This window comes from Micromonospora sp. NPDC005206 (assembly GCF_040608175.1).
In the GTDB taxonomy this organism is placed as follows: domain Bacteria; phylum Actinomycetota; class Actinomycetes; order Mycobacteriales; family Micromonosporaceae; genus Micromonospora.
Window position 1 is genome coordinate 262,594 of record NZ_JBEXHU010000005.1, and the last position, 55,037, is coordinate 317,630.

The following is a 55,037-nucleotide window of genomic DNA, read 5'->3' on the forward strand; positions in this document are numbered from 1 at the left end:
CCTTGCCGTTCTCGTCCTTGCCCTCGTGGTCCTTGCCCTTGTCGTCCTTGCCGTTCTCGTCCTTGCCGTTCTCGTCCTTGCCCTCGTGGTCCTTGCCCTTGTCGTCCTTGCTGTTCTCGTCCTTGCCCTCGTCGTCCTTGCCGTGCTCGTCCTTGCCGTCGCGGCCGGAGGAGTTGTCCTCCTCGCGCCAATCGCCCTTGTCGTCGTGCACCGGCTTGAGCTTCACCTTGCCGGTGACCTTGGACCACACGAAGGCGTGCTCCTGGCGATCCGGGCAGATCTCGAGGAGCTTGACCTCTTCGCCGGCCTTGACGACGTGCGGCTTGGCGAAAACCTTGCCGTCACGGTCCTTGCCACCGTCGTGGTGCCCATCGGCGGACGCGATCCCCGGCGTGAACACCAGGAGCGCCGCACCGCCGAGCGCGGCGCCCGCAACGACCTTCCCGAGCATCTTCTTAGCCATGACCTGCGTCACTCCATCCCTGTTGTCCTGAGCTCGGCGACAACCGAGCTAAGACCGACGTTAGACCGTTTCATGAACTATGAAGGGAAACATTCGCGTTTTGACCTTTACTGTTAGTAAGTGGCAAAGGGGTGCTACGCGGCTTTCTTCCCGCCGAGCGCCGTGTGCGAGCGCGACACCGGGTTCTGCGTCACCACGGTGTTCCGCACTCGCTGTGCCGGCTCGGTCGGCTCATCCGGTAGCGGCGGCGTGGTTCCGCTCGTGCTGGTCGCGCGGTCTCTCGTCCGAGTCGGGTCACGGGCGCCGCCGCCGGAACGCATCGAGCCATTGCCATGGAAGCGCTCCCATGCAAGAATCGGCGCACGCGGTTCGGGGAGCCACACTGCGCAGGCAGGGAAGTCGAGGGCATCCGGTCCGCCGGACGACATCCCGCCGCCGACCGACCGCTCGCCGGTCGTTCACCACCACCACCACCGCCCGTCCGGGTCGGGCACCCCCCGCAGAACCCCGTTGGCGCCGGCGGCCGTCCGTTCCGGACGCCCACCGGGCCGTCTCGCCGGGCCGTACGCGAGCCCGGTCTCGCCCAAGGAGATCAGTGGCATGAATGTGTGGAGAAGGCTGTCCGGCCCACGCCGGGCCCTCGCGCTCGCCGGCGCGGGCGTCCTGGTCGCCGGCGGGTTGGTGACGATCCCCGTCACCGCGGCGCAGGCCGCGACCCAGTGCGACATCGCCTACTCGGCGAACGAGTGGCCCGGTGGCTTCACCGCGAGCATCACCATCAGGAACGTCGGCGACCCGATCAACGGCTGGACGCTCGGGTGGACCTTCCCGAACTCCAGCCAGCGGGTGCAGCAGGGCTGGTCGGCCGAGTTCACCCAGTCCGGCAGCCAGGTCACCGCGCGCAGCCTGTCCTACAACGGCAGCCTCGCCACCGGCGCGTCGACCAGCATCGGGTTCAACGGCGCGTGGAGCGGCAGCAACCCCAGGCCGACCTCGTTCACCCTCAACGGGGTGACCTGCAACGGTGGCACCACGCCGCCGACCACGCCCCCGCCGACGACCCCGCCCCCGACCACACCCCCGCCGACCACCCCGCCGCCGACCACGCCCCCGCCCGCCGGCAGCAAGGTGGACAACCCGTACGCCGGGGTCCGGGGATACGTGAACTCCGAGTGGAAGGCCAAGGCGGACGCCGAGCCGGGCGGCAGCAGGGTGTCCAACAACCCGACCGCGGTGTGGCTGGACCGGATCGCCGCCATCAACGGCACGCCGGACAGCAGCTCCAACGGCGCCTTCGGCGTGCGTGACCACCTGGAGGAGGCGCTGCGCCAGGGCGCCGGCTACATCCAGTTCGTGATCTACAACCTGCCCGGCCGGGACTGCGCGGCGCTCGCCTCCAACGGTGAGCTGGGCCCGAACGACCTGCCCAGGTACAAGGCCGAGTACATCGACCCGATCGCCGCGATCCAGGCCGACCCGAAGTACCGGAACATCCGGATCATCAACATCATCGAGATCGACTCGCTGCCCAACCTGGTGACCAACACCTCCGGGCAGGCTGGCGGCACGGCGATGTGTGACACGGTCAAGGCCAACGGCGCGTACGTCAACGGCGTCGGCTACGCCCTGGCGAAGCTGGGCACGCTCGGCAACGTCTACAACTACATCGACGCCGCGCACCACGGCTGGATCGGCTGGGACACCAACTTCGGCCCGACCGCCGACCTCCTGAAGGCCGCCGCGGTCGCATCCCGCAGCACGGTGGCCAACGTGCACGGGTTCATCGTCAACACGGCGAACTACTCGGCGCTGCGCGAGCCGTACGTCAAGATCACCGACACCGTGAACGGCACGTCGGTGCGACAGTCGAAGTGGGTCGACTGGAACTTCTACGTCGACGAGCAGTCGTTCGCCCAGGCGTTCCGGCAGAAGCTGGTCCAGGTCGGTTTCGACGCCAACATCGGCATGCTGATCGACACCTCCCGCAACGGCTGGGGCGGCACCGCCCGGCCCACCGGACCGGGCGCGACGACCAGCGTGGACACCTACGTCAACGGTGGCCGGATCGACCGCCGGATCCACGCCGGCAACTGGTGCAACCAGTCCGGCGCTGGCCTCGGCCAGCGGCCCAGGTCGGCTCCCGAGCCGGGCATCGACGCGTACGTCTGGGTGAAGCCTCCGGGCGAGTCGGACGGTTCCAGCGAGCTGATCCCGAACGACGAGGGCAAGGGCTTCGACCGGATGTGCGACCCGACGTACACCGGCAACGCCCGCAACGGCAACAGCGCGACGGGCGCCCTGCCGAACGCGCCGATCTCCGGCGCGTGGTTCTCCGCCCAGTTCCAGGAGCTGATGCGCAACGCGTACCCGGCGCTCTGACCGGATCGCTCCCGCACCCACCCGCCGCCGGCGGTAGGTGAGGCACCGCCGGCGGCAGGTTCCCCGGGTCCCCGGTCCGACCGTGACGGTCGGGCCGGGGACCCCCTCGTGCGCCCTGCTCAGGGCACGGTGCGCTCGATCGCCGCCCGACCCTGCTCGGCCAGGTCTCGGCGGGCCTTGTCCAGGTTCTCCGGGGTGAGGTCCTGCCCGCGGGCCATCACCAGATCCTCCGGCTCCCAGGGCTGTTCCGCGCCGGTACGGATGTTGTCCCCGCCGGCGCCGGTGCCCGTTCCGGTCGCCCCGGTGCCGGCGGCGTACGGGTCGCCGAGCAGGTCGTCGGTGCCCGGCGCGAGGTCGTCCGGCCGGTTGCGGGGCTCGCCGAAGGATGGGGTGTCCCGGTCCGGGCCGCCCCCGGTCCGCAGCTGCGGGACGGTGCTGTCATCGTCCGCCGCGGCGGCCATCTCCGGGCTCTCCTCCAGCGGCGGTCGGCGGTCGCGATCGGTCATGGTGCTGCCTCCTGTGTCCGACACGTTGCCTGATCCCCCTCGCGTACCCTCTCGGGCCGTGCCCATGCCCCCCGGTGGGCCGATGCGCGCCGACCGCCCGGCGCGCGGAGCGGCGCTGCTCCGCCTGCGTCTCGTCGATCAGCGGATCTTGTGCCGGCTGGCCATGGTTGTCCATCTGCTGTCGGGTCCCGCCCTGTTCCGGCCCGCTCGGGCGATCCGGCAGGCGGACCGTCCGGGCGTACCGGGGCACCCGGCCGGCTGGCCGGGGTGCCCGTGGTGTGTCGCTCAGCGACCCAGCACGCGGTCCAGGAAGTCCCGGTAGCGGCGTACCGCCATCCGCAGTTGCTCGGTGTCCGCCGAACCGGCGTCCTGCCATCCGCCCAGCGCGTTCTTCTGCGCGGCCAGCGCCGACGCGAGCGCCTGGATGGCCTCCTCCACCAGCGCCTGCGCCTCGCCCGCCGCCGCCTGCGGATCGTCCACGAAGCGCAGCTGCACGTCCCGCCAGCGGTCCCGGAAACGCTGTGCCGCGTCCGCGTCGAGGAGCGTGGCCGGCTCGGCCGCCACGGTCGACCCGACGGGTCGCGACGTACCGGCCGACTCCAACGAGGCGCCGCCGCCACTGGCGGCGAGCACCGGGTCGGCATCCGGCGAGACCGCGTCCGGGTCGACCATCTCCGGAGTGGCGCTGCCGTAGGCGGCCGCGTCCGCGTCACCGCCGGGATCGGTCAGATCACTGCGCCGCTCGGGCCCACCGTCGGTGCTTCCCGGCGGGGCGACGGTCCGCGCGGAGGTGTCCGCGTCGGCCCGGGCGTCGTCGGTCTCCGGATCGGTGCCCCGGCGGTGCAGTTCGGCGGTGGGGTCGGCCCGCAGACCCTCACGCTCGCCGTCCTCGGCGCCGTCGCCGGGCTGGGCGGTCCGCTCGGCCCGGGGGTCCGGCTGATCCTCCGGGCGCGGGCTGGCCAGCGCGGACGCCGCCACCGCATCGGCCACCGTGGTGGCGCCGAAGGTGGTCGGCAGCGGCCCGGGCTCATTGAACCCGCCCTCGTCGGTGCGGTCGTCGGCGGCTGACGGGTCGTCGAAGGTGCCCCGGTCGTCCAGGGCGTCCTCGGGCACGTCCGCGCGACCCGCCCGGTCGCCCGCAGGCGGCACCGGCACCGGCGCGGACCGGACGGCCTCCGAATGGTCGTTGCTCACCTGCTGCTCTTCCTGGCGCATCGGTGGCCTCCTCAGCGGCTCGTGGCGTCGTGCGGGGTGTCCGGATGGCGCTGCTCGGGCGGGCGGTGGCCGACCGGCTCCTCACCGAGCAGGTCGGCGAAGAGTGCCCGGTAGTGCACGACCGCCTGACGCAGCTCCTCGGTGCTGGCCTCGCCCCGGGAATTACGCAGGTGGATCTCGTGCGCGTCCCGGTAGTTGGTCAGCGTGCGAGCGTGGTCGACGGAGAGATGGGCGATCTGGTCCGAGAAGTCCCCGGTCGGGTATCCCTGCTCCTCGATGAGCCGGGTGACCAGCTCATCCGCGTCGCCCACGGTCTCTTGCGGCGAGTCGACGAAACGGACCTGAAGCTCCTCCCAGGCGGCGGCGTAGCGGGCCCGGGACTGCGGGGTGAGCGGCGTGAGCGTGAGCTCGGCGTGCCGGCGTTCCCGGTCGCGCAGCTCGCGCTCCGCGGCGGACCGGCTGTCCTGCTCCGCCACCACCCGGTCGTACTCCGGCCCGAAACGGCCGCGCAGCGCGCGACGTCGGCCGAGTGTCCGGACGGCCACGACCAGTGCCGCGATGGCCAGCACGACGAGCACGATGACGATTATCTGCGTGGGCGACATGGCTCCTCCTTCGTCACCTCGTATTCCCTCGGCGCACTGATCGCCAATCCCGATCCGGGGCACTTTCCTCATCGGTTCGTGTCCGGTGTCGCGGGACCTGCCTCCGATCGTGCGATGACGAGGGCCACAGCACGGGATCCGGCCAAAACTTGACTCGTTCCAGAAAGCGCGATTGTGTTGGATGGTTCGCCCCGGCCGGCAGCACGAAACACCCATCTGGAGGAGAGCGATGAGCGACCCACAGGCCAGCAAGCCGATCCTCACCACCCGGCAGGGCCACCCCGTGCACAACAACCAGCAGCAGCGGACGGTCGGTTCGCGCGGCCCCGCCACGCTGGAGAACTACCACTTCCTGGAGAAGATCAGCCACTTCGACCGGGAGCGCATCCCGGAGCGGGTCGTGCACGCGCGCGGCTTCGTCGCGCACGGCGAGTTCGAGACGTACGGGACGATCGGTGACGAACCGGCGGCCACCTACAGTCGTGCCAAGCTGTTCCAGACCAAGGGCAGGAAGACTCCGGTCACCATCCGGTTCTCCACCGTCATCGGCGGCCGGGACTCCTCCGAGGCCGCCCGCGACCCGCGCGGCTTCGCGGTCAAGTTCCGCACCGAGGACGGCAACTGGGACATGGTGGGCAACAACCTCCAGGTCTTCTTCATCCGCGACGCGATCAAGTTCCCCGACGTGATCCACGCGCTGAAGCCGGACCCGGTGACCTTCCGCCAGGAACCGAACCGGATCTTCGACTTCATGTCGAACACGCCGGAGTCGATGCACATGCTGACCTGGCTCTTCTCCCCGTACGGCATCCCGAAGAACTACCGCACCATGCGGGGCTCCGGGGTCAACACCTACCGTCTCGTCAACGCCCAGGGCGAGGCCGTGCTGGTCAAGTTCCACTGGATGACCCAGCAGGGCGAGCACAACCTCACCCAGGCCGAGGCGGACGCGATCCAGGCCACCGAGCTGGGCCACGCCTCCAAGGACCTCTACGAGGCGATCGAGCGCGGCGAGTACCCGCAGTGGGAGCTCAACGTGCAGATCATGAGCGACGACGAGCACCCGGAGCTGGACTTCGACCCGCTCGACGACACCAAGATCTGGCCGGAGGAGCAGTTCCCCTACCTGCCGGTGGGCATGATGACCCTCAACCGCAACATCACCGACCACCACGACGAGAACGAGCAGATCGCCTTCGGCACCGGTGTGCTGGTCGACGGCATCGACTTCTCCGACGACAAGATGCTGGTCGGTCGCACCTTCTCCTACTCGGACACCCAGCGCTACCGGGTCGGCCCGAACTACCTCCAACTGCCGGTCAACCGGCCGCGCGAGGACGTGCAGGTCAGCACCAACCAGGGCGGCGGCCAGATGTCGTACGGGGTGGACCACCGGGGCGGCAACCCGCACATTAACTTCGAGCCGTCCTCGGTCGCCGGTCTCCAGGAGGCCGACGAGTCCTACCGGGAGTACCGCCCGTTCGTCTCCGGGCAGATCATGAAGGCCCCGATCGAGCGGCAGAACAACTACTCCCAGGCCGGCCGGCGCTTCCGTGAGATGGCGGACTGGGAGCGCGACGACCTGATCCTCAACCTGACCACCCTGCTGGCCCAGTGCGACAAGCACATCCAGGAGAAGATGGTCTGGCACTTCAGCCAGTGCGACGAGAACTACGGCCGGCGGGTCGCCGAGGGGCTCGGCATCGCCGCCGACGCCTGATCCGCACCGCGCCACGACGAGCGCCCCGCCGGTCCGCCGGCGGGGCGCTCGCCGTAACGGACGGATTGCATGTCGGAGCGTCCATGTTGGCGCGACAGGCGGTAGTGCAACGCGGTGTGATTACGTATCCTGCCCAAGGCGCCCGCGCCCGTGCCCGGCCCCATGGCCGGGCGCAACCGGCCGGCGCGTTGCCCGGCGGTGCCGGCGCACCTCCTGCCACCCCTGCACGGGCGAGGTCTGATGAGAACCCGCGACTGGCCGATCCGCTCGAAGCTGACCGCATTGGTCGTCGCGCCGGTGACCGCGCTGCTGGCGTTGTGGATCTTCGCCACCACGCTGACCTTCGGTCCCGCCCTGAACCTGCTCTCCGCCCGCACCCTGCTGTACGACCTGGGCCGCCCCGGCGAGGTTGTGGTCACCGAGCTGCAACGGGAACGCCGCCTCTCGGTGGTGCAGCTCGCCGGCACCACCGAGCTGCCAGCCCTGGTCGAGCAGCGGCAGCGCACCGACCGGGCGGTCGCCGAGCTGCGCCGCCGGGTCGACGGGGAGGAGCTGCGCGACGCCGCCGACGACCTGCTCGACACCCGGGTCGACCAGCTGGTCACCGCCCTCGCGGCGCTGCCGGCCGGCCGGGACTTCATCGACGACCGCAAGGTGGACCGGACCGGCGCCATCGGCCTCTACAGCGGCATGATCTCCTCGGCCTTCCAGGCGTTCGCCGGCATGGCGAACCTGACCGAGCCCGACCTCAACCGGCAGGCGCTGGCGCTCACCGCGCTGGGCCGTTCGCGGGAGCTGCTCGGCCAGGCCGACGCCCTGCTGGCCGGCGCGCTGGCGGCAGGCCGGTTCGCCGAGGGGGAGCACACCCAGCTCGTGCAGGCCATCGGCAACCAGCGGTGGCTCACCGAGAGCGCGGTGGCCGACCTGCCCGAGGCGGGTCGGGCCGCGTACCAGCGGCTGACCGATGGTGCGGCGTTCACCCGGCTACGCACCATGCAGGACGCGCTGGTCGTGGCCAACCGGTCCGGCCGGCCACCGGTGGACGCGGCGACCTGGCAGGCCAGCCACGACGCGGTGCAGCAGCAGCTGCGCGACTTCGAGCTGGCCGAGGCCGAAGGGCTCGCCGACCGCTCGGTGCCGATGGCGGTCCGGATCCTGGTCCGGCTGGCCGCCGCCGGGGTGCTCGGGCTCGTCGCCGTGGTGATCTCGGTGCTGGTGGCGCTGCGGGTCGGCCGGACGCTGGTCCGACGGCTCGGCGGGGTCCGCACCGCCGCGCTAGAGCTGGCCGAGCACCGGCTGCCGGACGTGGTGACCCGGCTGCGCCGTGGTGAGCAGGTCGACGTGGCCCGGGAGGCGCCCCCACTGGAATACGGCCACGACGAGATCGGCGAGGTTGGGCGAGCCTTCACCGAGGTGCAGCGCACCGCGGTCCAGGCCGCGGTGGACGAGGTCACCCTGCGCCGAGGGCTCAACGAGGTCTTCCTCAACATCGCCCGGCGCAGCCAGAGCCTGGTGCACCGGCAGTTGCACCTGCTGGACCGCATGGAACGTCGCGCCGAGGACCCGGACGAGCTGGCCGAACTGTTCCAGGTGGACCACCTGGCCACCCGGCTCCGCCGACACGCCGAGGACCTGGTCATTCTCGCCGGCTCCGCGCCGGGCCGGGGCTGGCGCAACCCGGTCGCGATGGTCGACCTGATCCGGGGCGCGAGCTCCGAGGTCGAGTCGTACGACCGGGTGGACATCACCGCCGTGCAGCCGGCCGGCGTGCTGGGCCGGGCCGTCGGCGACGTCATCCACCTGCTCGCCGAGCTGATCGAGAACGCCACGGCCTTCTCACCGCCGGACACCCGGGTCACCGTCACCGGGGAGCAGGTGGCCAGCGGGTACGCGCTGGAGATCACCGACCAGGGGCTGGGGATGTCCGCCGCGGCGCTGGAGAGCGCCAACGTCCGGCTCGCCAGCTCGCCCGAGTTCGACCCGGCGCAGAGCGCCCGACTCGGTCTCTTCGTGGTGGCCCGCCTCGCCGCACGGCACGGGGTGCGGGTGCGGCTGCGCCCGTCCGGGGAGGGCGGGGTGACCGCCGTGGTGCTGGTCCCGGCCGACCTGATCACCACCGAGCCGCCGGCCGGTCCCGATCCGGCCGGGCTGGGCGCCGCGCCGGCCGGCCCGGACCGGCGGCTGGCCCGGACCGGCCGGCGCGCTGCCGTGCCCCGGCCCCGGGCCGGCCGCAACCGGTCACTCACCGCCCCGCTCACCGCCAGCGCCCCGGCCGCCCGACCCACCGGCACACCGGTGCCGGACCCGGCGCCCGCGAACGGGCCGGGCGCCAACGGGTCGGGCGATGGCGAGTTGTCGCCGACCGGACCGGCCACGGTCCGCGGGCCAGGTGACGGTGCGGCCGACGGGGTGCCGTCCGGCGGCGAGGCGGTGGACGAGCTGGACGGGTTGCCCCGCCGGGTGCGGCGACGTACCCCGGCATCCCGGCCCCGGTCGACGGTCACCGACACCCCGACGCCCCGATCGCCCGAGGAGGTGCGTCGGGTGATGTCGGCTCTCCAGGCCGGCACCGCCCGGGGCCGCGCCACCGTCGTCCCCCCGGCCGCCGGCCCGATACCTGTCCGAGCCGCCGACCCGGGGCCCACCCCGGCCGCCGACCCCGCGCCCGCGGCGGCCTCCGAACCCCTGACCGCGACTGAGAGGGACGCCTAGTGCCGCATTCGACGAAGCAGAGCGCAGGCCTCGACTGGCTGCTCGACGAGTTGGTGGAACGGGTACCGGCGGCTCGGGAGGCGGTGGTGCTCTCCGCCGACGGGCTGCTGCTCGGCTCCTCGGCCGAGCTGGAGCGCTCCGACGCCGAGCACCTCTGCGCCCTCGCCGCCGGCTTCTCCAGCCTGGCCCGAGGCGCGAGCCGGCACGTGGACGGCGGTCCGGTCCGGCAGACCGTGGTGGAGATGGAGTCGGCGTACCTCTTCGTCACCGCCGCCGGGCAGGGCACCTGCCTGGCCGTGGTGAGCGACACCGACGCGGACATCGGCCTGGTCGCGTACGAGATGGCGATGCTGGTGATCCGGGTGGGGGAGTACCTCACCGCGCCAGCCCGATCGTCGGCGGGCGCCGGTGATGCGAACTGAGCCGCCCGGGCCGCAGCACGAGTGGCTGGACGGCGACGCCGGCCCGGTAGTGCGCCCGTACACCCTCACCGGCGGCCGGGTACGCTCCGCCGTCGATGGGTTCGACCTCGTCGCGTTCGTACTGGCCGGGTCGGATCTCGACCCGGCGGCCGACCCGCGGCTGCTCCCGGAGCACCGGCGGCTGGTCGCGCTGGCCCGCCGGCCGGTGTCGGTGGCCGAGCTGGCGGCCGAACTGGACCTCGCGGTCGGGGTGGTCCGGGTGCTGCTCGGAGACCTCCTCGCCCGGGGCCTGGTCGCGGTGCACGAGCCGCCGGCCGCCGGCCACCTTCCTGACAACGACATCCTCAAGGCGGTGGTCAGTGGACTTCGTGCGCTATGACCATGCGGGCTCCGGCACCACCATCCCGCTGGCACTGAAGATCCTGATCGCCGGGGGCTTCGGGGCCGGCAAGACGACGCTGGTGAGCGCGCTGAGCGAGGTTCGGCCGTTGCAGACCGAGGAGGTGCTGACGGGCGCCGGGATCGGCACCGACGACATCTCCGGGGTGGAGGGGAAGTCGACCACCACCGTGGCGATGGACTTCGGCCGGATCACCATCAACGACGATCTCCAGGTCTACCTGTTCGGCACACCGGGCCAGGACCGGTTCTGGTTCCTCTGGGACGAGCTGGCCTTCGGCGCACTCGGCGCGGTGGTGCTCGCCGACACCCGGCGGCTGGCCGGCTGCTTCCCCTCCATCGACTACTTCGAGCAGCGCGGCATCCCGTTCGTGGTGGGTGTGAACTGCTTCGACGACTCCCGCCGATTCAACCTGGAGACCGTACGCCGGGCGCTGGACCTCGACCCGGACGTGCCGATGGTGCTCTGCGACGCGCGGGACCGGCAGTCCGGCAAGCTGGTGTTGATCTCCCTGGTCGAGCACGTGGCCCGGCAGCGCGGCGAGCCGGTGCCGGCCGCCTGAGTCGCCGCCGCGGCGCCGATCCCCGGCCGGAAAGCCGGTTAACGGGCCGGCATCGCGGGCAGCCTCTGGTTGGATCGACGCAGGAAGCCGGCGGAGGGGTTGGACGTGAGTGGTCAGGTCGAGGTCGTCCACATCGGGGTTTACACCGCGCAGAGCGGCGGGCGGGGCAGTGGCATCGTCGCGGCCCGCCGTGACCCGGCCACCGGGGAGCTGACACCGCTCGGCACGGTGGCGGTCACCCCGTCGCCCTCCTTCCTGGCCCGGCACCCCACCCGCCCGGTGCTCTACGCGGTGAACGAGCTGACAGACGGGGAGGTCAGCGCCTGGCAGGTCGGCCCCGACGGGGCGCTGGATCCGCTGGGCAGCTGGTCGACCGGCGGCGCGGACCCCTGCCACCTGGCCGTGCTGCCCGACGGAGGGCATCTGGTGGCGGCCAACTACGGCGGCGGCAGCGTCGCGGTCTTCCCGCTCGACGGGCGGGGCGTGCCCGGTGAGCGCACCGACCTGGTGGTGCACGAGGGGCACGGCGCCGACCCGGAGCGTCAGGAGCGGGCGCACAGCCACATGGTCTCCCCGGGCCGCGGTCAAGGGCCGCTGCTCGCGGTCGACCTCGGCACCGACTCGGTCTACCGGTACGACCTGGACGGCGCGAGCGGTCGGCTGGTGCCCCGCCGGCCCCGGATCCGCACGGCGCCCGGAACGGGCCCCCGGCACCTGGCCCGCCACCCCGACGGGCGGCGCTGCTACCTGGTCGGCGAGCTGGACGCCTCGGTCACCGCGTACGAGCTGACCGACGACGGCGCGCTGCACCAACGCGGCCGGGTCGAGGCGAGCGAGCGAGCCGGCCATGTCCAACCGTCGGAGGTCGCGGTCGCCCCGGACGGCCGGTTCCTCTACGTCGCCAACCGGGGTGTGGGCACCATCGCCGTCTTCGACCTGGCCGGCGAGCTGCCCGAGCTGGTGGCCGAAGTGGACACCGGTGGCGAGTGGCCCCGGCACTTCGCGTTGATCGGGGAGCACCTGTACGTCGCCGACGAGCGGGCCGACATGGTGCGGGTTTTCCGGCGGGACGCCGGCACCGGCGTCCCGTCGCCGATCGGCGAGCCCGTGCCGGTGCCGAGCCCGACCTGCGTGCTGCCGTGAGCTGTGGAGCCGAGGGGGCGAGACGTGAGGCTGGCACCGATTTGGCAACACCATGGGGCCGCTTCATCACTCTGTGTTGCTAAACAGCGATCAACTGTTTCTCCTCCGTAACTTTAGTCCGAACGGATGTGGCAGAGGGGGCACCTTGTACGCAAGATGGTCACCGTGTCAGCAGGCCGCCATCGCATGCGTTCGAAACTTCATCTAGCAGCCGCCGCCGCTACGGCGACGGTGCTCGTCGTCACGACCGGCGTCTGGTTCGGCTATCGGGAGCTGATCCAGCCGAGCTGTTCGGGGGAGATTCGGCTCGCCGTGGCAGTCGCCTCCGAGCTCGCGCCGGCGGTGGACGCCGCCGCGTCGCAATGGGTCAAGGACGGCGCCGCGGTAGGCGGCACCTGCATCCGCGTGGACGTCTCCGCCTCCGACCCCGTCGACGTGGCCGCCGTGGTGGCGGCCAAGCACGGTGCCGTCCTGGCCGGCGTCGGGCAGGCCAGCGGCACCGCCATCACCCCGGACGTCTGGGTGCCGGACTCCTCGACCTGGCTGCTGCGGTTGAAGAAGGACGCCACGGCGTTCGCTCCGACCAACAGCGCCTCCATCGCGCGCAGTCCCGTCGTCGTGGCGATGCCCGAGCCGGTGGCCGGGCGGTTGGGCTGGCCCAAGAAGAAGTTCACCTGGACGGACCTGCTCAAGCAGGTCAACAACCCGGGCACCCCGCTGCGTACCGGGATCGTCGAGCCGACCCGGGACGCGGCCGGCCTGTCCGGCCTGCTGTCGTTGACCGCGGCGGCCAGCGCCGCCGGCGGCGACGCGCAGCGCAACACCGTCGGTGCGCTGCGGGCGCTGGCCACGGGGCGGTCCTCGCTCCGCAACGACCTGCTGGCCCGGTTCCCGGCCGCCACGGACCCGACGTCCATCGCCAGCGGTCTCGGCGCGGCGGCACTGTCCGAAGAGGACGTGATCGCCTACAACAGCAAGGAGCCGCCGGTAAAGCTCGCCGCGCTCTACATGGAGCCGGCGCCGATGCCGCTGGACTACCCGTACGCGGTGCTGCCCGGCATCGAGCCGACCAAGGCCTCGGCGGCCCGGGTGCTGTACGAGTTGCTCACCACCCGCGCGTTCCGCGACCGGCTGGCGGCGCAGTCGCTGCGCGCGCCAGACGGCAACTGGGGCGCCGGCTTCAAGGCGCCGCAGGGTGCGCCGAGCCCGGCCGGCGGCGCGTCGTCCGCGCCGCCCGCCGGCGGCACCGCCGCGGGTGGCCTGGACCCGGCCGCGATACAGCGGGTCGTCTCCAGCTGGTCGATCGCCACCCAGTCCGGCCGGATGCTTGCCGTCGTCGACGTCTCCGGCTCGATGAAGGCAGAGGTGCCGAGCGCCAACAACCGGAGCCGGGAGGAGGTCACCGTGGACGCGGCCCGCCGCGGCCTCGGCCTCTTCGACGACTCCTGGTCGATCGGCCTGTGGACCTTCTCCACCAAGCTGGTCGGCAGCCGGGACTACAAGCAGCTGATCCCCATCGGCCCACTCTCCGCCCAGCGGGCCCAGCTGGAGGGGGCGCTCGGCTCGATCAAGCCCTCCAGCGGCGACACCGGTCTCTACGACACCACGCTCGCCGCGTACCAGGCGGTGCAGGAGGACTGGCAGCCCGGCCGGGTCAACTCCATCGTGCTGTTCACCGACGGCAAGAACGAGGACACCAACGGCCTCAGCCAGGCCCAGTTGCTCGCCAAGCTGAAGCAGATCGCCGACCCGGAGCGACCGGTCCAGGTCATCATGATCGGTATCGGCGAGGGCGTCAGCAAGGCCGAGCTGGAGTCGATCACGAAGGTGACCGGTGGCGGCAGCTTCGTCACCAAGGACCCGAGCGAGATCGGCAACATCTTCCTCAACGCCATCGCGCTCCGCCCGCCGGCGCCGCGCTGATTCGAGGCACAGCCGCGAAAGGGGCCCGCCGTCCGCTGATTCGGTACGGCGGGCTCCTTCTCGGTAGCCCTCGACTGTTGAAGAAAAGTGACGGCAATACGTCGGAAGTAACCGGCGGCCATAGTTGTCAGGGCAGGATGTCGACAGGTTCCGGCGTTGTCGTTCGGCCCCCCGATCCGACCCGTCGGCCGGGGCCGTCCTGATCAGAGTGGGAGGGCCGGTGACCGCGGCGACACTGTTGACCCCCGCCAACAGGTCGGGACAGCCTGGCAGCCGTCTGGCCGGGCTGGTGACGCGCGCCGACGAACGGTCGTACGTCCGGGTCCTGGTGGTGCTGGACACCACCATCCTCATCATCGCGCTGCTCGTCGGGTACGTCGCCCGGTTCGGTGACGATGAGCCGAGCGGCTCGGACATCCCGTACGTGCTGGTCGCGCCGGGGCTGGTGCTGGCCTGGCTGGTCTCGCTCAAGGCGCTCGGCTGCTACGACGACCGGGTGATCGGTTACGGGGCGGACGAGTACCGGCGGGTCAGCTCGGCCAGCCTGCGGCTCGCCGGTGCGATCGCCATTGCCGGGTACATCGCCGACGTCGGCGTCTCCCGGGGCTTCCTCGGCATCACCTTCGCGGTGGGCACCGTCGGGCTGGAAGTCGCCCGCTTCGCCGCCCGTAAGCGTCTGCACCGGGCCCGCTCAAGTGGCGCCGGCTGGTCCCGGAAGGTGCTGGTGGTCGGCGACACCGCGCACGTGCTGGAGCTTGTGCACACGTTGCGCCGGGAGCCGTACGCCGGCTACCACGTGGTCGGCGCGTGCATCCCGGACGCGCTGCTGGCGCCGGTGGCGCAGCGGTTGGGTGACGTGCCGGTGGTGGGATCGTTTCGCGGCATCCCGGAGGCCGCCACCGCGATCGGCGCGGACACCGTCGCGGTCACGGCCTCCGGCGAGCTGACCGCCGCCCGGTTGCGCCGGCTCGGCTGGCAGCTGGAGGGGACGGGCGTCGACCTGGTCGTCGCGCCCGCGCTGACGGACGTGGCCGGCCCGCGGATCCACACCCGCCCGGTCGCCGGGCTGCCGCTGATCCACGTCGAGGCGCCCGAGTTCCGCGGCGCCCGAAAGCTGGTCAAGGGCTTCGTCGACCGGTCCGCCTCCTCGCTGGCGCTCGCGCTGCTGCTGCCGCTGATCGCGATCATCGCCTTGGCCATCAAGCTGAACAGCCGGGGCCCGGTGCTGTTCCGGCAGGTCCGGGTCGGTCGGGGCGGGCAGGAGTTCGGGGTGTTCAAGTTCCGGACCATGGTGGTGAACGCCGACGCGCTGCTCGCCGAGCTGATCGCCCGCAACGAGACCGACGGTCTGATGTTCAAGATGCGTGACGATCCTCGGGTCACCCGGGTCGGCCGGCTGCTGCGCAAGTGGTCGCTCGACGAGCTGCCGCAGCTGGTCAACGTGCTGCTGGGCCAGATGAGCCTGGTCGGGCCGCGCCCGCCGCTGCCCTCCGAGGTGGCCCGCTACGACGGCGACGTGGCCCGGCGGCTGCTGGTCAAGCCCGGCATGACCGGTCTGTGGCAGGTCAGCGGCCGGTCCGACCTGAGCTGGGAGGACGGCATCCGGCTCGACCTCTACTACGTGGAGAACTGGTCCCTCGCCGCCGACCTCACCATCCTCTGGAAGACCTTCGGCGCGGTGGTGAACAGCCGCGGTGCGTATTAGGGCGTGTTTCAGCCGGGCCGGTCACGGCTGCGGGCCGGTCCAGTCCAGGCAGACCACCACCGCGTCGTCGACCAGGTCACCGGAGACGAACGCGCGCAGGTCACCGATCAGCGACCGGACGGCGTCCAGCGGCTCCATCGGGCCGGTCCGCCGCAGGAACCGGTCCAGCGCTGTCTCGCCGTAGCGCGTGTGCTGCCCGGCGGCCTCCACCACCCCGTCGCTGACCACGAAGATCCGGTCGCCGCGCTCCAGCGGGAACCGCTGCTCGTGGTAGTCGGTCGCCTCGAACATGCCGAGTGGGAACTGCGCCTCCAGCGGCTGCTCGGTGACCTTCCCCTCGCGCAACAGGACCAGACGGGGCGAGCCGGCGTCGACCACCGTCAGCACCCCGGAGCGCAGGTCCAGCTCCATCAGCAGGGCGGAGAGGTGCCGTTCACCCCGGTACTCGTCGTACAGCGCCTGGTCGGCGAGGGCGGCCTGGTCGGCCAGGCCGAGCCCGGCCCGGCGGGCGTTGCGCAGCGCGTGGGTGGCCAGCGAGGTGAGCAGGGAGGCCGCGACGCCCTCGCCGGTGCCGTTGACGGTGGACAGCCAGAGCTGCTGCCCGTCGTCGGACCAGTCGAAGCTGTCGCCGCGCACCGTGTACGCCGGCTCCAGTTGCCCGGCCAGACTGAACGACGGCCGGATCCGGCTGCGACCCGGCAGCAGGTCCCACTGCATCTCCGCCGCCAGGGTGAGCCGCTGGCTGCGCCGCGCGGCGCGATAGACGTCGGTGCCGGCGGCGACGGCGGCCAGCTCGTGGGCGAGCGCGGTGGCGATGTCGGCCAGCTCGCCGAGGAGGGCCGGGTCGTCCGGGACCGGCGCCAGTCGCAGGACCCCCCGACGCTCGCCGCGCATGCTGACCGGGAGCCAGACGGTGCCGGCGGCGAGCACCGGCGACTGGTGGTCGAAGGCACGCCAGGCGGGGTGCCCGGGACCCGTGACAGGGTCACCCTCGGTGAGGGGCAACAGCTCCGAGAGTCGGTAGTCGACCTGGTACAGCTCCGTCTCGGTGATCCCGTACGAGGCGGCAAGAACGTCGCCGACGCCGCCGACGAGGCGGTCGGCGGGTGTCTCGTTCAGGGTACGTCGTGCCCGATTGACCGGTTCGCTCATCACCGCTCCCTTGATCAAAGCTCGACCACCAGTGGGTTCGGAGTAGTCTCGGGCCACCATGGCCGAAGTGAACGGTCCGCCGGACCCTGAGACGAGTATGGCTGCCGCTCTAGACGCGGCGGCGGCTGCCCTGCTGACCCTGTGGGAGTCGGCTCGGGAGGGAACCGCCAGCCGGGTGTCCGGAGCGCAGCTACGGGCTGTGATGGTCGTCGAGCTGTACGACGGGATCAACCTGCGCGGGCTCGCCTCCCGACTCGGCATGCTGCTCAGCTCCGCCAGTCGGCTCTGCGACCGGCTGGTCGCCGCCGGAATGCTGGAGCGTGAGCCAGGCCGTTTCGACCGGCGGGAGATTGCCCTGCACCTCACCCCGGAGGCCCGCCGGCTCCTCGCCGAGCTGCGCGCCGACCGACAGGCGCAACTCGCCGTCGTGCTGGCCGGGATGAGCCCCGCGGGTCGCACCGCGCTGCTGCACGGGATGCGGGAATTCGACGAGACCGCCCGCCGGCAGCAGGCGCAGACGTCGGCGCCGGACGACCTGGAGCGGCCCACCGGGCGGGCGGGCGACTGGCCGGAGGACCCGGACCGGCCGCGCCGGGCGGTGTGGACGAACCTGTCGGATGGCCACGGCGGGCCGGTGGGCGCACATCGGGAGTCGCCGACCGGGGAACCTCCGGTGGCTCGGACCGCCTGACCGCGGCGGCGCCGGGTGGCCCCAGGCTCCCGCACCGCTGACCGGACCGGCGATGCCGCCCCGGCGGGGACCGGGCGCCGGTCAGCCGGAGCGGGCCAGCCAGCCGGCGGGTCGGGCGACGATCTGGCGCACCACCGAGCCGGCCGCGCCCACCACAGCGGCCTCCGCGCCGAGCGTCGCCGGCCGGACCGTCACCGGCGACCAGGCGGCGGTGAGCACGCGGCTGGCGATCTCGGCGAGCACCGGGGGGCACAGCCAGGGCGCCAGCGGGGCGTACCCGCCGCCGAGCACGACGGTGTCCAGGTCCAGCAGGTTGACCACGCCGGCCACCGCGACACCCAACGCCGTCCCGGCGTCGTGCAGTGCCCGCAGCGCGTCAGCGTCGCCGGCCTCGGCCAGCTCGGCCAACCGCGCCGTCGCGGTGTCCGCGGGAAGTTCCGCCCGGGTCAGCCCGGCGGCGGCCACGATCGCCTCCTGGCCGGCGTACTGCTCCAGGCAGCCCTGCCCACCGCAGCGGCACGGGCGGCCCTCCGGGTGGACCGGGAGGTGCCCGATCTCACCGCTCCAACCGCGTACGCCGCGAAACAGCGCACCGCCCAGCACGATTCCGGCGCCGATGCCGACCTCGCCGGAGATGTGCAGGAAGCTGGCCGGGCCGGGCGGCCGGGAGTGCAGCTCGCCGAGCGCGGCGAGGTTGGCCTCGTTGTCCACCACCAGCGCCGGTACGCCGGGCACCCGCTCGGTCAACGGCGGGTGCCCGGCGAGCAGCGCAGGCACCGGCACGTCGTGCCAACCGAGGTTCGGCGCGAGCCGGACCAGCCCGACGCCGTCCACCAGGCCCGGCACGGCGAGCGCCGCACCGGCCAGGGTGAGGCCCTGCCGGGCGGCGTCGGCGCGGGCCCGCGCGGCCATCTCGACGAGTCGGGCGAGTGCCTCGGCGGGGGCGACCGGGCGCAGGTCGGCCCGGTGCACGGTGCGGTGCCGGACCTGGCCGGAGAGGTCCACCACGCAGACCGCCAGGTAGTCGACGTTGACCTCCAGGCCGAGCCCGGCCGGCCCCTGGTCGGCCAGCACCAGACCCCGGGCCGGTCGGCCGGCGCCGGCCCGGGGCGCCGGATCGGCCTCGCCGACCAGCCGGCCGGCGAGCAGGTCCTCGACCACCGCGGAGACGGTGGCCCGGGTCAGGCCGGTCGCCGTGGCGAGGTCGGCCCGGGACGGGGGACGGTCGGCGGCGGCGATCCGGCCGAGCACCAGGGCGAGGTTGAGCTCGCGGAGGCTGCCCTGACGGACCGCGCCGGCCGGAGCGTTGGTGAGGCTCACCCCTTGACAGTGCCACAGGCCGCGCAAATAATTCAATCGCTGAACAAATAGTGGACGACACACCCCGGAGGCCCTCATGGCACCCCGTCCCACCCCCGCCGACAAATTCTCCTTCGGGCTCTGGACCGTGGGCTGGCAGGCCCGTGACCCGTTCGGTGACGCGACCCGCCCGGAGCTGGACCCGGTCGAGACGGTCAACCGGCTCGCCGAGCTGGGCGCCTACGGGGTCACCTTCCACGACGACGACCTGGTCCCGTTCGGGGTCGACGCCGCCACCCGCGACCAGCACATCGCCCGGTTCCGTAAGGCCCTCGACGAGACCGGCCTGGTGGTGCCGATGGTCACCACCAACCTCTTCAACCACCCGGTCTTCAAGGACGGCGGCTTCACCAGCAACGACCGCGACGTCCGTCGGTACGCGCTGCGCAAGGTGCTGCGCAACGTCGACCTGGCCGCCGAGCTGGGTGCGAGCACGTTCGTGATGTGGGGCGGCCGGGAGGGCTCGGAGTACGACGTCGCCAAGGACGTCCGCGCCGCGCTGGACCGCTACCGCGAGGCGGTCGACCTGCTCACCCAGTACGTCATCGACCGGGGCTACAACCTGCGCTTCGCGCTGGAGCCCAAGCCCAACGAGCCGCGTGGCGACATCCTGCTGCCGACCGTCGGGCACGCGCTCGCCTTCATCTCCCAGCTGGCCCACCCGGAGCTGGTCGGTCTCAACCCGGAGGTCGGGCACGAGCAGATGGCCGGGCTCAACTACGCCCACGGCATCGCCCAGGCGCTCTGGCAGGGCAAGCTGTTCCACCTGGACCTCAACGGCCAGCGCGGCGTCAAGTACGACCAGGACCTGGTCTTCGGCCACGGTGACCTGATGAACGCGTTCGCCCTGGTGGACCTTCTGGAGAACGGCGGCCCGAACGGCGGGCCGACCTACGACGGCCCCCGGCACTTCGATTACAAGCCCTCCCGCACCGAGGACATGGACGGGGTGTGGGCATCGGCGGCGGCCAACATGAGCACGTACCTGCTGCTCAAGGAGCGGACCGCGGCGTTCCGCGCCGACCCCGAGGTGATCGAGGCACTGACAGCCAGCAAGGTCGGCGAGCTGAGCACCCCGACCCTGAACCCCGGCGAGGGGTACGACGAATTCCTCGCCGACCGGTCCGCGTTCGAGGAGTTCGACGTCGACGCGGCGGCCGCCCGGGGCTTCGCCTTCGTCCGGCTCAACCAGCTCGCCGTCGAGCACCTGCTCGGCGCCCGCTGAGGCCCCGCCATGCCGCTGGTCGCGGGCGTTGACTCGTCCACACAGTCCTGCAAGGTGGTCATCCGGGACGCGGAGACCGGCGCCCTGCTCCGGCAGGGCCGGGCGCCGCACCCGGACGGCACCGAGGTCGACCCGGAAGCCTGGTGGCAGGCGCTGCGCAGCGCCGCCGAGGAGGCCGGCGGGCTCGCCGACGTGGCGGCGGTCTCCGTCGCCGGCCAGCAGCACGGCATGGTCTGCCTCGACGAGGACGGCGGGGTGGTCCGCCCGGCGCTGCTGTGGAACGACACCCGCTCCGCCGACGCCGCCGCCGACCTGGTCGAGGAGGCCGGCGGCGGCGCCGCGGGGCGCCGCTTCTGGGCCGAGGCCACCGGCAGCGTGCCGGTGGCCAGCTTCACCATCACCAAGCTGCGCTGGCTGGCCCGGCACGAGCCGGAGCTGGCGGCCCGGGTGGCCGCTGTCTGCCTGCCGCACGACTGGCTGACCTGGCGGCTGGCCGGTGCGCCCGGCCTGGCCGCGCTGCAGACGGACCGGGGCGACGCCAGCGGCACCGGCTACTGGTCGCCGGCTACCGGCGGCTACCGGCTGGACCTGCTGGAGCGGGCCTTCGGCCGGCGGCTGGCGGTGCCCGAGGTGCTCGGTCCGGCCGGGTCGGCCGGCACCCTGTCGGCCGGGGAGCTGGGTGGGCCGGGCGGCGCGTTGCTCGGCGCCGGCACCGGGGACAACGCCGCCGCCGCGCTCGGTGTCGGTGCCGGTCCGGGTGACGTGGTCGTCTCGATCGGCACCTCCGGCACGGTGTTCAGCGTCGCCGACGTGGCGGCGGCCGACGACAGCGGCGCGGTGGCCGGCTTCGCCGACGCGGCCGGCCGGTTCCTGCCGCTGGTCTGCACACTCAACGCCGCCCGGGTGCTGGACGCCGCCGCCGCGATGCTCGGCGTCAACCTGGACGAGCTGGCCGAGCTGGCGCTCTCCGCGCCGGCCGGGGCGGACGGGCTGGTGATGGTGCCGTACCTGGAGGGGGAGCGGACGCCGAACCGCCCGTTGGCCACCGGCGCGGTGCACGGGCTGACGCTGCGCACCTCGACCCCCGCGCACCTGGCGCGGGCGGCCGTGGAGGGCATGCTCTGCGCGCTCGCCGACGGCCTGGACGCGTTGACCGCCCAGGGCGCCACCGTCCGCCGCGTCATCCTGGTCGGCGGCGGGGCCCGGTCGGCCGCGGTGCGCCGGATCGCGCCGCAGGTCTTCGGCTGCCCGGTGGTCGTCCCGCCGGCCGGGGAGTACGTCGCCGACGGCGCCGCCCGGCAGGCCGCCTGGGTCGCCCTCGGCGGTGACGCGCCACCTCGGTGGACACTCCAGGGCACCGAGGAGTACGCCGCCGAGCCCGTCCCCGCCGTCCGTGACCAGTACGCCGCCGCCCGGGGGCTGGTCCTCGACCGCCGCTGACCGGCGGCACCCACCCGCGTGACGACCTCGCCGGCCCGGTCTGGTTGGCTGCCGGTCATGACCCTGACCAGTGGCGGGCCCCGGCGGGCCCGTGGCGGCGGCCCGGCGCACCGGTTGTACAGCGTCGTGGTGTTCGTGCTGCTCGCCTCGCTGGACAACGTGGCGATCGGGCTGGTCCCGCCGTTGTACGGGCCGATCGCCGACGCGTTCGACGTGTCGGGGCGGCTGCTCGGCCTGGTCACCGCGGTCAGCTTCCTGGTCAGCGCGGTGGCCGCGGTCGGCTGGGCGTACGTCGGCGACCGGACCAACCGCAAGCCGCTGCTCATGGTGGGCACGCTGCTCTGGGCGGCGGGCACCGGCGGGAGCGCGCTCGCCGGCGGCTACCTGACGTTCCTGGCCGCGCAGCTCGTCGCGGCGGTCGGTCTCGGTGCGGTCGGCTCGGTGGGCTTCTCGGTGGTCACCGACCTGATCTCGCCGACCCGGCGGGGGCTGGTGATGAGCTTCTGGGGCCTCTCCCAGGGGGTCGGCACGCTGGCCGGCACGCTGGTCGGCGGGCTGCTCGGGGCGACCGACTGGCGGCGTCCGTTCCTGCTGCTGACCGGTGTGGGCCTGGCCGCCACCGTGGCCTACCTGTTCACGTACGACATCCGGCGCGGCCAGAGCGAGCCGGAGCTGGCCCACGCCCTGCACGAGGGCGCCGAGTACGACTACCGGATCAGTCGGGCGGACCTGCCGCGGATCCTGGCCCGGCGGACCAACCGGTGGCTGATCCTGCAGGGCCTGACCGCGCAGGCCGCGTTCGGCTCGCTGGTCTGGCTCCCGGTGCTCTTCGCCGAGCGGGCCGAGGCGCAGGGCTACTCGGAGTCGACCGCGGTGGTGGTGGGCAGCGTCTTCGCCACGCTCTTCCAGCTCGGCGGGGTGCTCTCCATCGTCGGCGGGCTGATCGGCGACGCGGTGCAGCGGCGTAACCCGGGGGGCCGGGCGCTGGTCGCCGCGGTCGGCATCCTCGCCGCGCTGCCGTTCTACCTGGTGCTGTTCTTCGTGCCGGTGAGCATCGACGTGCCGGACGGCGGCAGCACCGGCGCGGTGATCGGCGCGATCCTGTCCAGTGTGTTCACCGAACCGTCGGTCGGGCTGAGCCTGCTCACCGCGGTGGTGGCGCTCGCACTGACCTCGGCCAACTCGCCGAACTGGTTCGCGCTGATCGCCGACGTGAACCCGCCGGAGCACCGGGGGACGGTGTACAGCCTGGGCAACCTGGTCAACGGGGTCGGCCGGGCCGCCGGCAACGGGTTGGTCGGGGTGGCGTTCCAGGGCCTGAAGGTGGCCTTCCCGCCGCCGCTGAACTTCGCCGTCGGGCTGGCCGCGTTCCAGCTCTTCTTCATTCCCACCGGCGTCATGTACTGGCTCGCCTCGCGGACCTCACCGGCCGACATCGAGAACGTGCACGACCTGCTACACATCCGCGCCGACCGTCTGTAAGGAAGGGCCCCCTGTTAACGCCACGCGTTGTACAGGGGGCCCTTCTTAACACCTGGGTCAGGCGCGCACCCAGACCGTCACGTCGGTCGGGACCGCCCCGTCGTCGTCCAGCGGTGCGCTGGCGGCGAGCAGTTCGGCGCCGGCCGGAACCGGCACCGGAGCGGTGCCGAAGTTGGTCAGCACGGTCAGCTCACCGTTGCGGAAGGTCAGCACCTCGTCGCCGGAGGATAGCCATTCCAGGGTGCCGCGGCCGAGCCCGTGGGCGCGGCGCAGCCGCAACGCCGTGCGGTACAGCTCGTACGTCGAGCCGGGCACGTCGCGCTGCCGGTCCAGCGCGTACTCCGCGAACAGCGGGGGCTGCGGCAGCCAGCTGGCGTCGGACGGGCCGAAGCCGTACGACGGCGCGTCCGCCTCCCACGGGATCGGCACCCGGCAGCCGTCCCGGCCGCGCTGGGTGTGCCCGCTGCGCGCCCAGGTCGGGTCCTGACGGGCCTCGTCGGGCAGCGTGGTGTGCTCGGGCAGGCCCAGCTCCTCACCCTGGTAGAGGTAGGCCGAGCCGGGCAGGGCGAGCATCAGCAGCGTGGCCGCCCGGGCCCGGCGCAGGCCGAGCGCGGCGTCCGGCTGCGGGTCGCCGATGCCGATGCCGTTGGGTCGGACGGCGCCGATCGGCAGGCCCAGCCGGGAGGCGTGCCGCACCACGTCGTGGTTGGACAGCACCCAGGTCGTCGGCGCGCCGACCGAGTCGGTCGCCTCCAACGAGCGGGTGATCACCGCGTACTGGGCCGGCGCGGTCCAGGCGGCGAGCAGGTACTCGAAGTTGAACGCCTGATGCATCTCGTCCGGGCGGACGTAGCGGGCCAGCCGCTCGGCCGGCTCCACCCACGCCTCGGCGACCAGCACCCGCTCGCCGGGGTAGCTGTCCAGGAGCTGCCGCCACTGGCGGTAGATGTCGTGCACGCCCTCCTGGTCCCACATCGGCGGGCGCGGCTTGTCCACCTCGTTGCCGGACAGGATCTCCTGCGGCTCCTGCCAGTCGGCCAGGTCGGTCTGCTTCACCAGACCGTGCGCCACGTCGACCCGGAAGCCGTCCACCCCGCGTTCCAACCAGAACCGCAGCACGTCCAGGAACTCCGCGTGCACCTCCGGGTGGTCCCAGTTGAGGTCCGGCTGTCCCGTGTCGAACAGGTGCAGGTACCACTGGCCGGGCTGCCCGTCCGGGTCGACCGTCCGGGTCCAGGCCGGGCCGCCGAAGACGCTCTGCCAGTCGTTCGGCGGCTGGTCGCCGGCCGGGCCCAGACCGTCCCGGAAGATGTACCGGGACCGCTCCGGGCTGCCGGGCGCGGCGGGCAGCGCGGCCTGGAACCAGCGGTGCGCCGAGGAGGTGTGGTTCGGAACCAGGTCGACGATCACCCGCAGGCCGCGGGAGCGGGCCTCCGCGATCAGCTTGTCCGCGTCGGCGAGGGTGCCGAACAGCGGGTCGACGTCCCGGTAGTCGGCCACGTCGTAGCCGGCGTCGGCCTGGGGGGACGGGTAGAACGGGGAGAGCCACACCGCGTCCACGCCCAGTTCGACCAGGTGGTCGAGGCGGGCGGTGATGCCCGGCAGGTCGCCGACGCCGTCCCCGTCCGAGTCGGCGAACGAGCGGGGGTAGATCTGGTAGATGGCGGCTTCGGTCCACCAGCCGGTGACCGGGGGACCGGAGGGGGTCTGCTGCGTCGGATCGGTGTTCAGGGTCGTCTCCCGTGTCGAGCGGTGGGTGGACTGCCGGTGCTGCTGCCGGCCGCGTCGCCGCCAGCCGCCGGCCGGCGGCGGATGGTTGAGTTTCAGTGTGCCCGGGGCGGTGCGGTCGATTCCCGGACCACCAGCCGAGTGGGCAGGATCACCGGGGTGTCGCAACCGGCGGTCCGTTGACCGACGATCGGGCCCAGGTTCCGGGCCCCGAGCGGGTCGAGCAGCATCCGGGCGGCCAGCCGGCCCTGCTCGGCGGCGGGCTGGGCGATGGTGCTGAGCCCGAGCACGCCGGCCAGGTCGTGGTCGTCGATGCCGATCACGCTGACGTCCTGCGGTACGCGCAGCCCGGCGTCGCGCAGCGCGGTCATCGCGCCCATCGCCATCTCGTCACAGGCGGCGAGGATCGCGGTCGGCGGTTCGCCCCGGGACAGCAGCTCGGCTGCCGCCCGGTTGCCGCCGTCGATGGTGAACGTCGACTCGACGTCCAGGCTCGGGTCGAGGTGCAGACCGGCCGCCCGCAGTTCCTCCTGGTACCCCCGGCGTCGGTCCAGGTGGGTGGTGAAGGCCAGCTCGTCGTCGGGGTCGCCGGAGATGTGCGCGATCCGGCGGTGGCCGAGGTCGAGCAGGTGCCGGGTGGCGGTACGGGCGGCAGCGACATCGTCGATCCGTACGCACGGCCAGTTGGGCACCCTGGTCCCCGAGCTGATGGTCACCCCGGGCAGGTCGAGGGCGGCCAGCGCGGTCAGGTCGGCCGGGCGCAGCGGCGTGGCGACCAGCATGATGGCGTCCACCCGCTTGTGCAGGTTGGCGGTACGCAGCACCCGCTGGCGGACCTGCTCCCGACCACCCAGGTTGTAGAGCAGCAGGTCGTAACCGGACTCGTGGAGGAACTCCTCGACCGCCTCGACGACCGTGCTGAAGAACCATCGGGTGATCCGGGGGACAACCACCGCGACCGTGCCGGTGCGGCCACCGGCGAGCCGGGACGCGCTCGGCGAGACCTCGTAGTCGAGCTGCTCGGCGGCTGCGAGGACCCGGCGTCGGGTGGCGGCGGAGACCGTCGGCAGCCCGCGCAGCGCCCGCGAGACGGTGGCCGTGGACACCCCGGCCAGCCGGGCCACATCATCAATCTTCGTCACGGTTCCCCCGCTCGGTACCCGGCGCCCGCCGCCGCCCGAGGGGCCAGGCGGCGGCGAGCAAGCGGGTCAGCCCTTGACGCTGCCGGCGAGCAGACCTCGCACGAAGAAGCGCTGGAGGGACAGGAACACGACGAGCGGTACGACGATCGAGACGAACGCCCCTGCCGTCAGCCGCTGCCACTCGTTGCCTCGGGTGCCGGCCATCTCGGCCAGCCGGACGGTGAGCGGAGCGGTCTCGTTGCCGCCGCCAGCGAAGATCAGCGCGACCAGCAGGTCGTTCCAGACCCAGAGGAACTGGAAGATGCCGAACGCGGCCAGCGCCGGCATGATCAGCGGCAGCACGATGGTGCGGAAGATCTTCGGGTGGCTGGCCCCATCGACCCGGGCCGCCTCCATCAGGTCTCCCGGCAGTTGCGAGATGAAGTTGTGCAACAGGAAGACGGCGAACGGAAGTGCGAAGCAGGTGTGCGCGAACCACACCTGCGCGAACTTCTGTTCGTCGACGAGATCCCAGGCCGGCATCAGGGTCACGCCGCCGAGGGTGACGCCGGTGGAGAAGAACTTCAGCAGCGGCACCAGGGCCATCTGCAGCGGCACGATCTGCAACGCGAAGATCGCGATGTAGAGCCAGTCCCGGCCACGGAAGTTGATCCACGCCAGCGCGTACGCGGCCAGGGCCGCGAAGGCGAGCGGGAAGAGCACCGAGGGGATGGTGATCGCCAACGAGTTGACGAAGTAGCTGGCGAGCTGCCCCGATGACGACGACCGCCCGAACAAGACCTGCTGATAGTTCTCCAGCGTGAACTGCGGGTTGGTGAAGGCCGTCCACCAGCCGGTGGTCTTGATCTCGTCCTCGGGCCGGAGGGAGGAGATGAACAGGCCGAAGGTCGGGATGGTCCAGACCACCGCGATGACGATCGAGACAAGGGTCGCGGTACGGCTGTTCAGCCGCTTGCGGACCCGCCCAGCGGTGGTGGGCGTGGTGCCGTCGGTCTTCTGGGTGCCGGCGGCGACGGTGGGCGTTGCAGTCGTCATCTCAGCCCTCCCGCTGCTGACGGAGGTTGCGGATCTGGTAGATCACGACCGGGATGACCAGGATGAAGAGGAAGACCGCGAGCGCTGAGCCCTGCCCGTTCTGGCCGTACCGGAACGCCTGGTTGTACATCTCGCTGGCGATCACGCTGGTGTCGTAGTTGCCGTTGGTCGCGGTCCGGACGATGTCGAAGACCTTGAGCGTGGCGATCGTGAGCGTCACCACCACCACGATCAGCGCAGGCCGGATGCTCGGCATGGTGATTCGCCAGAACATCTGCCACGGGCTGACGCCGTCGAGCCGGGCGGCCTCCACGATGTCACCGGGGATGGACTTGATCGCGGCGGAGAGCACCACCATGGCGAAACCGGCCTGGATCCAGACCATGATGACGATCAGCAGCAGCGTGTTCAGCGGTGATTCGAGCAGCCACTGCTTGGGCTCGCCGCCGAGGCTGACCACGATCTGGTTGAGCAGACCGATCTGGTCGCCGTCGCCGCGGTAGGCGTAGACGAACTTCCAGATGATGCTGGCGCCGACGAAGGAGATCGCCATCGGCAGGAAGATCAGTGACTTGGCCACCGCCTCGAAGCGGGCCTTGTCCACCAGGACGGCGTAGATCAGGCCGAACGCGGTCGCGACCAGCGGGACCAGGACCACCCAGACCAGGGTGTTGATCAGGACCCGGACGATCGAGCTGTCGGAGAACATCCAGCCGTAGTTGCGCAGCCCAACCCAGTTGTTGCTGCCCGCGTCCATGAACGACAGCAGTGTGGTGCGGATGGCCGGAACGACCAACCCGACCGTGAGCAGCAGCAGCGTCGGCAGCAGGAAGAAGAGCGCGAAGAGTCCCTCCCCCCGCTTGCGCCGGCGGGGGAGCGGGGTGCCGCTGACGGACGCGGCGACCAACTGCGCCTCCCGCCGCCGAGCGAACCAGGCCGGCACCACGTCGAGGAGCAGGAGCAGACCGCCCACCACCGCGACGAAAGCGATCAGCCCGTACATCAGCATGAGGAACTTCGGCTGCTCCTCCGCGAAGTCGAACTCCATCGACCCTCCCAGGTCTGGATCCGCCGGTGGGCCGGCCCGCGGGTGCGGACCGGCCCACCGTTCAGATCACTTCCAGCTGCTCTCGATGCCCTGGAGCACCGACGCGGTGTCCTTGCCGTTGATCCACTCGACCATGCCCTTCCAGAACGTCCCCGCGCCGACCGCGGCCGGCATCAGGTCGGATCCGTCGAAGCGGAAGACGCCGGTCTTGTCCTGCAGGATCTGGACGGAGAGCTTGTCGATCGGGCTGGCGACGTTGGCGATGTCCAGCTTGTTGTTCGCCGTGACCCAGTTGCCCAGCTTCGCGCGGCTGTTGACGTACTCGCCGGAGGCGAGGTAGGTCTGCACCGCCTGCACCTCGGGGCGGTCGGCGTAGCCGACGACGAACTCGCCCGCGCCGAGCACCGGCTTGCCCTTGGCCGTGTCGATGGCCGGGAAGTAGAACGCGAAGGCGTCACCGTCCTCGGCCACCTTGGTGCCCTCGGGGAACTGGTTGGCGTAGAACGACGCCTGCCGGTGCATGGCGCACCTGCCGGTGGTGACCGGCAGCCCGGCCTCACCGAAGGCGGTGGTGCCGATGCTCTTCACCCCGCCGAAGCCGCCGTTCATGTACTTCTCGTTCTTCAGGATCGTGCCGGCCCGGTTGACCGCGTCGACGATCCGCGGGTCGTTGAACGGGATGGCGTGGGTGGTCCACTGGTCGTAGACCTCGGGGCCCTGCGTACGCAGGATCACGTCCTCGATCCAGTCCGTGGCCGGCCAGCCGGTGGCGTCACCGGACTCGATGCCGGCGCACCACGGCTTGATGCCGGTCGCCGCGATCGTGTCGCTGAGCTTGATCATGTCGTCCCAGCTGGTCGGGACCGTCCAGCCCTTCTCCTTGAAGAGCTTCGGCGAGTACCAGACGAAGGACTTCACGTTGGCGCCGAGCGGCACGCCGTAGAGGGTGCCGTTGACGGTGCCGTACTTCAGCCAGTCGGCCGGCAGGTTCTGCTCGGCCATCGTCTTGGTGTCGGCCCCGAGGGACTTCAGCTTGCCGGCGTCGGCGAACCGCTTGACCAGACCCGGCTGGGGCACGAAGGCCAGGTCGGGCGCGTTGCCGCCGTCGACCCGGACCGGGAGCTGCGCCTCGAACTCGGCGTTGCCCTCATAGTCGATCTCGATGCCGGTGCAGTCGGTGAACTGCGACCAGGAGCGCTCCAGCAGGTCAGCCTCGGCGTCACGGATGGACGCGTAGATGGAGACCTTCTTGCCGTCGTGGCCCTCGTACTTCTCGTATGCGGCACACTCCGCGGAGCCCGCGTTGTCGCTCTTCTTGTCGTCGCCGGTACCGCAAGCGGTGGCGCTGAGCGCCAGCCCCAGTACGCCGGCGATCGCGAAGGCCTGGCGTGGTCTGGTAAAGACCGCCATGCCGTCCTCCTTTCTAGCCGGCGCGGTCGTGCTCAATGGCCCGGCGCCGGTCCCGATGGCTGTGCACACATGTAAGCGCTTGCATCCGGTCCGGTCCAGCCCCTGTCAGACACGAGCGAGTAACAATCCGGAAACCTCCCGGCCGCCCCGTGGGCGCGCTCCCGGACCAGATCTTCGACTCTTTCGAAGAATGACGATATCTGTCAGGCTGAGACCACCACATCGAAGGTTTTCGACATAGGAGGAGCTGTATGCGTAAGCGGTGGATCAGCCTGCTGGTGACGGGCCTGCTCGTCGGGGGAGTCCTGGCCCCGGCCAGCCCGGCGCTGGCCGCGCCGACCTTCAAGGTGCCGTTCCCGTGCGGCCAGTCCTGGTCCGGGCAGACCCGGTCGAACCACAGCCCGGCGAACGCCGTCGACTTCAACCGCACCGACGACCTCGGCGACCCGGTGGTGGCCAGCGCCCCCGGCACCGTCGACCGCGTGACCGACCTCGGCGGCACCAGCTACGGCAAGTACGTCCGGATCAACCACGGTGGCGGTTACAGCACGTACTACGCCCACCTCAACGGCTTCAACGTGTCGGTCGGCCAGACGGTCGGCTACGGCAAGGTGCTCGGCTGGGTCGGCAGCACCGGCGGCTCCACCGGCCCGCACCTGCACTACGAGCAGCGCCTCAACGGCAGCGACATCCAGGTGCGGTTCAACGGCACCCTCGGCCTGTACTGGGGCACCAGGAGCTACACCAGCGACAACGGGTGCGGCTCGGGCAGCGGCAACGGCACGGTCGACACCAGCGGCACCCCGCTGACCGTCCGCTCCGGCCCGGGCACGGGGTACGCCTCCGTCGGGACCGTCGCCGACGGCACCCGGGTGACCATCGCCTGCCAGACCAGCGGCACCACGGTCACCGGCACCTACGGCACCAGCTCGATCTGGGACCGGATCGGCTCCGGCCGCTTCATCGCCGACGCGTACGTGTACACCGGTCACGACGGCTACATCCCCGGCGTGCCCCGCTGCTGAGGGGTTGAACGACGACGGTCTCCGGCGGGCGGCGCCGCCGGGGAACCGTCGGTCAGGAGTTCAGCCGCCAGATCGACAGGTTCAGGGCGGCGGCGAAGGTGACCCAGGCCCAGTAGGGCAGCAGCAGCGCCGCCGCGACCCGGGAGACCCGGGCGGACAGCGCGACGGTGAGCCCGATCGCCAGCCACATCGCCACGATCTCGGCGAACGCCAGCCCGTACTGCCCCGCGCCGAAGAACAGCGGGGTCCAGATCGCGTTGAGCACCAACTGGGCGGTCCACGCCCAGAGCGCCGGCCCGAAGCCGACTCGGCGCCAGACCAGCCAGCCGGCCACCGCGATCAGCGCGTACAGCACCGTCCAGACCGGGCCGAACAGCCACGAGGGCGGCGCCCAGTCGGGTTGCCGCAGGCCGGCGTACTCGTCGGTGGTGCCCCGCACGCCCAGCCCGCCGATCGCGGCCGCGACGAAGACTGCCGCCGCGAAGCAGGCGAGCGCCCAGCGGGACCGTCGGCCGGTGGTCGGCGGCACGTCCTGGGATGTCTCCATGGTCGAGATGTTTCCGTCCTGTCGGCGGTCAAACCGCTGCGGGGCCCGGGCCGTACGGTCCGGGTCCGCTTTCGTACGGTCTGGGCAGCCCTTCGGGCGGTCCGGCCCGCGGATGTCACACAGCAAAGCGCCGGGATCGCCACGTCCGGTGCTCCTGTCGGGAGGACGGAGCTCCGGCCACGGCGACCCCGGCGGGTCCCGGTGTTACGAGGTGCGAACGTCAATTGAAGATGCTGACACCACCCGGGCCGACCAACAGCCCGACGACGATGAGGACGATGCCCCACAGGATCTGCCGGCGGAACAGCGCGAGGATGCCGGCGACCACGAGTACGACTGCGAGAATCCAGAGAATCAGCTCCATGACCACTGACTACCCGAGCGTCCGATCGGGGAAACCTGGTCGGTGTCGGGTTGATCGCCGACATGGAAGACGCTGTAGGCCTGCTTGATCACCGGGTGCGCGACGTTACGTACCCGCACCCCACCGGGAGTGGTGCCGCGCTCGGTGCCGGCGTGCGCGTGCCCGTGCAGGGCCAGCGCGGTGGGCGCCGAGTCGATCGCCTGCCCGAGCTGGTACGAGCCGAGGAACGGGTAGATCTCCAGAGGCTCGCCGGCCAGCGTGTCCGGCACCGGTGAGTAGTGGGTGAGCGCCACCAGCATGTCGCAGTCGAGGGAGCGCAGCGCCGTACCGAGGCGGTCCGCGCTGTCAACGGTGGTGCGGACGAACGCCTTCATCTCCGGCTCGCCGAAGTCGCTCGCACACCGCCCGGCGAATCCGCCGCCGAAGCCCTTGACACCGGCGATGCCGAGCCGGCCGCCCGCGCAGTCCAGCACCACGCCGTTGCCCTCCAGCACGGTGATACCCGCGTCCTCGAGCACCTTGACCACCTGCGGCACCTGGTCACACTGATGGTCGTGGTTGCCCAGCACGGTCACCACCGGCACGGCCAGCCCGCCGAACTCCTGCGCCACGCAGCGCGCCTCCGACTCGGTGCCGTGCCGGGTCAGGTCCCCGGTCAGCAGGAGCACGTCGGCGCAGTCCGGCAGCTCCTCCAACGCCGGGCGGAACCGGCCGACCACGTCCTCGTCCAGATGCACGTCGCCCACGGCGGCGATCCGGATCACCATGAAGCCTCCCTCAGGGCAGTTGCTCGATCTGCGTGGGCGCCTGAGTGCGGATCACCCCGATGTCGCTGGTGATCGGCACGTCCGGGAAGCGCTCGGCCACCCGACGCAGGATCTCCGCACGCCGGTGCGGGCTCTCCACCTCGCCGTAGAGCACGAGGGCGCGCTCCCTCCGGACCACGGTGATTCCCTGTTCGGCGACGGCGGGATCCTCGGCGAGCAGCCGGTGGATCTCGGCCTCGACGTACTCGTCGGGTGGTCCGCCGCCGCTGTCGCGATGGTGGGTCACGGTGTCCCCTCTCCTGCCGGGGTGCCGGTTTCCGGCACCACCTCGAGCCGGTCCAACAGCACCAGGAACGCCTCGGCGTACGGCGAGTGCTGCGTCTCCTTGCGTACCCGTTCCCAGTCGATCTGCTCCCGCAGCGACCGGGCCAGCGGCAGGCCACGGGCGAAGTCGCAGTAGTGCTGGGAGAAGCTGAGGAGCTTGTGCACCATCAGCTGGGTGGCGGACAGGACCGGCATGTGAATCGCGTCCACCGGCCGGACGACCGTGTCGGCGAACGTCTCCTCGGTCACCGGCGTCTCGATCGGCCGGTGGATCAGATCGACCATCCGCCCGTCGTCGAAGACCTTCACCAGCCAGTCCTCCGGTGGACGCTCGGCGACGAAGCCGGCGGCCACCAGGGCCTCCAGCGCTCCCTCGACGTCGGCCTCCCGGATCAGGAAATCGACGTCGTGATCGCTGGAGTGACCACCGTGGGCGTAGACGGCGAAGCTGCCGCCCAGCGCGAACGGGATCTCGGACTGCTTGAGCACGGCGGCGACCTTCTTCAGGGTGTGCACCAGACTCTCGTCCCCGCGCTCAGCCATCTGGTTCTCCCGTCGGTCGTGTTGGTGGACAGGCGGTTGGATTCGAACTCCCGTACCCGGCATTCCGGTCGTCCACACCTGGGCCGGTCGCGGGCGGGTTCGAACAGGGATCAAGTACCACAAACTGCGCAGCTGAAGCTCAGGTCGGATAACCTGTCGAGGGTGGCCAGATCATCGGGGACGCGACGCGGCAGGACCCGGTTGCGCACCGTGGCCCTGATCGGCATCGACGGTTCGGGCAAGACCACACAGGCGCACCGGCTGGCCGCCGCGTTGACCGCCGCCGGCCGCCCGGCCACCTACCGCCGCAACGCCAGCGGGCGTCGCTGGCTCGGCCGGCTCGCCCACCGGCTGGGCCGCCCCGACGCCCAGCGACTCGTCGGGCGCGACGGCGTGCTGGCGGTGGAATCCGTGCTGCGCTGGCTCGCCATCGCCGCCGCCCTGCTCAGTTGCCTGCTCACCGGCCGGACGGCGGTGATGGACCGCTACTCGGCCTGCCAGTACGCCAGCATCCGCGCGCACGGCGGGCACCGCTGGGAGCGGCTGGCCCGGGCCGGCTACCGGTTCTTTCCGACGCCGCAGGTGACCTTCCTGCTCGCCGTCGACCCGGCTGAGGCGTACCGGCGGATCGAGCAGCGGGGCACCGACCACGAGACGATGGGCTGGCTGACCGCCGCCGACACCGCCTACCGCGCCCTGCCCGAGTATCCGACCTTCGTCCTGGTGGACGCGGGCCGCCCGGCCGAGGAGGTGACCGAGCAGATCCAGGCGCACCTGGCGACCTGGCTGCCGCCGTCCGTCCGACCCGACCCGGGCCGTCCGTCCGCCGAACCGCCGCCGTCCGACGTGCCGGCGGCGGGGGAGCGGACCGGCCACGGGGCCATCGGGCCGCTGGTGGCTCAGGCCCGCCCGTAGACCGGGACGGTGGCGCCGCTGGTCGGCGCGGACTCCGCCGAAGCGAGGAAGTGGATCACCGGGGCGATCTCGGCCGGGGTCACCCAGCGGGAGTGGTCGGCGTCGGGCTGAGCGGCACGGTTCGCCGGGGTGTCGATGACGCTGGGCAGCACGGTGTTGCAGCGCACGTTGCGGGACCGGTACTCGACCGCGACCGCGTTGGCGAAGGCGAGCACCGCGGCCTTGGCCGTCACATAGCCGGCCGCGCCGGGGAACGGGGCGACCGCCGCGCGGGCCGAGACGCAGACCACCGCGCCGCCACCGGCCGCCACCAGGTGGGGCAGCGCGGCCCGGGTGACCAGGTAGGTCGGCCGCAGGTTGGCGGTGAGCATCCGCTCGAACTCCTCGACCGGCGTCTCATGCACCAGCCCGCCGCTGGCGTAACCGCCGACCAGGTTGACCACCGCTCGCAGCGGCGCGGCCGGTTCGCCGACGGCCGCCTCGACGGCCCGTGCCGCGCCGGCCGGATCGGTCAGGTCCGCGACGAGCCGGACCAGCCCGTCGGCCGCTGGCTCCGACCGGGGCCGAGCACCCCGCTCCGGTACGACCACCCGCCAGCCGGCCGTCCGAAAGGCGGTGGTGACCGCCCCGCCGAGCCCGCCCGTGCCTCCGGTGATCAGCACACTGCGCTCCGCCATGCAGCACACGCTAGCGCCGCCCCGGCCTCTCCACCGCCCCGAACCGCTCCGCCGGGTCCACGCCGTCCGGTCGGCTCGGGTCGACGCGTCGGCGGGGGAGCCCTGCCCGGTGTGGCTGGTCGGGGACGCCGTACGGTCTGGCCGGACCCGGTTTTCCGCGAGCCCGGAGCCGTCCGGCAGGTTGACCCGGCCCGGCGGGGGAGGTGGCGCGGTCCCGCCGGTGGCACGCTTGGCCTGACGGGCTCGCCCGATCGGCGGTACTTTCCCCAACACGTGGAGTCATGGTTGACGCTCACGCCTCGTGAAAGTAAGTTTCATCCGTGGCGAAGAGTCCGAAGATTTCTGCGAGTCACGAGCCCGGTGGGCTGATCGTCCACATCAGCGGGCTGCTGCCGTCGCTGTCGCCCGCTGAGCAGCGGGTCGCCCGGTTGGTCGTCTCCGACCCGGCTGCCGCCGCCCGCCGGACGATCACCGACCTCGCCACCGCAGCCGAGACGTCTGAAGCGACGGTCATCCGGTTCTGCCGCTCGGTGGGCATGGACGGTTACCCGCAGCTGCGCATCCGGCTCGCCGCCGAGGCCGCCCGCCGGGTCGAACCGCCGGACGCCCGGGTCGTCGGCGGTGACATCCCGCCCGGCGCCGACCTCGCCCAGATCATCGCCACCATCGCGTTCAACGACGCCCGCGCGGTCGAGGAGACTGCCGAGCAGCTCGACCCCGCCATCTGTGAGCAGGTGGTCGAGGCGATCGCCAACGCCGGCCGGATCGACATCTACGGCGCCGGCGCCAGCGGGTTCGTCGCCTCCGACTTTCAGCAGAAGCTGCACCGCATCGGCCGGATCGCCTTCTACTTCCCGGACGTGCACACCGCCCTGACCTCGGCCGCGCTGCTCGGCCGGGGCGACGTGGCGGTCGGCATCTCGCACACCGGCACCACCTCCGACGTGATCGAGGTGCTGGAGCAGGCCCGGACGCGGGGCGCCGTCACCGTGGCGCTGACCAACTTCCCGCGCTCGCCGATCACCGACGTGGCCGACTTCGTGCTGACCACCGCCGCCCGGGAGACCACCTACCGCTCCGGCGCGACGGCCAGCCGGTTGGCCCAACTCACCGTGGTCGACTGCCTGTTCGTCGGCGTGGCCGCCCGCAACCGGTCCCGGGCGCGCAAGGCCCTCGAGGCGACCGCCGAGGCCGTCCTGTCGCACCGGGTGGGTGCGAACCGGAGGCGAGGATGACGGCCGGTGCGGTGGAGCCGGACGAGGACATGCCAGCACCGCCCGCCCGCCCGATCGTCCGGGTGGGCGCCCCCACCGAGCGGCGCAACCCGCTCAGCGCCGACCTCGACCTGATGTCGACCCGGGACGTGCTCACCGTCATCAACGAGGCCGACCGGCGGGTGCCGGCGGCCGTCGCCGCGGTGCTCGACGAGATCGCCGCCACGGTCGACCTGGCGGTCGCGGCGCTGCGCGGCGGCCACCGGGTGCACTATTTCGGGGCCGGCACCTCCGGCCGGCTGGGCGTGCTCGACGCCGCCGAGCTGGCCCCCACCTTCAACTCGCCCCGGCACTGGTTCTGCTCCCACCTCGCCGGCGGTCCGGACGCCATGTGGCGTGCCGTGGAGGACGCCGAGGACGACGAGCGGGGCGGCGCGGTCGATGCGGCCGGATGTGTGCGCGCCGGTGACCTGGTGGTCGGTCTCGCCGCCAGCGGACGCACCCCGTACGTCCTCGGGGCGCTCGCCGCGTCCCGCGCCAAGGGCGCCTCGACGGTGCTGCTCTGCGCCAATCCGGAGGCGGAGGCGGCCCGGTCGGTCGACGTGTTCATCGGGGTGGACACCGGACCGGAGGTCGTCACCGGGTCGACCCGGATGAAGGCGGGCACCGCACAGAAGTTGGTGCTCAACACGTTCTCGACCGCCGTCATGGTGCGACTGGGTCGGGTCTACTCGAACCTCATGATCGACATGGTGGCGACGAACGCGAAGCTCCGCGGGCGGATGATCTCGATCCTGGTCGAGGCCACCGGCTGCTCGGAGGAGGTCTCCCGGCGGGCCCTCAACGAGGCCGACGGCGATCTGAAGACCGCCCTGGTCTCGCTGGTCTCCGGCGCCGAGGTCGCCGCCGCGCGGGCCGCGCTGGCCCGCTCCGCCGACCAGGTTCGCGGCGCCCTCGCCCTGCTCGCCACCTGACTCCACCCGCCCGGGTCGCCGGCGGGAAGCGAACGAGGCTCCGGATTGTTCATCTTGGCGGGGGGTAATAACACCCTCGTGGATGAACCGACCGGTCCACCGGTGCGTATTTGGCAGTGACCAGGATCGCAGCGCAGTGGTGACCCGGGTCGCTGTGCCCCCGCGGCGGGCGGTGTTGCCATTGGTACGGGCGTTCGGCGATTCGTCGATCCGCCGACCCGTACGTGGTGCCCAGCGGCGAGCCACCCGACGGGGTGCTGACAGCAAACATGGACCGTGCTCTCAGCAACTACTCAGGCATTCGTGACACTTTCGACTCAGTACATGGAATCCCCGACACGTCTCATCTGTTGTGTAGGTGTCAGCACCGGTGGGCACAGCGGAAGTTACCGGGGCTGACGGACGTGGGGATGGCAAGGAACCGGGCAACCGGCGCGAGCGAGGGGACCGTGGGCAACGTGGACAAGAACATCGGCATGCGAACCGATCAGGTCGCCGAGGAGCGCGACCTCGTCGGCGTCTACCTGCACGAGATCTCCCGGACGCCACTGCTGGACGCCGCCCGGGAGGTCGATCTCTCCAAGGCGATCGAGGCCGGCCTCTACGCCGAGCACCTGCTCGGTGAGGACCGCGTCCCCGATGGCGTCGACCGGGCCGACCTGGAGCGACTGGTCGTCGAGGGTGAGCACGCGAAGGACCTCTTCATTCGCGCCAACCTGCGACTGGTCGTGTCGATCGCCCGCCGTTACGTGCGCTCGGGCATGCCCATGCTGGATCTGATCCAGGAGGGCAACACGGGTCTGGTCCGGGCGGTTGAGAAGTTCGACTACGAGCGTGGCTACAAGTTCTCCACCTACGCCACCTGGTGGATCCGCCAGGCGATCAGCCGGGCCATCGCCCAGCAGGAGCGCACCGTCCGACTGCCGGTGCACCTGGTGGAGGACGTTAACCGGATGCGCAACGTGGCGCGCCAGCTCACCCGTGAGCTGGGCAGCGACCCGGAGCCGGAGCAGATCGCGGCGTCGCTCGGCGTCACCGTCGAGCGGGTGAACGAGCTGCGCCGCTGGTCGCAGGACACCGTCTCGCTGGACACCCCCATCGGCGACGACGGCGACACCAAGCTCGGCGACCTGGTCGCCGACACGGACGCCCCGTCGCCGGAGGACATCGTCCTCTCCGGGCTGGAGCGGCAGCGCATCGAGGGGCTGCTCAACCACCTGGACGACCGGTCGGCCGGCATTATGCGGGCCCGCTACGGGCTGGAGGACGGCCGTGAGCACTCGCTCACCGAGGTCGCGTCCCGGTTCTCGCTGTCCCGCGAGCGGATCCGGCAGCTGGAGATCCAGGCCCTCGGCCGGCTCCGTGAGCTGGCCCGCGCGGAGGGGCTGCAGGCAGCCTGACCTGGTAGTAATAACGGCGAACGGCCGGCGTCCGATAGGGGGACGCCGGCCGTTCGCCGTATCCGGGCGTGGCTAGCGGACCCGGCCGTAGCCCTGGATGGGCATCATGTTCATGCCCCGCTTGAGCACGTTGCGGCCGGCGCTCGGTGCGTCGATCACCTGGTTGCCGCCCACGTAGAGGGCGACGTGCCCGAGCCCTCGGTAGAACACCAGGTCTCCCGGGCGCAGGTCACTCCGACCGATGTGGGCGACCGCCCCCCACTGCATCCGGGTGTTGTGCGGCAGCGACTTCCCGGCCGCCCGCCAGGCGGCGGAGGTCAGCCCGGAGCAGTCGTAGCCGTTCGGCCCGTCGGCCGCCCAGACGTACGGCTTGCCCAACGCGCCGTAGGCGTAGCGCACCGCGGTGCCGGCCGCACCGGCGACAGCGGGAACGTTCGCGGCCTCGGCCGCCGGCTTGGGCGCGGGTCGCTCGGTGGGCGCCCCGTACGCCTGCCGGCGCAGCTCGTACAGCTTGGTCAGGTCTCTCTCGATCTGCTTTTTGGCCGTCGCCAGATGGCGGGCCTGCGCGGCCTGCCGGGTCAGCGTGGCGTCCAGGCGGCGCTTCTCGTCGAGCAGCCGTTCCTGGCTGGCGGTGAAGCCGGAGATGCGTTCCTGGCGCTGACGGGTGAGCTGATCGAGCGCTCCGAGCCGATCCAGCAGCGCGGCCGAGCCGCCGGAACGCAGCAGCGCGTCCGCGGTGCGCAGCTCGCCGCTCTTGTAGGCGGTGTTGGCCAGCTCGGCGACGTCCGCCCGGCTCTGCTCGGCCTGCTGTTCCAGTGGGCCGATGCGGGCCTGTAATCGGGCCGCCGAGGTCTTGTTGGTCTTGATCTCCTCGGTGAGCTTGTTGTACGACTCGACGACCCGCTCCAACTCGGCCGAGGACGTCTCGATCCGGCGGGTCAGGTCGGCGGGGGACGGCTCGGCGTGTGCCGCCGCCGACGGGGCGATCAACGCGGCCGACATGCCGGCGAGCGCCATGGTGCGCAGCAGGTTTTTCAGGGATGACAAGAGCTGAAGGCCCCTCTCCCACGGCCGCCGACGGGGCTGCTGACGCCCTCGGCGACACCGACCGGGGCCATCCGGGTGGACGGCGCTGGGCCGGACCGGCTCGCTCAACCTAACCCGGGGCGGCTGTCGTCCGCAGTTGAAGTCGGGGCGAATGTTGGCATTGTGGCGGGCTGGTGCCCCTGCGCCCAGTGACTTCATCGGGGCTGCTGACGCTCCGCGAGCCGGTCAACACGTCCTTCTTGTCACTAAATGACGGCTTTATGGTCTTCGTCGTTCCGGGCGTATGCCGCCGGATACCTGCGCTCCATAACCGATAAAACCTGAAATGGATGCTGTTTCTCGACGATGTCCGCCGGTCGGGCGAGCTGTCGGAAGCCGGTAATTGGGCCGGAGGGCTGGTGGTGCCGCAACACAATGAACACCGGAGCCGGGAATCCCGTCGACAGGCAGCGATGCCTGTGACCTGCGGGCCAGCCCGGCGAACCGCCCCACGGGAGGAACCGTGAATCGTGAAGGCGCGACGACGCGACCGCAGCGAACGGTGCCCGGTGCCAGGTCCACCCTGCTGTACGCGCGGCCCGGCATCATCGTGACCGTCGACCGGTTCACCGTCGGCCGGACCAGTTACCGGATCGCCGATTTGACCCACCTGCGCACTACCCGGGGTCCGCACGACCGGATCGCCGTCCGGGCGGTCGCGATCACCGCCGCCATGCTCGGTGGCGTCGGGCTGCTGCTCGGCTTCACCGGCGGCCTGCAACGGCTGACCGCGGAGGCGTACCTCATCCTCGGGGCGGTGTTCCTGCTGCCGGCGGCGCTGGCTCTGGTCGGCGATCGCTGGCGGCCGCCCCCGCACGAGCTGTGGGGGTGGCACCGGGGCGCGGAGGTGCTTCTGTTCAGCGCCGACGACGAGCGGCAGTTCGGCCAGGTCACCCGGGCGCTGCTGCGAGCCCGGGAAGTGAACCGGTACGGCGGCTGGGCGGATCCGCTCGCCTCCGCGGACCCGTGGCGACCCAACCGCTGACCCGCGCCGTCCCCGACACGGGCCGCGCCGGGGGTGCCGACGATCGGCCGCTCAGCTGGCGACCGGCTCCGGCGTACGCTCCGTGGGGCGAGCCAGCCACCCGGTGACCCGGCGCTCGGCGTAGAACGAGACGAACGGCACGGTACCGGCCAGCATCACCAGCAGCATCCGCTTCAGCGGCCACCCGACCCGACGGCTCAGGTCGAACGCGGCCAGCAGGTAGACCATGTACAAGAAGCCGTGCGCCTGCCCCACCGTCTCCACCACGACCGGGTTGTCGAACACGTACTTCAGCGGCATGCCGATCACGACCAGCAGGATCAGCGCCACGCCCACGATCCAGGCGATCACGCGGTACCGGGTAAGGGCTGCGCCCACCTTCGTCCGTCCTTCCGAGCCCCGGCTCAGCCGGGATAGTCACCGGGCCGGGCGCCCGGATTGGCGTTCAACCATGACAGGTAGTCGTTGTAGGCGGCCAGGTCCGAGTCGTCGGGAGCCTCGCCTCCGGCGGGGACCCGGGCGACCCGCACCGGTCGGCGTACCGCCGGACGGGACCCGGTGGTCACGGTCGGCGCCGCCTCGTCGACCGGTGCGTCGGCGGGGTCGGCGGGCGGTTCAACGGCGGCCGCCGTCCTCCGGCGGGCCAGGCGCACCTCACGCCACCACACGTAGACCACGAAGCCGGCGAAGACCGGCCACTCGACCGCGTACCCCCAACTGATGCTGTTGCCGGCGGTGGCCCGGCTGACCTGCCACCAGCCCAGCCCGAGGAAGCCCACGACCAGCACGACCATGGCCACGTGACGCGCGATCCACGCCGGGGTCCAGAGCCACCTCATGGCGTCGAGGGTACCGGGGACCGGGCGGATCTCCGACACCGTGTCGTAGTTGTCGTACGGCGGGGCATGGTTTGGCGACACCCGGTGTGGGCATCCGTCTAGACGCCAGCCCAAACGAGACCAGGGGGGCGATGATGACCGGATCGGTACGCGAGGACGGCTTTCCGTCCAGTGGCAGCAGGGACATGAGCCCCGAGCAGCGGGTGCCGGAGTGGGGCGGCGACCACCTCGCCGACCCGGCGAGCGCTGGCGCGGAACTCGAAGGCGACGAGCTCGGCGTCGACCCGACGGAGCTGAGCGACGAGGATCTGATCCGCGAGATGCACAGCCTGCACCGCACTCGTCTGGACACCCTCCGGCACGCGGCGGACTCCGCGCTCGCCAACCACCTGCGGCGCACGGCGGAGCTGGAGACCGAGTACCTGGCCCGCCACCCGGGCCGGGAGGTGGACCCGAGCCGCCTGCGGGACGCCTGATGGCGGCGCGTGCTGTGCGGGGCATGTCGGCGCCGCCCGAGGTGGTCTTCAACACGGCCACCGACCCGGCCCGGGCTTCGGCGTGGCTGCCGGAGCCGTTGCGCGGCGACGGCAGCCCAGCGACGGAGATCAGCAGCGAGGAACTGCGGGCCCGCTGGGGCGGCGGCGACACCGACTGGTCCGCGGAGATCAAGGTGGAGCCGGCGGACGCCGGCGGGGCGCGGATCCAGCTCGACCTGGCCGACGGCTCGGGTGGGGCGGCCCCGGACCAGTTGGCCGACGAGGCGCTGAGCAACCTGGTACGCGAGGTCGCCGACAACCTCCAGGCCGGCTGAGACGTCACCGGCCACGCGGGAGGACTGCTCCCGCACCACCACGACATGTGAGGAGGTCGGGTGACCGGCATTGGCCTGCGACAGAAGGCGGCCCGGCTGCGTCGGGCGTACGCGCCGCACGAGCACCGCCCGCTCGGCGGCTACCTGGTGGCGATGGGCACCTACGCGGGGGTGACCGGTGCCATCGCCGGCCTGGTCCGGGTGACCGGGCGGCCGGTGCCCGAGCGGCCCGCCCCGGCCGACGTGGTGCTGCTCTCCATCGCCACGCACAAGCTGAGCCGGCTACTGTCCAAGGACGCGGTGACCAGCCCGCTGCGGGCACCGTTCACCCGCTACGACCGCCCGATCGGCAGCGGCGAGGTGATGGAACAGGTCCGTGACTCGGGCAGCTCCACCCGGCACGCCATCGGGGAGCTGCTGAGCTGCCCGTTCTGTCTGGCCGTCTGGGTGGCCACCGGGCTGACCGGCGGGCTGGTCCTCGCGCCCCGGCTGACCCGGCTGGTGGCCACCGCGCTCACCGCGGTCGCCGCGTCCGACTTCCTGCAGATGGCGTACGCGAGCGCACAGCAGGCCGCCGAGGGCGGCCACGACGACGATTGATTCGCGGACGAACGAAGCGGGGGCCGACGGATGCCGGCCCCCGCTCGCGTACGCGTCAGCGCTGCATGCCGGACCAGCCGTGCGGGGACTCCGGCTCCCGTTCGTCCTCGTCCGCCCCGGTGATGATGTCCCGGTCCACGGCGGTCCGGTCATGTTCGTTGGCGAAGTCCGGCTCGGGCGTGGTGTCCCTGCCCTTTGGCGGTTCGCCGAGCGCCGGCACCTTCTCGTCGTGGTCCTCGTGGTGCGTCATGTGGGTGTCTCCTCTGAGGTGGTCGGCGAACCGGGCGCGCTCGGCCCGGGATGCGATGCGGCGGGCGCGCTCACCCGACGGAGCCGCCCAGCAGGTCGCTGACCTCGTCCACCGCGTACTCGCCCTCGGGCAGCGAGTCGATCCGGGCGAGCAGGTCCGCCGGGAGGTCGGCGGCCACCGCCCGGCGGTAGATGTCCGCCTGGGTGACCCGCTCTTGACCCCGGTACATGTCGTCGAGCAGGTCGTCGAGGGCCTCGGTGTCCGGTTCGCCGGCCACGGATGCGTCGTCGGTCACGCCGATCAGCTACCCGGGCCGGAATCGGTCAAACGTCACGCCGCAGTGGCTGACCCCCGGCGGGCTTGTGGCTGGCCCCGGCGGGCGTACAGACAGCGCCGCCCCCGGCCGGGTGGCCGGGGGCGGCGCTGGTGTCGGTGTGCAGGTCGCCTCTCGGCGAGTGGCACTACGCGGCTCCAGCCGGACGGTATTCCGCGAAGGCTATTTGGGTGAGGCCCGGGGACACTGGACACACCGACACCTCAGTCAACGGGCCGACCCCCGGAACTGTTCCGTCCACCGCCGTGTCCGTCGTCACAGCCCCCTGGTGGGTCAGGCGGGGGTCGGCAGGGTGGCCCGGCGGGCCCGGACGGCGGTGGCCAGGTGGTCGAGCACCTCGGCGGTGTCGTCCCAGCCGAGGCAGGCGTCGGTGACCGAGCGGCCGTACACCAGCTCCCGGGTGGGGTCGAGGTCCTGCCGGCCGGGCAGCAGGAACGACTCCAGCATCACGCCGGTGATCCCGCGCTGGCCGTCGGCCAGTTGGGCGGCCACGTCCGCGGCGACCAGCGGCTGGTTGCGGTGGTCCTTGCCGCTGTTGGCGTGGCTGGCGTCGATCACCAGACGCTCCGGCAGCCCGGCCGCGCGGAGCAGGTCCAGCGCACCGGCCACCGACTCCGCGTCGTAGTTGGGCCGGCCGCCCCCGCCACGCAGCACCAGGTGCCCGTCGGTGTTACCCCGGGTGTGCATGATCGCCGGGGTGCCGGAGAAGTCGATGCCGGGGAAGACGTGCGGAACGCCGGCCGCGCGGATCGCGTCCACGGCGGTGCCGATGCTGCCGTCCGGGCGGTTCTTCATGCCGATCGGCATGGACAGGCCGGAGGCGAGCTGCCGGTGCACCTGGCTCTCCACCGTGCGGGCACCGATCGCGCCCCAGGCCACCGTGTCGGCGATGTACTGCGGCGTGATCGGGTCGAGGAACTCGCAGCCCACCGGCAGCCCGAGGCGCAGTACGTCGAGCAGCAGCGCCCGGGCCCGCCGCAGGCCGGTGTTGACGTCCCCGCTGCCGTCCAGCCCCGGGTCGTTGATCAGCCCCTTCCAGCCCACCGTGGAACGCGGCTTTTCGAAGTAGACCCGCATGACGATCAGCAGGTCGTCGGCGAGCCGGTCGGCGGCGGTCCGCAGCCGCTGCGCGTAGTCGAGGGCCGCAGCCGGGTCGTGCACCGAGCACGGGCCGACCACCACCAGCAGGCGGTCGTCCTCGCGGTCCAGGACCCGACCCACCGCGCGTCGGCCGGTCAGCACGGCCGAGGCGAGCGGGGCGTCCAGGGGCAGCTCGTGGTGCAGCAGCGCGGGCGTGGTCAGCGGCACGACACGGTCGATCCGCTGATCGCTGACCCGATCGGTCTCCGGGGTCGTCACGGTGGGCATCCTTCCGCCGACCGTGCCCGGGGCCGGTGCCCGGGACGAGCCGGCTGCTCGTACGCAAAAGGGCAGGAGCGACAGCTCCTGCCCAGCCGGCTCGGTACGTGGTGACGTCAGATCATGGTGAAGTCACCGGCGTGCGAGCCGGCTGCCTAAACCATCGATACGAAAGCGTCACGACGTCAGCGTACCCGACGGAGAGCGGGACCCGCACAACCAAGCGGCGGAACACCGCGTGCCGGGGCCGGGGTCGGGGTAACAGGGGTGCCATGACTGACGAGCAGAGCGACCAGGACCGGGTGGAGTCCCGCGCGCACCTCCTGCCCGAGGAGGCGGCGGTCGGCAGCGACGACCCGGAGGCGCAGGCCGACGCCATCCTCACCGAGTCGGACATCCGCGAGGAGGACCAGAACGCTGCGCCCGACACCGTGCTGGAGCGCCGCACCTCGGATCAGACGGTGGTCGCGTCCGAGCCGCCGGACTGAACGCTCGCTCCGCGCCCCCGGCGTGAGCCCCGGTAGGTCTGCTCCCGCAGCCAGGCCAGCGGGCCGGCCGCAACCCCGGCCCGCTCGCCGACCGACCGCACGTCACCTTTCCGCCCGCGAGATCGGATAGCGTCGTGCCATGCCCGACAGCGGTTACCCCTGGCCCATTGAGACGTCCCGACTGGACAACGGCCTGCGCGTGGTGGTGAGCGAGGACCGCACCGCCCCGGCGGTGGCCGTCAACCTCTGGTACGACGTCGGCTCCCGGCACGAGCCGGCTGGGCAGACCGGCTTCGCCCACCTCTTCGAGCACCTGATGTTCGAGGGCTCGGTGAACGTGGCGAAGACCGAGCACATGAAGCTGATCCAGGGCTCCGGTGGTTCGCTCAACGCCACCACCAACCCGGACCGGACCAACTACTTCGAGACGGTCCCGGCCGAGCACCTGGAGCTGGCGCTCTGGCTGGAGGCCGACCGGATGGGCGGCCTGGTCCCCGCGCTCACCCAGGAGACCCTGGACAACCAGCGTGACGTGGTGAAGAACGAGCGCCGGCAGCGCTACGAGAACGTCCCGTACGGCGACGCCTGGCTGCGGCTGCTGCCGCTGCTCTACCCGCCGGGTCACCCGTACCATCACGCGACGATCGGCTCGATGGCCGACCTCAACGCCGCCGACCTCGCCACCTTCCAGGCGTTCCACCAGACGTACTACGCGCCGAACAACGCCGTGCTCACCGTGGTCGGCGACGCCGAGGCCACCGAGGTGTTCGCGCTGGCTGACAAGTACTTCGGCGCGCTGCCCGCGCGCGACGACATCCCGCAGGCCCCGGACGGTCGGACCGTCCCGGCGACCGGGCGGCCGGCCGTGGAGAAGGTGACCGCCGACGTGCCGGCCCCCCGCGTGTACGTCGCGCACCGCGGCTACCCGTTCGGCAGCCCGGGGTACGACGTGCTCACCGTGCTCGCCACCGTGCTCGGCAGTGGTCGTGGCAGCCGGCTCTACCAGCGTCTCGCCGACGGTGAGCGGATCGCCCAGCCGGACCTGGTCGGCGCGTACGGGGTGGACCTGGCGCACGCCCCGGCGCCGCTTATCGCCACCGCCACCGCCCGCCCCGGAGTCAGCGCCGAGCGGCTGGCCGAGGGGCTGACCGCGGTCGTCGACGAGCTGGCCACCGTGCCGGTGACCGCGGCCGAGCTGGACCGCGCCAAGGCGTTGCTGAGCACCGCGTGGTGGCGTCAGATGTCGACAGTGGACGGCCGCGCGGACACGCTCGGCCGGTACGCCACCCAGTTCGGTGACCCGGCCCGGGCCGCCGACCGGCTGCCCGCCTGGCTCGCGGTGACCGCCGAGCAGATCGCCGAGGCGGCCGTCGACGTGCTCGGCGCGGCCGACCGGGCGACCCTGACCTACCTGCCCGAGGAGACCGCATGACGCTGATCGTCGACCGTCCCGGCCCGGGCGCCGCCCGCCCGTACCGGTTCCCGCCGGTGGTTCGCCGCGCCGTGGCCGGTGGTCAGGTGGTCGCCGCGCACCTGCCCGGGCAGAACCTCGCCGTGGCGCTGCTGCTGCTCGACGCCGGCGCCGGTCGGGAGCCGACCGGCAAGGAGGGGCTGGGCGGGGTGCTGGCCAAGGCATTGGAGGAGGGCACCGCACAGCGGGACGCGACCGCGTACGCGCTGGCCATCGAGGCGCTCGGCACCGAGCTGGTGACCGGGCTGGACTGGGACTCGTTCCAGGTCAGCGTCCAGGTGCCGGTCGACCGGTTGACCGCCGCGGTGCAGCTGCTCGCCGAGGCCGTGCGGACGCCCCGACTCGACCCGGCCGACGTCCGGCGGGTCCGCGACGACGAGGCCAACGCGCTGCGGATGGACTGGGCGAACCCGGGCCCGCGCGCCGACGCCGCGTTGCGCGCCGACCTGTTCGGCGCGCAGAACCGGTGGGGGCGCCCGATGTACGGCGACCCGGAGTCGGTGGCCGGGCTGGACGTCGAGGACGTGACCGTCTTCCACTCCGAGTGGTTCCTGCGGCCGGGCACCCTGGTCGTCGCCGGTGACCTGGACCGGATCGACCTGGACGCGCTGGCCGCCGCGGTGTTCGCCGGCACCGGCGGGGGCCCGGCCGACCGGGGCGGCCCGATCGAGGTGCCGGTGCGCACCGGGCGGCGGATCATCCTGGTGGACCGTCCGGGCTCGGTGCAGTCCACGCTGCGGCTGGGCCACCCGGCGCCGCACCGGGCGCATCCCGACCATGTGCCGATGACGCTCGCCGGCACGGTCCTCGGCGGGGCGTTCACCTCCCGGCTCAACCACCTGATCCGCGAGGTGCACGGCTACACGTACGGCATTCGGGGTGACTTCGCCTCGTCCCGCCGGTTCGGCCGGTTCGCGGTCAGCTCCGGGGTGCAGACTGCGGTGACCGCGCCGGCCCTGGTCGAGGCGGTGGGGGAGATCACCCGTACCCAGGTCGGTGGGGTGACCGAGGACGAGCTGGCGGTGGCCCGCTCCTGGCGGGCCGGGCAGCTCTCGGTCGAGTTGCAGAGCCCCCGGGCGATCGCCTCCGCGCTGACCACGCTGGTGGTGCACGACCTGCCGGACGACTACCACGCCCGGCTGCGCGAGAAGTTGCTCGCCGCCGACGTGGACCAGGTCTCCGCGGCTGCCGCGACCCACCTGCACCCGGACGCGTTGACCCTGGTCATCGAGGGCGACGCCGCCCTCATCCGGGACGATCTCACCGCCGCCGCCCTGGGCGAGATGATCACCCACCTCTGACCGCAGGTGGGAGTGAGGGTGCGGGTGGGTGTGATGCGGGACCCGGGGGGTGGGAAAGGGCTCCCGGTTGTGGGGGCGAGCTGGGTAGCCTCGCGGGCATGAGGATCGGCATTGTGGGGGCCACCGGCCAGGTCGGTGGCGTGATGCGGCGGGTGCTGGCGGAGCGGGAGTTCCCGGCGGAGCAGGTGCGGTTGTTCGCCTCGGCGCGGTCCGCCGGGCGTACGCTGCCGTGGCGAGACGGCGAGGTGACCGTCGAGGACGCCGCGACCGCGGACTACTCCGGGCTGGACGTCGTGCTCTTCTCGGCCGGTAAGGGCACCTCGCTCGAGCTGGCCCCCCGGGTCGCCGAGGCCGGCGCCGTGGTGATCGACAACTCCTCGGCGTTCCGGATGGACCCCCTGGTGCCGCTGGTGGTCGCCGAGGTCAACCCGCACGCCGCCGCCGATCGGCCGAAGGGCATCATCGCCAACCCCAACTGCACCACGATGGCCGCGATGCCGGTGCTGCGTCCGCTGCACGCCGAGGCCGGTCTGGTCGGTCTGGTGGTCTCGACCTACCAGGCGGTCTCCGGCGCGGGGCTGGCCGGCGTCGCCGAGCTGGACGAGCAGGTCCGCAAGGTCGCCGAGCACGCCTCGGGGCTCGCCTTCGACGGGTCGGCCGTGGAGTTCCCCGCGCCGCGCTCGTTCGCCGAGCCGATCGCCTTCAACGTGCTCCCGCTGGCCGGCTCGATCGTCGACGACGGCTCGTTCGAGACCGACGAGGAGCAGAAGCTCCGCAACGAGAGCCGCAAGATCCTGGAGATCCCCGACCTGAAGGTCTCCGGCACGTGCGTCCGGGTGCCGGTCTTCACGGGCCACTCGCTCCAGATCAACGCCCGGTTCGCCCGGCCGCTCACCCCGCAGCGGACCCACGAACTGCTCGAAAGCGCGCCCGGGGTCGCGTTGACCGCCGTGCCGACGCCGTTGCAGGCGGCCGGGCAGGACCCAACCTACGTGGGCCGGATCCGCGCCGACGAGACCGTCGAGTACGGCCTCGCGCTGTTCTGCTCCAACGACAACCTCCGCAAGGGCGCCGCGCTCAACGCCGTGCAGATCGCCGAGTTGGTCGCCGCCGAGCGTCGCTGACCGTCGCCGTTACGTCATGCCCCCGCCGGCTTCCGGCGGGGGCCTCGGTGTGCGTGGGCCGTGGCTCGGCGGGCACGGCAGCCCTCCGGTCGTGCTTGGATGGACGAAGCCGACTCTGCCACCTGGAGGATGCCGTGCCGGATGACCGGACCCAGCAGGCGTTGACCGACCTGATCGGCGGCCGCTCGATGGGCGTGCTCGCGACGATCAAGCGGGACGGGCGGCCCCAGCTGTCCACTGTGATCTACTCCTTCGACCGCGAGGCGGGGCTGATCCGGGTTTCCGTCACCGACGGTCGGGCCAAGACCGCCAACCTGCGCCGCGACCCGCGAGCCAGCTTCCACGTGGGCAGCGAGGACGGCTGGGCGTACGCGGTGGTCGAGGGCCGCGCCGAGCTGACCCCGCCGGCCACCGAACCGGGCGACGCCACCGTCGAGGAACTGGTGGGGCTCTACCGGTCGCTACGCGGCGAACACCCGGACTGGGACGACTACCGCCAGGCCATGGTCGCCGAGGGGCGGCTGGTGCTGCGCCTGCACGTCGAGCGCATCTACGGCATGCCGCCCCGCGGCTGACGGGCCGTCCACTCCCCGGTCAGCCCGGGTCGATCACGGTCACGCCGGGCCAGCGCTGCGCCGGCCGGTGCCGGGCCAGCCGCTGGCGGGACCGCGCGATGTCCACCCGGGCGGGATTGTGCCGCCACACCCCGCCCAGAAGATCGGTCAGGCCGTACGGGGCGCAGACGACCAACCTGTCGGCCCGGTCCAGCCGGACCGCCACGGCGGTGGCGTACTCCGGCCAGGTGGCGACCGCCTCGGCCACGCTGCGATACGGAGCGATCGGGGCGCCGCCGAACTTCGCCGCGTACCAGGTGTGCACCGCCGCCTGGTTGCGGGCCTGCCAGGGCGGCTCGGGCCAGGCCGCCGTCAGACGGGCAGTCGCCCGGTCGTCGGCCTCCCGGCTCAGCTCGATCGGGTCGAAGAACACCACGTCCACGTCCCGGACCGTCGCCGGGTCGAACCCGTCGCCGTACCGCTCACCCCAGGCGAGGTCGCGCAGGGCGCCCGCGCCGATCCAGGCGTCCGGCAGGCCGGAGTCACGCACCACGACCAGTGCGCGGGTCAGCCATCCGCTGCCGGCGACCAGTGCGCGCAGCTCATGCTCGCCCGTCATCACCCGCCCACCGTAGGCAGCGAAGCGCGGCCCCGCCGCCCCGCCGTCGGGGTCGCGCCGGTAGGGCGCGCAACTGGCCGCCGCCTCGCCTCGCCTCGCCCCGCGCCGCCCCGCCCCGCGCCGCCCCGCCCCGCCGGGCTGCTGCCTCGCCGGATCATCTCGGTATCGCCGATACCGGGCCATCCGGAGGCCCGGGACACTACGACATCGCTGACATCGAGTCGACCACCGCGGAGGCGAGGTGGTCAGCGAGCGGTATACCTCAGAGGCATATTTATGCCTCACAGGTATATCGCTCACAACAGCGACCGCCCCCGAGAAGGGCGCACCGGGCCGCGTCCACCTACCGGGACCGTGTGGGGCCCGCCGTGCCGCGCGTAGGGATCGACTCAACTTCCCGGAAGTCGGGCTGTCCCGGCCACCCGGATAGCCCGACCTCCAGGAAGTCGAGTTCGATCAAGCGCGCTGAGCTGGGTCGCGCCGCGCCGGCCGCGTCGGGACCGTTGCCCGGCGGGTAGCACGCGTTACCCCGCCCCGGACGGCGGGTAGACGGGCCGTGCCGACACCGAGAGGGGAGCACCATGACAACGGTCGGAGAGTTCATGACGACCCGGTTGGTGACGATGGACGGCAACGACACACTCATCGCGGCCGCGCAGGAGATGCGGGACAGCGCGATCGGTGACGTGGTGGTGACCGACGGCGACAGCGTGGTCGGGATCGTCACGGACCGGGACATCACGGTCCGGGGTGTCGCGGAGAACATGGACCCGGGCTCGACCCGGCTGAACCAGATCACCACCCGCGATGTGGTCACGGTGAGCCAGTACGACGACGCCGTTGCCGCCGCGGATCTGATGCGCACCTACGCCGTACGCCGGTTGCCGGTGATCGACGACGGGCGCCTGGTCGGCCTCGTCTCGATGGGCGACCTCGCGGTCGAGCGCGAACCGCAGTCGGTGCTGGCGGACATCAGCGCCGACGATCCGAACAACTGACCCGTCCGCCGCGGGCGCGCGCCGGCTCTCCCTCCGGGGAGGGCCGGCGTTGCGCTGGCCGGCGCACGCCACCCGGTCAGGTGGGCTCGACCCGGACCTGCACATCGGCGGCGGCGCGAGCGGCGGCGACCGTGGCCGCCTCGGCGTCGACCTCCCGCCGGACCCGGGCGGGCAGCGCCGAGAACGGGCTGACGGTCAGCTCCAGCCGCCCCTTTCCAGCCTGCCGCGCCCGCCAGGTGCCGGCGATCTCGCCATCCAACAGCAGCGCACCCGGATTGCCGATCGCCCGCCACAGCTGCCGCTGGTGCTCCTTCGCGGGCACCAGCAGGTCACGGTCGCGGCCGGCGAGGAAGGGGTCTCCCGGTGGCAGCAGCCGCACCAGGCGGGGCGCCGGGGCCCCGGTCAACGCGTCGAGCGCCTCGGCCGGCAGCCACACGGCCCGGCCGTCGACCAGCACCTCAACCAGGCCGGCCGGCCAGACCCGGCGCAGCTCCGCGGCGGCGGTGCCGAGGAAGCCGGCCGCGTCGGCCGGGGCGGCCGGGCCGAGCAGTCGCAGGTAGGTCGTGACCAGCTCGGCGGTGTGCGCCGCGGCGGCGGGTGGGCCGGACCAGTCGGGCAGCGGGGCGAGCCGGGCGGCCCGGCCGGCGACCACCAGGCGCACCCCGCCGGCGAGCCCGGCCTGCTGAAACACCGACCCCGAGATGTGCCGCGCCTGGCACGCCCGGCAGTCGTAGGTCAGCTCGGCGGGCACCCGCTCGGAGACCCCCCGGCTGACCACGCCGCGCTCCAGCTCGGTGGTGACCACCGCCTGGAAAGCCTCGGCGGTGGCCCGGAACGCAGCCAGCCCGAGCTTGGCCCCCGCACCGATCTGCCCGGGGATCCGGCGGGTGGCGTCGGCGTCGCTGAGCGGCCAGAGCGCCGCAGCCAGGGCCGGCAGCTCGGCACGCCGGTGCAGGTGCGGTGCCCCGCGCATCGACCACACCAGCTCCAGCCGGTCGTCCGGCTCGGTCGCGCCGCGCGCCGCCAGCGCCTGCCGGGCCGAGCCGTACGGCGTGTCCTGAACGCCCAGGGACAGCACCGCCAGGTCGCCGGGACGCCTGCCGCCGGAGCGGTCGAGCTGCTGGGCCGCGATTCGGTACGCGAGGACCTGCCGCCGGTCGACCCGCGGCGCCTGCCCCGTCATGAGCCCCTCCGTCACGGACGTCCCAGCGCTTCCACCGTTCTGCCCGGCACGCTACCCCGCCGGTCCGACACCTCCCGGCGGCTCACCCGATCCGGGCGAGGTTGACCGGAGAACCGGCGGGGACCCGTGCGGGGACGTGCAACGCCGGTCCTGCGCGCCACGCGAGCGCGGCGGGGATCCCGGGCGGGCGCAACTGGGGGAGGAGTGGACCCGATGGTGGACGCGACCACGAGGTTCTTCGAGGAGCTTGACCGGCGGGGGTACGAGCCCCGGCTGGCGAAGACCTCCGGGACACTGCGCATCGACCTGCACGAGGGGGCGCAGACCCGGCACTGGCTGCTGAGTATCGACCACGGCAGGCTGAACGTGAGTCAGGAGGACCGGGAGGCCGACACGGTCATCGGGACCAGCCCGGCCCTCTTCGACGACATCGCCACGGGCCGCGAGCACGGCCTGGCCGCCCTGTTGCGGGGGGACATGACGGTGGTGGGTGACGCCCGCCTGGTGGTGCAGGTGGAGCGGATCTTCCCGGGTTCCCCGGACTCGGTCGGGCCGCGCCACCGATTCGCCGGGGAGGTGCACTGATGGGACAGAGCAACACGATCCGGATCCTGGACGGCAACACCTTCGTCGTCTGCGAGGACACCGGCGACATCGAGGCGACACCGAGCGAGCCGACGGGGCTGTTCTCCATCGACACCCGGTTCCTGTCCACCTGGGTGCTGACCGTGAACGGCGAGCGGCTCAACTCGCTCTCCTTCGACGACCTCCAGTACTTCGAATCGCGGTTCTTCCTGGTGCCGGGGATGGCCACGCACTACATCGACGCGAAGTTGTCGATCATCCGGGAGCGGGCGGTCGGCGGCAGCTTCCGGGAGCAGATCACCATCCTCAACCACGACGAGAAGCCGGTGGACCTGGAGATCCGGATGGAGGCGGCGTCGGACTTCGCCGACCTCTTCCAGGTCAAGGACGAGATCCTGAACAAGAAGGGCGAGATCTACACCGAGGTCGAGGCGGACCGGATGCGGTTGGGCTACCGCCGGGGCAACTTCCGGCGGGAAACAATCATCTCCTCGTCCGTGCCGGCCCGCTACGACAGCAAGGGGTTCGCGTACACCGTCCACCTGGAACCGAGCGAGCAGTGGAACACCGCGATCGACGTCCAGACACACGCGGTCGGGCCCGGCGACCGGGACCTGCGGATCGGGCTGCGGGTGCACGGCGGCGAGCGGCTCGCCCTCCAGCACGACCTGGAGCAGTGGATCGCGGGCGCGCCCAAGGTCAACAGTGAGCACGGCCGGATCTCCAGCACGTACCAGCGCAGCCTGATCGACCTGGCGGCGCTGCGCTTCTCGCCGTTGTCGCTCGGCGGCGCCACCCTGCCGGCCGCCGGCCTGCCTTGGTTCATGACCATGTTCGGCCGGGACAGCATTCTCACCTGCCTGCAGACGCTGCCGTTCACCCCGCAACTGTCGAAGACGACCCTGCGGATCCTGGCCGCTCTCCAGGGCAGCCGGTTCGACGACTTCCGCGACGAGGACCCCGGGAGGATCCTGCACGAGATGCGCTACGGCGAGACCGCCGCCTTCGAGGAGCAGCCACACTCGCCGTACTACGGCTCCGTGGACGCGACGCCGCTGTTCGTCGTGCTGCTCGACGAGTACGAGCGGTGGACCGGGGACGTCGCGCTGGTCAAGGAGTTGGAGCAGGAGTCCCGGGCGGCGCTGAGATGGATCGACGGCTACGCCGACCTGGTCGGCAACGGCTACATCTGGTACGAGCGGCGCAACACCGACACCGGCCTGGAGAACCAGTGCTGGAAGGACTCCTGGGACTCGATCTCCTACTCCAACGGCACCCTGCCGCCGTTCCCCCGGGCCACCTGCGAGGTGCAGGGGTACGCGTACGACGCGAAGATCCGCGCGGCCCGGCTGGCGCGGGAGTTCTGGGGTGACCCGGAGTTCGCCGACCAGTTGGAGCGGGAGGCGGCGGCGCTGAAGGAGCGGTTCAACCGGGACTTCTGGGTGGCCGACGGCGAGTACTACGCGCTGGCCGTGGACCCGGACGGCCGCCAGTGCGACGTCCTCAGCTCGAACATCGGCCACCTGCTGTGGAGCGGGATTGTCGATCCCGACCGGGCGGAGAAGCTCGCGCAGCACCTGGTGGGGCCGCGCCTCTTCACCGGGTGGGGGGTGCGGACGCTGGCCGAGGGGGAGGCACGGTACAACCCGATCGGCTACCACAACGGCACGATCTGGCCGTTCGACAACTCCTTCATCGCCTGGGGTCTGCGTCGGTACGGCTTCGCCGAGGAGGCTGCCACGATCGCCAGCGGCATCCTGGACGCGGCGACCTACTTCGACGGGCGGTTGCCGGAGGCGTTCGGCGGCTACCCGCGGGAGCTGACGAAGTTCCCGGTGGAGTACCCGACGGCGTGCAGCCCGCAGGCGTGGTCGACCGGTACGCCGCTGCTGCTGCTGCGCACCATGCTCGGTCTGGAGCCACACGAGGGTCACCTGGCGGTCGATCCACGGCTGCCGAGGGGAATGGGCCGCATCGAGGTGCTGGACATCCCGGGCCGCTGGGGGCGGGTGGACGCGTTCGCCCGGGGCCGAATCGACCTCCACGAGCTCTCCGACTGACCCACCGCTCCCGGGCCGGCCCGCGCATCGGGGCCGGCCCGGGCGGTCGGTGCGGTCAGCCGGGCGGCAGCACGGTGTCCAGGAAGGTGGCGGCCACCGCCCGCAGGTCCGGCCGGTCCAGTTCGAGCGCGTGGCCACCGTGTGTCACCCAGCTGTGCACCGGGTGCCCGGCG

At 72.2% G+C, this 55,037-nt stretch carries 56 protein-coding genes and 1 pseudogene (1 of these 57 running past the window's edge); 30 read left to right on the plus strand and 27 right to left on the minus strand.

The window, feature by feature from the left end; all coding sequences use genetic code 11:
• Nucleotides 1–475: pseudogene (locus ABZU69_RS09350) on the minus strand (hypothetical protein); the annotation flags it as partial.
• A gap of 446 nt (nt 476–921) precedes the next feature.
• A complete protein-coding gene (locus ABZU69_RS09355) occupies nt 922–1,065 on the minus strand; it encodes a hypothetical protein (protein ID WP_354963885.1) in 144 nt (47 codons plus the stop codon).
• Here ABZU69_RS09355 and ABZU69_RS09360 point away from each other — a divergent pair.
• A complete protein-coding gene (locus ABZU69_RS09360; protein ID WP_354963886.1) occupies nt 1,064–2,842 on the plus strand; it encodes a glycoside hydrolase family 6 protein in 1,779 nt (592 codons plus the stop codon). The genes ABZU69_RS09355 and ABZU69_RS09360 overlap by 2 nt on opposite strands.
• A gap of 119 nt (nt 2,843–2,961) precedes the next feature.
• On the opposite strand, the gene ABZU69_RS09365 is transcribed toward ABZU69_RS09360, so the two are convergent.
• The 3 genes from ABZU69_RS09365 to ABZU69_RS09375 form a co-directional block, all read right to left on the minus strand.
• Nucleotides 2,962–3,348 carry a hypothetical protein gene (locus ABZU69_RS09365; RefSeq protein WP_354963887.1) on the minus strand — a complete coding sequence of 129 codons (387 nt, stop codon included), beginning with the start codon at nt 3,346–3,348 and terminating at the stop codon, nt 2,962–2,964.
• A 285-nt stretch (nt 3,349–3,633) separates the two neighbouring features.
• Complete coding sequence (locus tag ABZU69_RS09370) at nt 3,634–4,563, minus strand: hypothetical protein (protein ID WP_354963888.1); 930 nt, start codon at nt 4,561–4,563, stop codon at nt 3,634–3,636.
• A gap of 11 nt (nt 4,564–4,574) precedes the next feature.
• Nucleotides 4,575–5,168, minus strand: a complete 594-nt coding sequence (locus ABZU69_RS09375; protein WP_354963889.1) for a hypothetical protein — start codon at nt 5,166–5,168, stop codon at nt 4,575–4,577.
• Nucleotides 5,169–5,397: 229 nt separating this feature from the next.
• On the opposite strand from ABZU69_RS09375, the gene ABZU69_RS09380 reads away from it, so the two are divergent.
• The 8 genes from ABZU69_RS09380 (at nt 5,398) to ABZU69_RS09415 (ending at nt 15,755) form a co-directional block, all read left to right on the plus strand.
• Nucleotides 5,398–6,888 (plus strand): catalase, encoded by a 1,491-nt coding sequence (locus ABZU69_RS09380; RefSeq protein ID WP_354963890.1) that lies wholly within the window; start codon nt 5,398–5,400, stop codon nt 6,886–6,888.
• Between the two features lie 240 nt (nt 6,889–7,128).
• The gene (locus ABZU69_RS09385; protein ID WP_354963891.1) at nt 7,129–9,600 is read left to right on the plus strand and encodes a nitrate- and nitrite sensing domain-containing protein; all 2,472 of its coding nucleotides are present in this window, start codon (nt 7,129–7,131) and stop codon (nt 9,598–9,600) included.
• Entirely contained in the window at nt 9,600–10,022 is a 423-nt protein-coding gene (locus ABZU69_RS09390) for a roadblock/LC7 domain-containing protein (protein WP_354963892.1), read from the plus strand. Before ABZU69_RS09385 ends, ABZU69_RS09390 begins: the two co-directional genes overlap by 1 nt.
• Entirely contained in the window at nt 10,012–10,401 is a 390-nt protein-coding gene (locus ABZU69_RS09395; RefSeq protein WP_354963893.1) for a DUF742 domain-containing protein, read from the plus strand. The genes ABZU69_RS09390 and ABZU69_RS09395 overlap by 11 nt, the downstream gene beginning before the upstream one ends.
• Nucleotides 10,382–10,984 carry an ATP/GTP-binding protein gene (locus ABZU69_RS09400; RefSeq protein ID WP_354963894.1) on the plus strand — a complete coding sequence of 201 codons (603 nt, stop codon included), beginning with the start codon at nt 10,382–10,384 and terminating at the stop codon, nt 10,982–10,984. Before ABZU69_RS09395 ends, ABZU69_RS09400 begins: the two co-directional genes overlap by 20 nt.
• Before the next feature lie 105 nt (nt 10,985–11,089).
• Entirely contained in the window at nt 11,090–12,127 is a 1,038-nt protein-coding gene (locus ABZU69_RS09405; protein WP_354963895.1) for a lactonase family protein, read from the plus strand.
• Nucleotides 12,128–12,292: 165 nt separating this feature from the next.
• The gene (locus tag ABZU69_RS09410) at nt 12,293–14,050 is read left to right on the plus strand and encodes a substrate-binding domain-containing protein (protein ID WP_354963896.1); all 1,758 of its coding nucleotides are present in this window, start codon (nt 12,293–12,295) and stop codon (nt 14,048–14,050) included.
• A 235-nt stretch (nt 14,051–14,285) separates the two neighbouring features.
• A complete protein-coding gene (locus ABZU69_RS09415) occupies nt 14,286–15,755 on the plus strand; it encodes a sugar transferase (protein WP_354964017.1) in 1,470 nt (489 codons plus the stop codon).
• A 21-nt stretch (nt 15,756–15,776) separates the two neighbouring features.
• On the opposite strand, the gene ABZU69_RS09420 is transcribed toward ABZU69_RS09415, so the two are convergent.
• Complete coding sequence (locus tag ABZU69_RS09420) at nt 15,777–16,907, minus strand: PP2C family protein-serine/threonine phosphatase (protein WP_354963897.1); 1,131 nt, start codon at nt 16,905–16,907, stop codon at nt 15,777–15,779.
• 97 nt (nt 16,908–17,004) lie between these two features.
• Here ABZU69_RS09420 and ABZU69_RS09425 point away from each other — a divergent pair, with 97 nt between their 5' ends.
• Nucleotides 17,005–17,598 carry a MarR family transcriptional regulator gene (locus ABZU69_RS09425; protein WP_354963898.1) on the plus strand — a complete coding sequence of 198 codons (594 nt, stop codon included), beginning with the start codon at nt 17,005–17,007 and terminating at the stop codon, nt 17,596–17,598.
• A gap of 81 nt (nt 17,599–17,679) precedes the next feature.
• Here ABZU69_RS09425 and ABZU69_RS09430 read toward each other — a convergent pair whose 3' ends face one another.
• Nucleotides 17,680–18,918, minus strand: a complete 1,239-nt coding sequence (locus ABZU69_RS09430; RefSeq protein ID WP_354963899.1) for an ROK family transcriptional regulator — start codon at nt 18,916–18,918, stop codon at nt 17,680–17,682.
• A 76-nt stretch (nt 18,919–18,994) separates the two neighbouring features.
• On the opposite strand from ABZU69_RS09430, the gene xylA reads away from it, so the two are divergent.
• From xylA to ABZU69_RS09445, 3 genes are read left to right on the plus strand one after another with little or no spacing between them, the layout of a single operon-like run.
• Nucleotides 18,995–20,182, plus strand: coding sequence for a xylose isomerase (gene xylA / locus ABZU69_RS09435; RefSeq protein ID WP_354963900.1), 1,188 nt, complete (start codon nt 18,995–18,997; stop codon nt 20,180–20,182).
• 9 nt (nt 20,183–20,191) lie between these two features.
• Entirely contained in the window at nt 20,192–21,622 is a 1,431-nt protein-coding gene (xylB, locus tag ABZU69_RS09440) for a xylulokinase (protein WP_354963901.1), read from the plus strand.
• A gap of 57 nt (nt 21,623–21,679) precedes the next feature.
• Entirely contained in the window at nt 21,680–23,104 is a 1,425-nt protein-coding gene (locus ABZU69_RS09445) for an MFS transporter (RefSeq protein ID WP_354963902.1), read from the plus strand.
• Between the two features lie 57 nt (nt 23,105–23,161).
• On the opposite strand, the gene ABZU69_RS09450 is transcribed toward ABZU69_RS09445, so the two are convergent.
• The 5 genes from ABZU69_RS09450 to ABZU69_RS09470 form a co-directional block, all read right to left on the minus strand.
• Entirely contained in the window at nt 23,162–24,835 is a 1,674-nt protein-coding gene (locus tag ABZU69_RS09450) for a glycoside hydrolase family 13 protein (RefSeq protein WP_354964018.1), read from the minus strand.
• 92 nt (nt 24,836–24,927) lie between these two features.
• Nucleotides 24,928–25,974, minus strand: a complete 1,047-nt coding sequence (locus ABZU69_RS09455) for a LacI family DNA-binding transcriptional regulator (RefSeq protein WP_354963903.1) — start codon at nt 25,972–25,974, stop codon at nt 24,928–24,930.
• A 66-nt stretch (nt 25,975–26,040) separates the two neighbouring features.
• The gene (locus ABZU69_RS09460) at nt 26,041–27,009 is read right to left on the minus strand and encodes a carbohydrate ABC transporter permease (RefSeq protein ID WP_354963904.1); all 969 of its coding nucleotides are present in this window, start codon (nt 27,007–27,009) and stop codon (nt 26,041–26,043) included.
• Nucleotide 27,010: 1 nt separating this feature from the next.
• Nucleotides 27,011–28,057 (minus strand): sugar ABC transporter permease, encoded by a 1,047-nt coding sequence (locus ABZU69_RS09465; protein WP_354963905.1) that lies wholly within the window; start codon nt 28,055–28,057, stop codon nt 27,011–27,013.
• A gap of 66 nt (nt 28,058–28,123) precedes the next feature.
• Nucleotides 28,124–29,467 carry an ABC transporter substrate-binding protein gene (locus tag ABZU69_RS09470; protein ID WP_354963906.1) on the minus strand — a complete coding sequence of 448 codons (1,344 nt, stop codon included), beginning with the start codon at nt 29,465–29,467 and terminating at the stop codon, nt 28,124–28,126.
• 251 nt (nt 29,468–29,718) lie between these two features.
• On the opposite strand from ABZU69_RS09470, the gene ABZU69_RS09475 reads away from it, so the two are divergent.
• Complete coding sequence (locus tag ABZU69_RS09475; protein WP_354963907.1) at nt 29,719–30,492, plus strand: peptidoglycan DD-metalloendopeptidase family protein; 774 nt, start codon at nt 29,719–29,721, stop codon at nt 30,490–30,492.
• Between the two features lie 52 nt (nt 30,493–30,544).
• Here the strand turns inward: ABZU69_RS09475 and ABZU69_RS09480 are convergent, their stop codons facing one another.
• The 5 genes from ABZU69_RS09480 to ABZU69_RS09500 all read right to left on the minus strand — a co-directional run bounded on the left by ABZU69_RS09480 (nt 30,545) and on the right by ABZU69_RS09500 (nt 33,100).
• Entirely contained in the window at nt 30,545–31,039 is a 495-nt protein-coding gene (locus tag ABZU69_RS09480) for a TspO/MBR family protein (RefSeq protein WP_354963908.1), read from the minus strand.
• Nucleotides 31,040–31,259: 220 nt separating this feature from the next.
• Complete coding sequence (locus ABZU69_RS09485) at nt 31,260–31,403, minus strand: GPGG-motif small membrane protein (protein WP_007464364.1); 144 nt, start codon at nt 31,401–31,403, stop codon at nt 31,260–31,262.
• Nucleotides 31,394–32,170 (minus strand): metallophosphoesterase, encoded by a 777-nt coding sequence (locus ABZU69_RS09490; RefSeq protein ID WP_354963909.1) that lies wholly within the window; start codon nt 32,168–32,170, stop codon nt 31,394–31,396. Before ABZU69_RS09490 ends, ABZU69_RS09485 begins: the two co-directional genes overlap by 10 nt.
• Before the next feature lie 10 nt (nt 32,171–32,180).
• On the minus strand, nt 32,181–32,456 hold the full coding sequence (locus tag ABZU69_RS09495; RefSeq protein WP_354963910.1) for a hypothetical protein: 276 nt from the start codon (nt 32,454–32,456) through the stop codon (nt 32,181–32,183).
• A complete protein-coding gene (locus ABZU69_RS09500) occupies nt 32,453–33,100 on the minus strand; it encodes a nucleotidyltransferase (protein ID WP_354963911.1) in 648 nt (215 codons plus the stop codon). Before ABZU69_RS09500 ends, ABZU69_RS09495 begins: the two co-directional genes overlap by 4 nt.
• A 99-nt stretch (nt 33,101–33,199) precedes the next feature.
• Here ABZU69_RS09500 and ABZU69_RS09505 point away from each other — a divergent pair, with 99 nt between their 5' ends.
• Nucleotides 33,200–33,952 (plus strand): dTMP kinase, encoded by a 753-nt coding sequence (locus tag ABZU69_RS09505; protein ID WP_354963912.1) that lies wholly within the window; start codon nt 33,200–33,202, stop codon nt 33,950–33,952.
• Here ABZU69_RS09505 and ABZU69_RS09510 read toward each other — a convergent pair.
• On the minus strand, nt 33,937–34,629 hold the full coding sequence (locus ABZU69_RS09510) for an SDR family NAD(P)-dependent oxidoreductase (protein WP_354963913.1): 693 nt from the start codon (nt 34,627–34,629) through the stop codon (nt 33,937–33,939). The two genes, ABZU69_RS09505 and ABZU69_RS09510, sit on opposite strands and share 16 nt — an antisense overlap.
• 320 nt (nt 34,630–34,949) lie before the next feature.
• Between ABZU69_RS09510 and ABZU69_RS09515 the strand changes: the two genes are divergently transcribed.
• The 3 genes from ABZU69_RS09515 (at nt 34,950) to ABZU69_RS09525 (ending at nt 38,217) form a co-directional block, all read left to right on the plus strand.
• Nucleotides 34,950–35,864 (plus strand): MurR/RpiR family transcriptional regulator, encoded by a 915-nt coding sequence (locus tag ABZU69_RS09515; RefSeq protein ID WP_354963914.1) that lies wholly within the window; start codon nt 34,950–34,952, stop codon nt 35,862–35,864.
• The gene (gene murQ, locus ABZU69_RS09520; RefSeq protein ID WP_354963915.1) at nt 35,861–36,817 is read left to right on the plus strand and encodes an N-acetylmuramic acid 6-phosphate etherase; all 957 of its coding nucleotides are present in this window, start codon (nt 35,861–35,863) and stop codon (nt 36,815–36,817) included. The genes ABZU69_RS09515 and murQ overlap by 4 nt, the downstream gene beginning before the upstream one ends.
• Nucleotides 36,818–37,227: 410 nt before the next feature.
• The gene (locus tag ABZU69_RS09525) at nt 37,228–38,217 is read left to right on the plus strand and encodes a sigma-70 family RNA polymerase sigma factor (protein WP_354963916.1); all 990 of its coding nucleotides are present in this window, start codon (nt 37,228–37,230) and stop codon (nt 38,215–38,217) included.
• A gap of 72 nt (nt 38,218–38,289) precedes the next feature.
• On the opposite strand, the gene ABZU69_RS09530 is transcribed toward ABZU69_RS09525, so the two are convergent.
• Nucleotides 38,290–39,264 (minus strand): NlpC/P60 family protein, encoded by a 975-nt coding sequence (locus ABZU69_RS09530; protein ID WP_354963917.1) that lies wholly within the window; start codon nt 39,262–39,264, stop codon nt 38,290–38,292.
• A gap of 502 nt (nt 39,265–39,766) precedes the next feature.
• Here ABZU69_RS09530 and ABZU69_RS09535 point away from each other — a divergent pair.
• Nucleotides 39,767–40,288 (plus strand): DUF6232 family protein, encoded by a 522-nt coding sequence (locus tag ABZU69_RS09535; protein ID WP_354963918.1) that lies wholly within the window; start codon nt 39,767–39,769, stop codon nt 40,286–40,288.
• Nucleotides 40,289–40,339: 51 nt separating this feature from the next.
• Here ABZU69_RS09535 and ABZU69_RS09540 read toward each other — a convergent pair whose 3' ends face one another.
• Entirely contained in the window at nt 40,340–40,666 is a 327-nt protein-coding gene (locus tag ABZU69_RS09540) for a DUF3817 domain-containing protein (RefSeq protein ID WP_354963919.1), read from the minus strand.
• Between the two features lie 26 nt (nt 40,667–40,692).
• Nucleotides 40,693–41,127, minus strand: coding sequence for a hypothetical protein (locus ABZU69_RS09545; protein WP_354963920.1), 435 nt, complete (start codon nt 41,125–41,127; stop codon nt 40,693–40,695).
• A gap of 131 nt (nt 41,128–41,258) precedes the next feature.
• On the opposite strand from ABZU69_RS09545, the gene ABZU69_RS09550 reads away from it, so the two are divergent.
• From ABZU69_RS09550 to ABZU69_RS09560, 3 genes are read left to right on the plus strand one after another with little or no spacing between them, the layout of a single operon-like run.
• Complete coding sequence (locus ABZU69_RS09550) at nt 41,259–41,603, plus strand: DUF6158 family protein (RefSeq protein ID WP_354963921.1); 345 nt, start codon at nt 41,259–41,261, stop codon at nt 41,601–41,603.
• On the plus strand, nt 41,603–41,938 hold the full coding sequence (locus ABZU69_RS09555) for a hypothetical protein (protein ID WP_354963922.1): 336 nt from the start codon (nt 41,603–41,605) through the stop codon (nt 41,936–41,938). The genes ABZU69_RS09550 and ABZU69_RS09555 overlap by 1 nt, the downstream gene beginning before the upstream one ends.
• Before the next feature lie 60 nt (nt 41,939–41,998).
• On the plus strand, nt 41,999–42,538 hold the full coding sequence (locus ABZU69_RS09560) for a DUF1360 domain-containing protein (RefSeq protein ID WP_354963923.1): 540 nt from the start codon (nt 41,999–42,001) through the stop codon (nt 42,536–42,538).
• 55 nt (nt 42,539–42,593) lie between these two features.
• Here the strand turns inward: ABZU69_RS09560 and ABZU69_RS09565 are convergent, their stop codons facing one another.
• From ABZU69_RS09565 to ABZU69_RS09575, 3 genes are all read right to left on the minus strand, one after another.
• The gene (locus ABZU69_RS09565; RefSeq protein WP_354963924.1) at nt 42,594–42,788 is read right to left on the minus strand and encodes a hypothetical protein; all 195 of its coding nucleotides are present in this window, start codon (nt 42,786–42,788) and stop codon (nt 42,594–42,596) included.
• A gap of 70 nt (nt 42,789–42,858) precedes the next feature.
• Nucleotides 42,859–43,083, minus strand: coding sequence for a hypothetical protein (locus tag ABZU69_RS09570; RefSeq protein WP_354963925.1), 225 nt, complete (start codon nt 43,081–43,083; stop codon nt 42,859–42,861).
• 312 nt (nt 43,084–43,395) lie between these two features.
• Nucleotides 43,396–44,490, minus strand: a complete 1,095-nt coding sequence (locus ABZU69_RS09575) for a 3-deoxy-7-phosphoheptulonate synthase (protein WP_354963926.1) — start codon at nt 44,488–44,490, stop codon at nt 43,396–43,398.
• A 263-nt stretch (nt 44,491–44,753) separates the two neighbouring features.
• Between ABZU69_RS09575 and ABZU69_RS09580 the strand changes: the two genes are divergently transcribed.
• From ABZU69_RS09580 to ABZU69_RS09600, 5 genes are all read left to right on the plus strand, one after another.
• Nucleotides 44,754–44,969, plus strand: a complete 216-nt coding sequence (locus ABZU69_RS09580; RefSeq protein ID WP_354963927.1) for a hypothetical protein — start codon at nt 44,754–44,756, stop codon at nt 44,967–44,969.
• Between the two features lie 139 nt (nt 44,970–45,108).
• Nucleotides 45,109–46,401 (plus strand): pitrilysin family protein, encoded by a 1,293-nt coding sequence (locus tag ABZU69_RS09585; RefSeq protein WP_354963928.1) that lies wholly within the window; start codon nt 45,109–45,111, stop codon nt 46,399–46,401.
• Nucleotides 46,398–47,741, plus strand: a complete 1,344-nt coding sequence (locus ABZU69_RS09590) for a pitrilysin family protein (protein ID WP_354963929.1) — start codon at nt 46,398–46,400, stop codon at nt 47,739–47,741. The genes ABZU69_RS09585 and ABZU69_RS09590 overlap by 4 nt, the downstream gene beginning before the upstream one ends.
• Nucleotides 47,742–47,839: 98 nt before the next feature.
• Nucleotides 47,840–48,865: an aspartate-semialdehyde dehydrogenase gene (locus ABZU69_RS09595; protein WP_354963930.1), complete on the plus strand. Its 1,026-nt coding sequence runs from the start codon at nt 47,840–47,842 to the stop codon at nt 48,863–48,865.
• A 134-nt stretch (nt 48,866–48,999) separates the two neighbouring features.
• Complete coding sequence (locus ABZU69_RS09600) at nt 49,000–49,440, plus strand: PPOX class F420-dependent oxidoreductase (RefSeq protein ID WP_354963931.1); 441 nt, start codon at nt 49,000–49,002, stop codon at nt 49,438–49,440.
• Nucleotides 49,441–49,459: 19 nt separating this feature from the next.
• On the opposite strand, the gene ABZU69_RS09605 is transcribed toward ABZU69_RS09600, so the two are convergent.
• A complete protein-coding gene (locus tag ABZU69_RS09605) occupies nt 49,460–50,038 on the minus strand; it encodes a nucleotidyltransferase family protein (protein ID WP_354963932.1) in 579 nt (192 codons plus the stop codon).
• A 581-nt stretch (nt 50,039–50,619) separates the two neighbouring features.
• On the opposite strand from ABZU69_RS09605, the gene ABZU69_RS09610 reads away from it, so the two are divergent.
• Nucleotides 50,620–51,036: a CBS domain-containing protein gene (locus tag ABZU69_RS09610; RefSeq protein WP_074313909.1), complete on the plus strand. Its 417-nt coding sequence runs from the start codon at nt 50,620–50,622 to the stop codon at nt 51,034–51,036.
• A gap of 76 nt (nt 51,037–51,112) precedes the next feature.
• Here ABZU69_RS09610 and ABZU69_RS09615 read toward each other — a convergent pair whose 3' ends face one another.
• Nucleotides 51,113–52,219, minus strand: coding sequence for a crosslink repair DNA glycosylase YcaQ family protein (locus tag ABZU69_RS09615; RefSeq protein WP_354963933.1), 1,107 nt, complete (start codon nt 52,217–52,219; stop codon nt 51,113–51,115).
• A 213-nt stretch (nt 52,220–52,432) separates the two neighbouring features.
• On the opposite strand from ABZU69_RS09615, the gene ABZU69_RS09620 reads away from it, so the two are divergent.
• Together ABZU69_RS09620 and ABZU69_RS09625 are read left to right on the plus strand one after the other, a co-directional pair.
• Complete coding sequence (locus ABZU69_RS09620) at nt 52,433–52,804, plus strand: SCP2 sterol-binding domain-containing protein (RefSeq protein ID WP_354963934.1); 372 nt, start codon at nt 52,433–52,435, stop codon at nt 52,802–52,804.
• Nucleotides 52,804–54,864 (plus strand): glycogen debranching N-terminal domain-containing protein, encoded by a 2,061-nt coding sequence (locus tag ABZU69_RS09625; protein WP_354963935.1) that lies wholly within the window; start codon nt 52,804–52,806, stop codon nt 54,862–54,864. Before ABZU69_RS09620 ends, ABZU69_RS09625 begins: the two co-directional genes overlap by 1 nt.
• A 55-nt stretch (nt 54,865–54,919) precedes the next feature.
• Here ABZU69_RS09625 and ABZU69_RS09630 read toward each other — a convergent pair whose 3' ends face one another.
• Nucleotides 54,920–55,037, minus strand: partial view of an alpha/beta hydrolase gene (locus ABZU69_RS09630; RefSeq protein WP_354963936.1) — the end only. Its footprint extends 524 nt past the window's final position; the window shows 118 of its 642 coding nt (coding positions 525–642); its start codon lies off the right edge, out of view — the gene reads right to left on this strand; its stop codon occupies nt 54,920–54,922.

Bases quoted from the DNA above. Each gene is read 5' to 3' on its own strand.
- ABZU69_RS09500 (WP_354963911.1), bottom strand. From the start codon at position 33,100: ATGCCGGGTACGGGAGTTCGAATCCAACCGCCTGTCCACCAACACGAC.
- ABZU69_RS09615 (WP_354963933.1), bottom strand. From the start codon at position 52,219: ATGACGGGGCAGGCGCCGCGGGTCGACCGGCGGCAGGTCCTCGCGTAC.
- ABZU69_RS09445 (WP_354963902.1), top strand. From the start codon at position 21,680: ATGACCCTGACCAGTGGCGGGCCCCGGCGGGCCCGTGGCGGCGGCCCG.
- ABZU69_RS09420 (WP_354963897.1), bottom strand. From the start codon at position 16,907: ATGAGCGAACCGGTCAATCGGGCACGACGTACCCTGAACGAGACACCC.
- ABZU69_RS09575 (WP_354963926.1), bottom strand. From the start codon at position 44,490: ATGCCCACCGTGACGACCCCGGAGACCGATCGGGTCAGCGATCAGCGG.
- ABZU69_RS09375 (WP_354963889.1), bottom strand. From the start codon at position 5,168: ATGTCGCCCACGCAGATAATCGTCATCGTGCTCGTCGTGCTGGCCATC.
- ABZU69_RS09355 (WP_354963885.1), bottom strand. From the start codon at position 1,065: ATGCCACTGATCTCCTTGGGCGAGACCGGGCTCGCGTACGGCCCGGCG.
- ABZU69_RS09545 (WP_354963920.1), bottom strand. From the start codon at position 41,127: ATGAGGTGGCTCTGGACCCCGGCGTGGATCGCGCGTCACGTGGCCATG.
- ABZU69_RS09550 (WP_354963921.1), top strand. From the start codon at position 41,259: ATGATGACCGGATCGGTACGCGAGGACGGCTTTCCGTCCAGTGGCAGC.
- ABZU69_RS09610 (WP_074313909.1), top strand. From the start codon at position 50,620: ATGACAACGGTCGGAGAGTTCATGACGACCCGGTTGGTGACGATGGAC.
- ABZU69_RS09490 (WP_354963909.1), bottom strand. From the start codon at position 32,170: ATGGTGATCCGGATCGCCGCCGTGGGCGACGTGCATCTGGACGAGGAC.
- ABZU69_RS09555 (WP_354963922.1), top strand. From the start codon at position 41,603: ATGGCGGCGCGTGCTGTGCGGGGCATGTCGGCGCCGCCCGAGGTGGTC.
- ABZU69_RS09590 (WP_354963929.1), top strand. From the start codon at position 46,398: ATGACGCTGATCGTCGACCGTCCCGGCCCGGGCGCCGCCCGCCCGTAC.
- ABZU69_RS09480 (WP_354963908.1), bottom strand. From the start codon at position 31,039: ATGGAGACATCCCAGGACGTGCCGCCGACCACCGGCCGACGGTCCCGC.
- ABZU69_RS09585 (WP_354963928.1), top strand. From the start codon at position 45,109: ATGCCCGACAGCGGTTACCCCTGGCCCATTGAGACGTCCCGACTGGAC.
- ABZU69_RS09425 (WP_354963898.1), top strand. From the start codon at position 17,005: ATGGCTGCCGCTCTAGACGCGGCGGCGGCTGCCCTGCTGACCCTGTGG.
- ABZU69_RS09370 (WP_354963888.1), bottom strand. From the start codon at position 4,563: ATGCGCCAGGAAGAGCAGCAGGTGAGCAACGACCATTCGGAGGCCGTC.
- ABZU69_RS09365 (WP_354963887.1), bottom strand. From the start codon at position 3,348: ATGACCGATCGCGACCGCCGACCGCCGCTGGAGGAGAGCCCGGAGATG.
- ABZU69_RS09360 (WP_354963886.1), top strand. From the start codon at position 1,064: ATGAATGTGTGGAGAAGGCTGTCCGGCCCACGCCGGGCCCTCGCGCTC.
- ABZU69_RS09380 (WP_354963890.1), top strand. From the start codon at position 5,398: ATGAGCGACCCACAGGCCAGCAAGCCGATCCTCACCACCCGGCAGGGC.
- ABZU69_RS09385 (WP_354963891.1), top strand. From the start codon at position 7,129: ATGAGAACCCGCGACTGGCCGATCCGCTCGAAGCTGACCGCATTGGTC.
- ABZU69_RS09565 (WP_354963924.1), bottom strand. From the start codon at position 42,788: ATGACGCACCACGAGGACCACGACGAGAAGGTGCCGGCGCTCGGCGAA.
- ABZU69_RS09625 (WP_354963935.1), top strand. From the start codon at position 52,804: ATGGGACAGAGCAACACGATCCGGATCCTGGACGGCAACACCTTCGTC.
- ABZU69_RS09460 (WP_354963904.1), bottom strand. From the start codon at position 27,009: ATGACGACTGCAACGCCCACCGTCGCCGCCGGCACCCAGAAGACCGAC.
- ABZU69_RS09605 (WP_354963932.1), bottom strand. From the start codon at position 50,038: ATGACGGGCGAGCATGAGCTGCGCGCACTGGTCGCCGGCAGCGGATGG.
- ABZU69_RS09485 (WP_007464364.1), bottom strand. From the start codon at position 31,403: ATGGAGCTGATTCTCTGGATTCTCGCAGTCGTACTCGTGGTCGCCGGC.
- ABZU69_RS09620 (WP_354963934.1), top strand. From the start codon at position 52,433: ATGGTGGACGCGACCACGAGGTTCTTCGAGGAGCTTGACCGGCGGGGG.
- xylB (WP_354963901.1), top strand. From the start codon at position 20,192: ATGCCGCTGGTCGCGGGCGTTGACTCGTCCACACAGTCCTGCAAGGTG.
- ABZU69_RS09465 (WP_354963905.1), bottom strand. From the start codon at position 28,057: ATGGAGTTCGACTTCGCGGAGGAGCAGCCGAAGTTCCTCATGCTGATG.
- xylA (WP_354963900.1), top strand. From the start codon at position 18,995: ATGGCACCCCGTCCCACCCCCGCCGACAAATTCTCCTTCGGGCTCTGG.
- ABZU69_RS09525 (WP_354963916.1), top strand. From the start codon at position 37,228: ATGGCAAGGAACCGGGCAACCGGCGCGAGCGAGGGGACCGTGGGCAAC.
- ABZU69_RS09510 (WP_354963913.1), bottom strand. From the start codon at position 34,629: ATGGCGGAGCGCAGTGTGCTGATCACCGGAGGCACGGGCGGGCTCGGC.
- ABZU69_RS09470 (WP_354963906.1), bottom strand. From the start codon at position 29,467: ATGGCGGTCTTTACCAGACCACGCCAGGCCTTCGCGATCGCCGGCGTA.
- murQ (WP_354963915.1), top strand. From the start codon at position 35,861: ATGACGGCCGGTGCGGTGGAGCCGGACGAGGACATGCCAGCACCGCCC.
- ABZU69_RS09395 (WP_354963893.1), top strand. From the start codon at position 10,012: ATGCGAACTGAGCCGCCCGGGCCGCAGCACGAGTGGCTGGACGGCGAC.
- ABZU69_RS09595 (WP_354963930.1), top strand. From the start codon at position 47,840: ATGAGGATCGGCATTGTGGGGGCCACCGGCCAGGTCGGTGGCGTGATG.
- ABZU69_RS09475 (WP_354963907.1), top strand. From the start codon at position 29,719: ATGCGTAAGCGGTGGATCAGCCTGCTGGTGACGGGCCTGCTCGTCGGG.
- ABZU69_RS09580 (WP_354963927.1), top strand. From the start codon at position 44,754: ATGACTGACGAGCAGAGCGACCAGGACCGGGTGGAGTCCCGCGCGCAC.